42 protein-coding genes and 1 riboswitch (2 of these 43 running past the window's edge) are annotated in these 57,671 nt (G+C 72.8%); of the genes, 23 read left to right on the top strand and 19 right to left on the bottom strand.

All coding sequences use genetic code 11. The features are described from left to right. Window positions 1-586, bottom strand: the 5' portion of a protein-coding gene (locus tag ACFZBD_RS11600; protein WP_391139120.1) for an acetate/propionate family kinase. The gene continues 689 nt to the left of window position 1, outside the view; the window shows 586 of its 1,275 coding nt (coding positions 1-586); the start codon lies at window positions 584-586; the stop codon falls past the left edge of the window. Then, window positions 583-2,670, bottom strand: a complete 2,088-nt coding sequence (gene pta, locus ACFZBD_RS11595; RefSeq protein WP_391139118.1) for a phosphate acetyltransferase — start codon at window positions 2,668-2,670, stop codon at window positions 583-585. Before pta ends, ACFZBD_RS11600 begins: the two co-directional genes overlap by 4 nt. 255 nt (window positions 2,671-2,925) lie before the next feature. Here pta and ACFZBD_RS11590 point away from each other — a divergent pair, with 255 nt between their 5' ends. Both ACFZBD_RS11590 and ACFZBD_RS11585 read left to right on the top strand, forming a co-directional pair. Further along, complete coding sequence (locus tag ACFZBD_RS11590; protein WP_391139116.1) at window positions 2,926-3,951, top strand: ATP-dependent 6-phosphofructokinase; 1,026 nt, start codon at window positions 2,926-2,928, stop codon at window positions 3,949-3,951. A gap of 230 nt (window positions 3,952-4,181) precedes the next feature. Next, window positions 4,182-5,312 carry a helix-turn-helix domain-containing protein gene (locus ACFZBD_RS11585; RefSeq protein ID WP_391139114.1) on the top strand — a complete coding sequence of 377 codons (1,131 nt, stop codon included), beginning with the start codon at window positions 4,182-4,184 and terminating at the stop codon, window positions 5,310-5,312. A 23-nt stretch (window positions 5,313-5,335) separates the two neighbouring features. On the opposite strand, the gene ACFZBD_RS11580 is transcribed toward ACFZBD_RS11585, so the two are convergent. The 3 genes from ACFZBD_RS11580 to ACFZBD_RS11570 all read right to left on the bottom strand — a co-directional run bounded on the left by ACFZBD_RS11580 (window position 5,336) and on the right by ACFZBD_RS11570 (window position 8,658). Continuing rightward, on the bottom strand, window positions 5,336-5,947 hold the full coding sequence (locus ACFZBD_RS11580) for an XRE family transcriptional regulator (protein ID WP_391139666.1): 612 nt from the start codon (window positions 5,945-5,947) through the stop codon (window positions 5,336-5,338). 273 nt (window positions 5,948-6,220) lie between these two features. Beyond that, a complete protein-coding gene (locus ACFZBD_RS11575; protein WP_391139112.1) occupies window positions 6,221-6,922 on the bottom strand; it encodes a response regulator in 702 nt (233 codons plus the stop codon). Next, on the bottom strand, window positions 6,919-8,658 hold the full coding sequence (locus tag ACFZBD_RS11570; protein WP_391139110.1) for an ATP-binding protein: 1,740 nt from the start codon (window positions 8,656-8,658) through the stop codon (window positions 6,919-6,921). The genes ACFZBD_RS11575 and ACFZBD_RS11570 overlap by 4 nt, the downstream gene beginning before the upstream one ends. A 223-nt stretch (window positions 8,659-8,881) precedes the next feature. On the opposite strand from ACFZBD_RS11570, the gene ACFZBD_RS11565 reads away from it, so the two are divergent. Next, window positions 8,882-10,240 (top strand): cation:dicarboxylate symporter family transporter, encoded by a 1,359-nt coding sequence (locus ACFZBD_RS11565; RefSeq protein WP_391139107.1) that lies wholly within the window; start codon window positions 8,882-8,884, stop codon window positions 10,238-10,240. 260 nt (window positions 10,241-10,500) lie between these two features. Here ACFZBD_RS11565 and ACFZBD_RS11560 read toward each other — a convergent pair whose 3' ends face one another. Next, window positions 10,501-11,958, bottom strand: coding sequence for a glycoside hydrolase family 16 protein (locus tag ACFZBD_RS11560; protein WP_391139105.1), 1,458 nt, complete (start codon window positions 11,956-11,958; stop codon window positions 10,501-10,503). A 311-nt stretch (window positions 11,959-12,269) separates the two neighbouring features. Here ACFZBD_RS11560 and ACFZBD_RS11555 point away from each other — a divergent pair, with 311 nt between their 5' ends. The 3 genes from ACFZBD_RS11555 to ACFZBD_RS11545 all read left to right on the top strand — a co-directional run bounded on the left by ACFZBD_RS11555 (window position 12,270) and on the right by ACFZBD_RS11545 (window position 15,401). Continuing rightward, window positions 12,270-12,662 carry a MerR family transcriptional regulator gene (locus ACFZBD_RS11555; RefSeq protein WP_391139103.1) on the top strand — a complete coding sequence of 131 codons (393 nt, stop codon included), beginning with the start codon at window positions 12,270-12,272 and terminating at the stop codon, window positions 12,660-12,662. Window positions 12,663-12,666: 4 nt separating this feature from the next. Further along, a complete protein-coding gene (locus tag ACFZBD_RS11550; protein ID WP_391139101.1) occupies window positions 12,667-13,002 on the top strand; it encodes a thioredoxin domain-containing protein in 336 nt (111 codons plus the stop codon). 179 nt (window positions 13,003-13,181) lie between these two features. Further along, complete coding sequence (locus ACFZBD_RS11545; RefSeq protein ID WP_391139664.1) at window positions 13,182-15,401, top strand: UvrD-helicase domain-containing protein; 2,220 nt, start codon at window positions 13,182-13,184, stop codon at window positions 15,399-15,401. A gap of 4 nt (window positions 15,402-15,405) precedes the next feature. Here the strand turns inward: ACFZBD_RS11545 and glgB are convergent, their stop codons facing one another. The 5 genes from glgB to ACFZBD_RS11520 all read right to left on the bottom strand — a co-directional run bounded on the left by glgB (window position 15,406) and on the right by ACFZBD_RS11520 (window position 24,578). Beyond that, on the bottom strand, window positions 15,406-17,751 hold the full coding sequence (glgB, locus tag ACFZBD_RS11540; RefSeq protein WP_391139100.1) for a 1,4-alpha-glucan branching enzyme: 2,346 nt from the start codon (window positions 17,749-17,751) through the stop codon (window positions 15,406-15,408). A gap of 286 nt (window positions 17,752-18,037) precedes the next feature. Then, window positions 18,038-19,387 (bottom strand): maltokinase, encoded by a 1,350-nt coding sequence (locus ACFZBD_RS11535; protein WP_391139098.1) that lies wholly within the window; start codon window positions 19,385-19,387, stop codon window positions 18,038-18,040. A gap of 240 nt (window positions 19,388-19,627) precedes the next feature. Beyond that, window positions 19,628-21,355 carry a maltose alpha-D-glucosyltransferase gene (gene treS, locus ACFZBD_RS11530; protein ID WP_391139096.1) on the bottom strand — a complete coding sequence of 576 codons (1,728 nt, stop codon included), beginning with the start codon at window positions 21,353-21,355 and terminating at the stop codon, window positions 19,628-19,630. Then, window positions 21,352-23,337 (bottom strand): maltotransferase domain-containing protein, encoded by a 1,986-nt coding sequence (locus tag ACFZBD_RS11525; protein ID WP_391139094.1) that lies wholly within the window; start codon window positions 23,335-23,337, stop codon window positions 21,352-21,354. The genes treS and ACFZBD_RS11525 overlap by 4 nt, the downstream gene beginning before the upstream one ends. Window positions 23,338-23,636: 299 nt before the next feature. Continuing rightward, the gene (locus tag ACFZBD_RS11520) at window positions 23,637-24,578 is read right to left on the bottom strand and encodes an NmrA family NAD(P)-binding protein (RefSeq protein WP_391139092.1); all 942 of its coding nucleotides are present in this window, start codon (window positions 24,576-24,578) and stop codon (window positions 23,637-23,639) included. A gap of 116 nt (window positions 24,579-24,694) precedes the next feature. Here ACFZBD_RS11520 and ACFZBD_RS11515 point away from each other — a divergent pair, with 116 nt between their 5' ends. The 6 genes from ACFZBD_RS11515 to glgP all read left to right on the top strand — a co-directional run bounded on the left by ACFZBD_RS11515 (window position 24,695) and on the right by glgP (window position 34,464). After that, window positions 24,695-25,684: a cupin domain-containing protein gene (locus tag ACFZBD_RS11515; RefSeq protein ID WP_391139090.1), complete on the top strand. Its 990-nt coding sequence runs from the start codon at window positions 24,695-24,697 to the stop codon at window positions 25,682-25,684. A gap of 215 nt (window positions 25,685-25,899) precedes the next feature. Continuing rightward, window positions 25,900-27,399 carry a 4-hydroxyphenylacetate 3-hydroxylase N-terminal domain-containing protein gene (locus ACFZBD_RS11510; protein WP_391139088.1) on the top strand — a complete coding sequence of 500 codons (1,500 nt, stop codon included), beginning with the start codon at window positions 25,900-25,902 and terminating at the stop codon, window positions 27,397-27,399. A gap of 157 nt (window positions 27,400-27,556) precedes the next feature. After that, on the top strand, window positions 27,557-29,002 hold the full coding sequence (locus ACFZBD_RS11505) for an MFS transporter (protein ID WP_391139087.1): 1,446 nt from the start codon (window positions 27,557-27,559) through the stop codon (window positions 29,000-29,002). Window positions 29,003-29,173: 171 nt separating this feature from the next. Further along, complete coding sequence (locus ACFZBD_RS11500) at window positions 29,174-30,313, top strand: monodechloroaminopyrrolnitrin synthase PrnB family protein (protein WP_391139085.1); 1,140 nt, start codon at window positions 29,174-29,176, stop codon at window positions 30,311-30,313. A 10-nt stretch (window positions 30,314-30,323) separates the two neighbouring features. Beyond that, on the top strand, window positions 30,324-31,745 hold the full coding sequence (locus tag ACFZBD_RS11495; RefSeq protein WP_391139083.1) for an FAD-dependent monooxygenase: 1,422 nt from the start codon (window positions 30,324-30,326) through the stop codon (window positions 31,743-31,745). Between the two features lie 139 nt (window positions 31,746-31,884). Next, entirely contained in the window at window positions 31,885-34,464 is a 2,580-nt protein-coding gene (glgP, locus tag ACFZBD_RS11490) for an alpha-glucan family phosphorylase (protein ID WP_391139081.1), read from the top strand. A 133-nt stretch (window positions 34,465-34,597) separates the two neighbouring features. On the opposite strand, the gene ACFZBD_RS11485 is transcribed toward glgP, so the two are convergent. The 4 genes from ACFZBD_RS11485 to glgX form a co-directional block, all read right to left on the bottom strand. Next, window positions 34,598-36,619 (bottom strand): M4 family metallopeptidase, encoded by a 2,022-nt coding sequence (locus tag ACFZBD_RS11485; RefSeq protein WP_391139079.1) that lies wholly within the window; start codon window positions 36,617-36,619, stop codon window positions 34,598-34,600. 529 nt (window positions 36,620-37,148) lie between these two features. Further along, window positions 37,149-39,260, bottom strand: a complete 2,112-nt coding sequence (locus ACFZBD_RS11480) for an ATP-binding cassette domain-containing protein (RefSeq protein ID WP_391139077.1) — start codon at window positions 39,258-39,260, stop codon at window positions 37,149-37,151. Continuing rightward, complete coding sequence (locus ACFZBD_RS11475; RefSeq protein ID WP_391139075.1) at window positions 39,257-41,053, bottom strand: ABC transporter transmembrane domain-containing protein; 1,797 nt, start codon at window positions 41,051-41,053, stop codon at window positions 39,257-39,259. Before ACFZBD_RS11475 ends, ACFZBD_RS11480 begins: the two co-directional genes overlap by 4 nt. An 81-nt stretch (window positions 41,054-41,134) precedes the next feature. Next, window positions 41,135-43,363: a glycogen debranching protein GlgX gene (gene glgX, locus ACFZBD_RS11470; protein ID WP_391139073.1), complete on the bottom strand. Its 2,229-nt coding sequence runs from the start codon at window positions 43,361-43,363 to the stop codon at window positions 41,135-41,137. Window positions 43,364-43,532: 169 nt separating this feature from the next. Here glgX and ACFZBD_RS11465 point away from each other — a divergent pair, with 169 nt between their 5' ends. The 10 genes from ACFZBD_RS11465 to ACFZBD_RS11420 all read left to right on the top strand — a co-directional run bounded on the left by ACFZBD_RS11465 (window position 43,533) and on the right by ACFZBD_RS11420 (window position 52,770). Further along, the gene (locus tag ACFZBD_RS11465) at window positions 43,533-44,813 is read left to right on the top strand and encodes an Ig-like domain-containing protein (RefSeq protein WP_391139071.1); all 1,281 of its coding nucleotides are present in this window, start codon (window positions 43,533-43,535) and stop codon (window positions 44,811-44,813) included. Window positions 44,814-44,989: 176 nt separating this feature from the next. After that, on the top strand, window positions 44,990-46,246 hold the full coding sequence (locus tag ACFZBD_RS11460; RefSeq protein ID WP_391139069.1) for an Ig-like domain-containing protein: 1,257 nt from the start codon (window positions 44,990-44,992) through the stop codon (window positions 46,244-46,246). An 87-nt stretch (window positions 46,247-46,333) separates the two neighbouring features. Continuing rightward, window positions 46,334-47,101 (top strand): enoyl-CoA hydratase-related protein, encoded by a 768-nt coding sequence (locus ACFZBD_RS11455; RefSeq protein ID WP_391139067.1) that lies wholly within the window; start codon window positions 46,334-46,336, stop codon window positions 47,099-47,101. Window positions 47,102-47,327: 226 nt separating this feature from the next. Next, window positions 47,328-47,831, top strand: a complete 504-nt coding sequence (locus tag ACFZBD_RS11450) for an ATP-binding protein (RefSeq protein ID WP_391139065.1) — start codon at window positions 47,328-47,330, stop codon at window positions 47,829-47,831. A 388-nt stretch (window positions 47,832-48,219) separates the two neighbouring features. Then, window positions 48,220-48,981 (top strand): polysaccharide deacetylase family protein, encoded by a 762-nt coding sequence (locus ACFZBD_RS11445; protein ID WP_391139063.1) that lies wholly within the window; start codon window positions 48,220-48,222, stop codon window positions 48,979-48,981. Beyond that, window positions 48,981-50,168, top strand: a complete 1,188-nt coding sequence (locus ACFZBD_RS11440) for a PQQ-binding-like beta-propeller repeat protein (protein WP_391139061.1) — start codon at window positions 48,981-48,983, stop codon at window positions 50,166-50,168. The genes ACFZBD_RS11445 and ACFZBD_RS11440 overlap by 1 nt, the downstream gene beginning before the upstream one ends. 160 nt (window positions 50,169-50,328) lie before the next feature. Further along, window positions 50,329-50,556 carry an EF-hand domain-containing protein gene (locus tag ACFZBD_RS11435; RefSeq protein WP_391139059.1) on the top strand — a complete coding sequence of 76 codons (228 nt, stop codon included), beginning with the start codon at window positions 50,329-50,331 and terminating at the stop codon, window positions 50,554-50,556. 107 nt (window positions 50,557-50,663) lie between these two features. Further along, a complete protein-coding gene (locus ACFZBD_RS11430; RefSeq protein WP_391139057.1) occupies window positions 50,664-51,572 on the top strand; it encodes a CopD family protein in 909 nt (302 codons plus the stop codon). A gap of 99 nt (window positions 51,573-51,671) precedes the next feature. Beyond that, a complete protein-coding gene (locus ACFZBD_RS11425; protein ID WP_391139055.1) occupies window positions 51,672-52,583 on the top strand; it encodes a hyaluronoglucosaminidase in 912 nt (303 codons plus the stop codon). Between the two features lie 31 nt (window positions 52,584-52,614). After that, the gene (locus ACFZBD_RS11420) at window positions 52,615-52,770 is read left to right on the top strand and encodes a hypothetical protein (RefSeq protein ID WP_391139053.1); all 156 of its coding nucleotides are present in this window, start codon (window positions 52,615-52,617) and stop codon (window positions 52,768-52,770) included. Between the two features lie 24 nt (window positions 52,771-52,794). Here ACFZBD_RS11420 and ACFZBD_RS11415 read toward each other — a convergent pair whose 3' ends face one another. The 4 genes from ACFZBD_RS11415 to gcvT form a co-directional block, all read right to left on the bottom strand. Further along, window positions 52,795-54,165 (bottom strand): L-serine ammonia-lyase, encoded by a 1,371-nt coding sequence (locus ACFZBD_RS11415; RefSeq protein WP_391139050.1) that lies wholly within the window; start codon window positions 54,163-54,165, stop codon window positions 52,795-52,797. Window positions 54,166-54,329: 164 nt separating this feature from the next. Next, complete coding sequence (gene glyA, locus ACFZBD_RS11410; protein ID WP_391139048.1) at window positions 54,330-55,598, bottom strand: serine hydroxymethyltransferase; 1,269 nt, start codon at window positions 55,596-55,598, stop codon at window positions 54,330-54,332. Window positions 55,599-55,618: 20 nt separating this feature from the next. After that, window positions 55,619-55,999, bottom strand: coding sequence for a glycine cleavage system protein GcvH (gene gcvH, locus ACFZBD_RS11405; RefSeq protein ID WP_391139046.1), 381 nt, complete (start codon window positions 55,997-55,999; stop codon window positions 55,619-55,621). A gap of 134 nt (window positions 56,000-56,133) precedes the next feature. Further along, the gene (gene gcvT / locus ACFZBD_RS11400) at window positions 56,134-57,261 is read right to left on the bottom strand and encodes a glycine cleavage system aminomethyltransferase GcvT (protein ID WP_391139044.1); all 1,128 of its coding nucleotides are present in this window, start codon (window positions 57,259-57,261) and stop codon (window positions 56,134-56,136) included. A 150-nt stretch (window positions 57,262-57,411) separates the two neighbouring features. After that, a riboswitch (glycine riboswitch) is annotated at window positions 57,412-57,523 on the bottom strand. A 139-nt stretch (window positions 57,524-57,662) separates the two neighbouring features. Between gcvT and ACFZBD_RS11395 the strand changes: the two genes are divergently transcribed. Further along, window positions 57,663-57,671 carry the 5' end (the start) of an AAA family ATPase gene (locus ACFZBD_RS11395; protein WP_391139042.1) on the top strand. The gene runs 663 nt beyond the window's last position, so 9 of the gene's 672 nt are visible here — the first part of the coding sequence; the start codon lies at window positions 57,663-57,665; its stop codon lies beyond the right edge, outside the window.

Raw genomic sequence — 57,671 nt, 5'->3', positions numbered from 1 at the left:
TGCGGTGCGCGTCCGCGGTCTCCACGTCGATGGCGTACCGGGCGGCGTACTCCGGCATCGTCGTGTGGAAGGCGGTGTCGAAGACCGCGACCTGCGGCAGGTCGGGGCGCAGCGCCCTCGCCGTACGGATGCCGGTGAGGTTGGCCGGGTTGTGCAGCGGCGCCACGGGGACCAGCCGTTCGATCTCCGCCAGCACCTCGTCCGTGATCACGGTCGGCGCGCTGAAGCGGAGCCCGCCGTGCACCACCCGGTGGCCGATCGCGGCCAGTTCCGGGGAGTCGAGGCCCAGGCCGTCGGCCGCCAGCTCCTCGGCCACCGCCCGCAGCGCGGCCGCGTGGTCGGCGATGGGGCCGGTTCTCTCCCGCCGTACGCCCCCGCCACCCTGGAGGGGGGTGTGCAGGAGCCGGGAGGTCTCCTCGCCGATCCGCTCCACCAGGCCCACCGCGAGCCGCCCGCCGTCGCGCATCTCCAGGAGCTGGTACTTCACCGACGAGGAGCCGGAGTTGAGGACGAGGACCCGGGTGGCGCGAGGCTCCGGGCGGGTCTCGTCCAGGTGCGGGGGGATGGGTGACGGGCGGGCGGTCATGCGGAGGGCTCCTGTACCTGGGACTGGATGGCCGTGATGGCGACCGTGTTGACGATGTCGCTGACGAGCGCGCCGCGCGAGAGGTCGTTCACGGGCTTGCGCAGGCCCTGCAGGACCGGTCCGACGGCCACGGCGCCGGCCGAACGCTGCACGGCCTTGTAGGTGTTGTTGCCGGTGTTGAGGTCCGGGAAGATCAGCACGGTCGCCTGTCCGGCGACCTCCGAGCCGGGCAGCTTGGTGGCGGCGACGGACGGTTCGACGGCGGCGTCGTACTGGATGGGGCCCTCGATCCGCAGTCCGGGGTGGGTCTGCCGGACCAGCTTCGTCGCCTCCCGGACCTTGTCGACGTCGGCGCCGGTGCCCGAGGTGCCGGTGGAGTACGACAGCATCGCGATGCGGGGTTCGACGCCGAAGCGGGCCGCGGTCGCCGCCGACTGGACGGCGATGTCCGCGAGCTGCTCCGCGTTCGGGTCCGGGTTGACCGCGCAGTCGCCGTAGACCAGGACCTTGTCGGCGAGGCACATGAAGAAGACGGAGGAGACGATCGAGGCTTCCGGCTTGGTCTTGATGATCTCGAAGGCGGGGCGGATGGTCGCCGCGGTGGAGTGGACCGAGCCGGAGACCATGCCGTCGGCCAGCCCCTCCTGGACCATGAGCGTGCCGAAGTAGTTCACGTCCGACACCACGTCGTAGGCGAGTTCCGCCGTCACGCCCTTGTGGGCGCGCAGTTCGGCGTACTTCGCGGCGAAGGTGTCGCGCAGCTCGGAGGTGTGCGGGTCGATGAGCTGCGTCGACGGCGAGGAGAGGTCGATGCCGAGGTCGGCGGCCTTCTTGCGGATGACCTCGATGTCGCCGAGGAGCGTCAGGTCGCAGACGTCCCGGCGCAGCAGTACGTCGGCGGCGCGCAGCACCCGCTCCTCGGTGCCCTCGGGCAGTACCACCCGGCGGCGGTCGGCCCGGGCCTGTTCGAGCAGGTCGTGCTCGAACATCATCGGGGTCACGCGGCCGCTGCGGGCGACCGAGATCCGCTTCACCAGGTCGGCGGTGTCCACGTGCCGCTCGAAGAGGCCGAGCGCGGTCTCCGCCTTGCGGGGCGTCGCGGCGTTCAACTTCCCTTCCAGGGAGAAGAGTTCGGCGGCGGTGGGGAAGCTGTTGCCCGGTACCGAGATGACCGGGGTGCCGGGGGCGAGCCGGGCGGCCAGGGTCAGTACGGCTTCGGTGGGCCGCTCGTCGAGGGTGAGGAGCACGCCGGCGATGGGCGGGGTGCCGGCCGAGTGGGCGGCGAGCGCCCCGACCACGAGGTCGGCGCGGTCCCCGGGGGTGACCACCAGGCAGCCCGGAGTCAGCGCGTTGAGGAAGTTCGGCAGCATGGCGCCGCCGAAGACGAAGTTGAGGGCGTCCCGGGCCAGGCCCGCGTCGTCGCCGAGCACGACCGAGGCGCCGAGGGCGTGGGTGATCTGGGAGACGGTGGGGGCGGCGAGGGCCGGCTCGTCGGGCAGGACGTAACAGGGCACGGGCAGCCGGGCGGCGAGCCGCTCGGCGATGACCGCCCGGTCGTCCGCGGCCACCCGGTTGACGACCATCGCGAGGACGTCGCAGCCGAGCACCTCGTAGGCCCGGAAGGCGTTGCGGGCCTCGGCCCGTACGGACTCGGGGGGCTGGCCCTTGCCGCCGACGACCGGGATCACGGCGGCGCCGAACTCGTTGGCCAGGCGCGCGTTGAGCGACAGCTCGTCGGGGAGCTGGGTGGCGGCGTAGTCGGTGCCGAGGACGAGCACGACCTCGTACTCGCGCGCGACCGCGTGGAAGCGGTCGACGAGGACGGCGACCAGCTCGTCGGTGCCGCGCTCCGCCTGGAGCGCGGCCGCCTCGTGGTAGTCCATGCCGTAGACGGTCGCGGCGTCCTGGGAGAGGCGGTAACGCGCCCGCAGGAGATCGAACAGGCGATCGGGACCGTCGTGCACCAGGGGTCGGAACACCCCCACCCGGTCCACCTGGCGGGTCAGGAGCTCCATGACTCCCAGCTCGACGACCTGCCGGCCGTCGCCGCGGTCGATCCCGGTCACGTACACGCTCCGCGTCACGCCGTGGTCTCCTGTCCAGTCCTGTCAACCGAGTGTGCTCGGAACATCCGATAGGGCGGCAATGCCCTCTTGACAATACCTCCGCGGGTGGGTAGGGCGCCCGCCGGACGAAAGGCCTGTAAGAGGGGACGAAAGGCCCTCCCGACCGTCTGCCCCGGGGACGCGCGGAGCAGTCGCGAGCGTCGCCGCGGGGCCCGGCGTGGGACAATCGAAGGCGCTCACACGTACCGCTACCCGAGCAGGAGACACAGCACGATGCGCATCGGAGTTCTCACCGCAGGCGGCGACTGCCCTGGCCTGAACGCAGTGATCCGGTCGGTCGTGCACCGCGCGCTCACCGGTCACCACGCCGAAGTCATCGGTTTCGAGGACGGGTTCAAGGGTCTCCTCGACGGTCACTTCCGCCCCCTCGACCTCAACGCGGTCAGCGGCATCCTGGCCCGGGGCGGCACGATCCTCGGCTCGGCCCGCCTGGAGCGCGCCCGGCTGGCGGAAGCCGCCGCCTCCGCGCCCGAGTTGGCCAAGGAGTACGGCATCGACGTGCTCATCCCGATCGGCGGCGAGGGGACGCTCACCGCCGCCCGGCTGCTCTCCGAGGCGGGCATGCCCGTCGTCGGCGTCCCGAAGACGATCGACAACGACATCTCCTCCACCGACCGGACCTTCGGTTTCGACACCGCCGTGGGCGTCGCGACGGAGGCCATAGACCGTCTGAAGACCACCGCCGAGTCCCACCAGCGGGTCATGGTCGTCGAGGTGATGGGCCGTCACGCCGGCTGGATCGCGCTGGAGTCCGGCATGGCGGGCGGCGCGCACGGCATCTGCCTGCCCGAGCGCCCCTTCCAGATCGACGACTTGGTCAAGATGGTCGAGGAGCGCTTCGCGCGCGGCAAGAAGTTCGCGGTCGTCTGCGTCGCCGAGGGCGCGCACCCCGCCGAGGGCTCCATGGAGTACCAGAAGGGCGAGATCGACCAGTACGGCCACGAGCGTTTCCAGGGCATCGGCAACCGTCTCGCGGTCGAGCTGGAGCGGCGCCTCGGCAAGGAGGCCCGGCCGGTCATCCTCGGTCACGTCCAGCGCGGTGGCACGCCGACCGCGTACGACCGCGTCCTCGCCACCCGCTTCGGCTGGCACGCGGTGGAGGCGGCGCACCGCGGCGAGTTCGGGCGGATGACGGCGCTGCGCGGCACGGACATCCACATGGTGCCGCTCGCCGAGGCCGTGACCCGGCTGAAGACGGTGCCGGAGAGCCGGATGTCGGAGGCCGAGTCGGTCTTCTGACCCCGACGGCCGTGATCCGGCCACGGGGGTACGGCCCCGATCGCCACCCCCGCGGGCGATCGGGGCCGTTCGGTACGTGACCGAGACGTTTCGGCCTTCGAACGGAATTGCTGATTTCCACTCTTGAGTCGAACACCATCATCAACAAGGCTTGCGCCTGTCCCGGACATGTCCCAACTCCGTCCGGGCACGTCCGATGGCCGGTTCCGGGGAGGGGCGGGGTACGTCGCATGACCGAGGGGGACACCGGCGGGCGGAGAGCGCCCGACCCGCGGACGGCCGGCGACCCCGCCGCCTTCATCGCCCTGCTCCAGGAGCTCAAGGACCGGTCCGGACTCACGTACCGCGAGCTGTCGTCCCGCGCGGAGGCACAGGGCGACGTGCTGCCTCGCTCGACGGTGGCGAACATGCTGGCCCGTACGACGCTCCCCCGGGAGGAGCTGCTCACCTCCTTCGTCCGCGCCTGCGGAGTCGGAGCGGGGGAGCTGGAGGGCTGGCAGGCCGTCCGCACGGAACTGGCGGCACGGGGGGTGTACGACACCGGACCCGCGAGCCCGTCCGGCACCTCGGCCGAGGCGAACGAGGAACCCGACGCGAACGAGGAACCCGACGCCGACGAGGAACCCGACGCCGACGAGGAAGCCGACGCCGACGACGGACCCGACGCCGACGAGGAAGCCGGCGAGCGGGAGCCCGGCTCGGCGGAGGCGGTGGACACCACCTGGCCCTCGGCCCCCGCCCCCGCGGCCGAGCCGTCCGCCCCTGAGCCGCCCCGGTGGCGCATAGGGCGGACCCTCGTCACGGTCGTGGCCGTCGCGGGGCTCGTCCTCGCCGCCCTCAGCCTGGTGCTCACCGTCGTCCGGGACGACGGCGGGACGGGCCCGCGGCGGCTGACGGCCCCGGCGGAGGGGGAGATACGGATACGGGTGATCGGCTCGGACCTGTGCCTGAACGAGCGGCGGGGCAGCAGGAACGGACAGGTCCACCAGGTCCCCTGCGAGGACGCGGTCGTCCCCCTCTACTCCCTGAAGAACCGGGGCGGCCACTGGCAGATCCTCTCGGACCACCCGGACTACGGCCCCGGCTGCTCGGGCATCCCGTCCGGCGGGCGCATCCCGGACGCGCCCCTGGAGGACTCGGAGTGCGGCGATCCGGCCCGTCTGGAGTCCTTCGCCGTGGAACCCTTCGGCACTCCGGTCACCGGCTACCGCATCCGCCCCGAGGGCTCCGCGACCCGCGACGTATGCGTGACGGTCGTCGGCGACCGCACGGCCGCCTGGGCCCGCCTGGCCCAGGCACCCTGCCGGCCGGACGCGGCGGGCCAGCTCTTCAGCTTCGACCGCCGCGCGGACACGACGTAAATCGTGCCGTGCACACCCTCACGCTACGAGACGCCGGTCGCCGCCCAGAAGTGGTCCACGATCCCGTCGAGGAACTCCCGGCCCGAGGCGCCGCTGTCGCCCGGGGCGCCCCAGCTGCTCGTCGCCGCCATCCGGGCGTGGTAGTCGGTGTGCAGCCGCTGGAGGGCGGACTCCAGGACCCGCTTGGGCAGCGGCAGCATCTTCACGGCCGGGCGGACGTACGCCTGCCAGCGGGTCGTCGCCGCGTCCCGCAGCAGCTCGGCGAGGTCGGAGTCCCGGCCGGTCGCGGTCAGCAGCGCGCGCGGCCCGAGGCCGAGGGTCTCCGCGAGGGCGGCGGTCTGCCGTTCGTTGCCGCGCCAGCGGCCCGACTCCTCCATCCGGAGGTACGCCTGGGCCTCCAGGCCGACGCGCCGGGCCAGCTCGTCGGCGGCGAGGCCGCGGGCCATCCGGTGCTCGCGCAGGGTGGTGGCGGCGGCGAGGAGTTCGACGGGGGCGCACCAGAGGACCCCGGCCAGCGCGGTCAGCTCGTGCGAGGTCGGGGCGAGGCGGCCGCGTTCCCAGGCGACGACGGTCTCGGGGGAGACGGCGAGGCCGTACTGGGCGCTCAGACCGTAGGCGACATGGCCGGGCGCCATGCCGAGACCCTCGCGCAGGCGGCGGGCCGCGGCGGCGTTGAACGGAGGAGGAGGCGGGGAGGCTTGCACGCCGACACCGTAGGTGCGGAACGTGAGCAGTGGCTACGGTGCGTTCACCCAAGGCCAGAAGTCGTAGAAACGTGGGAACCCGCGGGTAACCGCCCGGACCGGGCATGCGGGGCGCGTCCCGGCTCGGGAGGCGGTTCCACGCGCGTGGCGCGGCCGCCGACCCCAGGACCGTAGATCACCGCGCCCGCGGACCGCAAGGGTGCCTCACGGTCCCCGTCGGGTCGTGGTGATCCAGCGGTACTGCAGCTCCGGCCTGCCGATCTGCCCGTACTGCGGGGCCCGCGCCGCCCGCCCCTCGGTCACCAGGTGTTCCAGGTAGCGCCGCGCGGTGATCCGCGAGATCCCGACGGCGGCCCCCGCCTCCGCGGCGGTCAGCCCCTCCGGGGCGTCCCGCAGGGCGCGGGTGACGGACTCCAGGGTCGGGGCGCTGAGCCCCTTGGGGAGCGCGGCGGGCCGCGGGGTGCGGAGGGTGGCGAGCGCCCGGTCCACCTCGTCCTGCCCCGACGCCTCCCCGGCCGCGGCCCGGAACTCGGCGTACCGCGTGAGCCGGTCCCGCAGGGTCGCGAAGGTGAACGGTTTCAGCACGTACTGCACGACGCCCAGCGAGACCCCTTCGCGCACGATCGCGAGATCGCGTGCGGAGGTCACGGCGATGACGTCGGCAGAGTGCCCGCCGGCGCGCAGCGCGCGCAGGAGCTGGAGGCCGTGGCCGTCGGGGAGGTAGAGGTCGAGCAGCAGCAGATCGACCGGTGTCCGCTCCAGCAGCCGCACGGCGGCGGCCCGGGAGTGCGCGACCCCGGTGACGACGAACCCCGGCACGCGCCCGGCGTAGAGGGCGTGCGCGTCCGCGGCGACCGGGTCGTCCTCGACGACCAGCACCCGGATGGGCGGCTCGGGCCGGCTCACGCGGTCACCTCCGTGGCGGCGGTCCGCGTCCGCCGGTCCAGCGGCAGCCGTACGGTGAACTCCGCCCCGCCGTCCGGGGAGCCGCCCAGGCGCACCGTCCCGGACGCGCGGGCCGCGGCCTGCCGGACCAGGGCGAGGCCGAGACCCCGGCCGGAGCCCTGGGTGGACCAGCCCCGCTCGAAGACCGCGTCCCGGTCCTCCTCCGGGATCCCGCGCCCGGAGTCGCCGACCCGGATCAGCAGCTCCCCGCCGCACGCCCGGGCGGTCACGGTGACCCGCGGCCGGCCACCCGAACCGCCCTGCGCACCGGTGTCATCGGACCCGCCCTGCACTCCCGCACCAGCGGCATCACGCGGCTCACCCTGCTTACCGCCGCCGCCCTGGCCGGCCGCGCCCCCCGCCCCGCCCGGGGCCGCGCTCGCCGCCTCGACCGCGTTGTCGATCAGGTTGCCGAGGATCGTGACCAGGTCCCGGGACGGGATCTCCGGGGGCAGCAGCCCGTCGTCGATGCGGCTGTCCTCGGTCAGCACCAGCTCCACCCCCCGCTCGTTGGCCTGCGCCGCCTTGCCGAGGAGCAGGGCCGCCAGGACCGGTTCGCCGACCGCGTCGACCACCCGGTCGGTCAGCGCCTGCGCCAGCTCCAGTTCGGCCGTCGCGAAGTCGACGGCCTCGTCGACCCGGCCGAGTTCGATCAGCGAGACGACCGTGTGGAGCCGGTTCGCCGCCTCGTGGGCCTGGGCGCGCAGCGCCTGGGTGAAGCCCCGCTCGGAGGACAACTCGCCCGACAGCGCCTGTAGTTCCGTACGGTCCCGGAGCGTGACGACCGTGCCGCGCCGCTCCCCGCCCACCACCGGCCGAGTGTTCACGACGAGGACCCGGTCCGCCGTGAGGTGCGGCTCGTCCACCCGGGGCTCCGAGGCGAGCAGCGCACCGGTGAGCGGCAGCGGCAGCCCCAGCTCCGTCGCCGGGGTGCCCACCACCTCGGCGTCGAGGGACAGCAGCTGCCGGGCGCCGTCGTTGATCAGAGCGATCCGCCGCTGCCCGTCCAGCATCACGAGACCCTCGCTCACCGCGTGCAGCGCGGCCTCGTGGTAGTCGTGCATCCGGCTCAGCTCGGCCGCGTTCATCCCGTGCGTGTGCCGCCGCAGCCGGGCGTTGATCACGTACGTACCCGCGCCGCCCAGGGCCAGCGCCGCGCCGGCCATGCCCAGCAGGGCCGTGACCTGCTCCCGTACCTGCTCGCTGATCGTGTCGATGGTGATGCCCGCGCTGACCAGCGCCACCACCCGGCCGTGGTCGCGCACCGGCGTGATCGTGCGGACCGAGGGGCCGAGGACGCCCTGGTGCGTCTCCGAGAGGGTCCCGCCCCGGGCGGCCTCCTCGATGTGACCGAGGTAGGTGTGGCCGATCTGGCCCGGCTCGGGGTGGGTCCAGCGGGTCCCGTCGGGGGCCATGATCACCACGAAGGCGACGCCGGTGCGGTGCCGTACCGATTCCGCGTACGGCTGGAGCAGCGCCGTCGGGTCCGCCGACCGGGCCGCCGCCGCCACCGTGGGGGACTCGGCGACCGACAACGCGGTCGCCGCGGACTGCCGGCGCGCGGTCTCCTCGGCCTGGGCGCGGTCGGTGACGTACGCGAAGACGGCGCACCCGGCCACGATCGCCGCCACCAGCACGACCTGCATCGCGAAGAGCTGGCCGGCGAGGCTGCGGGGCCGGGGGAGACGGAGGCGCATGCGGGCCAGTGTGCCTGGGCGCGGGGGGTGCGGCGGAATCCCGTTCCCGAATCGTTCTCCGGCGCGGGCGGGCGCCGGCGCGGACCCCGACCCGACCCGCGCGGTCGGCCCGCGCGCGCGGGGCGTGAACGAAAGGAACGCAAGGGTGACCCCGGTCACAGGCTGATGGATAGTCGCGGGGATCCACCGGGACGTGGACACACCCCAGCACGAGGAGGACCCCGTGGCCGCACGACGGGACCGTACCCATTACCTGTATCTCGCAGTCATCGCGGCAGTGGTGCTCGGCATCGCCGTCGGCTTCCTGGCCCCGGGAGTCGCCGTCGAGCTGAAGCCGCTCGGCACCGGCTTCGTGAACCTGATCAAGATGATGATCTCGCCGATCATCTTCTGCACGATCGTCCTCGGCGTCGGCTCGGTCAGGAAGGCGGCGAAGGTCGGCGCCGTCGGCGGCCTCGCGCTCGGGTACTTCGTCGTGATGTCGACCGTCGCCCTCGCCATCGGCCTGGTCGTCGGCAACCTCCTGGAGCCCGGCTCGGGGCTGCACCTCACCAAGGAGGTCGCCGAGGCGGGCGCCAAGCAGGCGGACGGGGCGCACGAGTCCACGGTGGACTTCCTGCTCGGCATCATCCCCACGACGCTGGTCTCCGCCTTCACCGAGGGCGAGGTCCTCCAGACCCTCCTCGTCGCCCTCCTCGCGGGCTTCGCGCTCCAGGCGATGGGCAGGGCCGGGGAGCCGGTGCTGCGCGGCATCGGGCACATCCAGCGGCTGGTCTTCCGCATCCTCGCCATGATCATGTGGGTCGCGCCGATCGGCGCGTTCGGCGCGATCGCGGCCGTGGTCGGCGCGACCGGCGTCGACGCCCTGAAGTCGCTCGCCGTCATCATGATCGGCTTCTACGTGACCTGCGCCCTCTTCGTCTTCGTGGTGCTCGGCGCGATCCTGCGGCTCGTCGCCGGGGTCAACATCCTGTCGCTCCTGAAGTACCTCGGCCGGGAGTTCCTGCTGATCCTCTCCACCTCGTCGTCCGAGTCGGCGCTGCCGCGGCTCATCGCGAAGATGGAGCACCTGGGCGTCAGCAAGCCGGTCGTCGGCATCACCGTGCCCACCGGCTACTCCTTCAACCTGGACGGCACCGCGATCTATCTGACGATGGCCTCCCTCTTCGTCGCCGAGGCCATGGGCAACCCCCTCTCGGTCGCCGAGCAGATCTCCCTCCTCGTCTTCATGGTGATCGCCTCGAAGGGCGCGGCGGGCGTGACCGGCGCCGGCCTCGCCACCCTCGCGGGCGGACTGCAGTCGCACCGCCCCGACCTGGTCGACGGCGTCGGCCTGATCGTCGGCATCGACCGCTTCATGAGTGAGGCCCGCGCGCTGACGAACTTCGCCGGCAACGCGGTCGCGACGGTGCTGGTCGGCACCTGGACCAAGGAGATCGACCGCGAGCGGGTCACCGAGGTCCTGGCGGGGCGGGTCCCCTTCGACGAGAAGACCCTGGTCGACGACCACGCGCCCGCCTCCTCGGAGATGCCGGACCAGCGCGCCGAGGGAGGGGGGGAGAAGGTCCGCGCGGGCGTCTGACCGTGTCCGGCGGCGGCGCAAACCGCCGCCGCGCTGCCCCGCCCGGCCACCTCCGGCCGCTCTCCCGGCCGGACGCTGCCCCGCCCGGCCGCCTGCGGCCGCTCTCCCGGTCGGGCGCGGACACGAACGGGACGACCCCGGCCGCCCTCCCGGCCGGGGTCGTCTCTCCGCGTACGGTCCCGCCTCCACGGTCCCGCCTTCTCGGCCCCGCCCCCTGTGCGGGGCCGAGAGGAGGCCGCCGGGCGGCCTCGTGTGCGGCGTCAGCCGAAGGGGATGCGGACCACCGAGCGGTCGCCGGTGCCGAGGGTGCTCGGGCCGTTCCCGATGGCGTTCCAGACCTCGACCCTGACCCGGCCGCCGACCAGGTCCCCGTGACTGCCGGTCGCCGTCTTCAGGCCCCGCGCCTGGGTGTAGTGCTCGAAGCCCGGCACGGGATCGGTGGCGAAGTACTGGTACGTCTCGGTCCGCTCCCAGCTGCCGTCGCCGGTCCGGTCGTAACTCACCCGCACCTGCTGCCCGTTGGCGATCACCGATCCGGCGTCGACGAACAGGTCGAACTGGGTGGAGCCGCCGTTGTACGCCCGGGTCAGCGGGCCCGAGGTGAAGACCTGGGGGCTGTGCGGGGCCCCGTCGTGGTTGCCGCCGCCGGCCGAGGCCAGGGAGACCGTCGACGCGGCCGCCGCGTCACCGGCGCCCCCGCCCGTCCGCAGGTAGAGCTGCGAGGAGCCGGAGGGCGGCGGGGTCGTCGGCGGCGGGGTGGTGGGCGGGGGAGTGGTCGAGCCGCCCCGCGTCCACACGGCGACGTAGTCGACCAGCATGGGCCGGCCGGGGACGGTCGCGGCCGTCGGCGTCTTCCCGGCCAGCGCGTCCGGGAACGCCCCGCCCATGGCCACGTTCAGCAGGATGAAGTACCCGGCGTGGCTGGTCATGTCCGCCCATGCCTGGGCGCCCACCCGGGTCTCGTTCACGCTGTGGAAGAGCTGGTCGTCGACGTACCAGCGCAGCTCGTTGGGGGTGACGGAGCGGTCCCACTCGAAGCGGTACGTGTGGAACGCGGACTGGCAGCTCGCGCCGGGGCAGACCCGGCTGGCGCCGATGCCGGTCGTCTCGCCGCACGGGCCGCCCGGGTTCACCCCGCAGTGCAGCACGCCCCAGACGGAGTTGACGCCGTTGACGTTCTCCATGATGTCGAACTCGCCGATGGCCGGCCAGTTCCAGTAGTTGCCCCGGTAGGGGGCGCCGAGCGCCCAGAACGCCGGCCAGTAGCCGAGCGCCGCGTCCCCGGTGACGTTCGGCATCTGGATCCGGCCCTCGATGCGCAGGGTGCCGCCGGCGGGCGCCTTGAAGTCGGCCCGCTTGGTCTCGATGCGGGCGGAAGTCCAGTTCCCCGCGCCGTCCTTGAGCGGGGTGATCCGGAGGTTGCCGGTGCCGTCGAGCCGCAGGTTGTCCGGGCTCGCGGTGTAGTTCTGGATCTCTCCGGTGCCCCAGTTGCCGGGGCCGCCGGGATAGCCGTGACCGGTGTCGATCTGCCAGTCGGCGCCGTTGGGCAGCGCGCGGTCGGGGCCGTTGAAGTCGTCGCTCCACTGGAGCGACCAGCCCGGCGCCGGGGGCACGGCGCCACTGGCGGCGCCGGCCCCGCCGAGGCCGAGCAGGGCCCCCGCGGCGAGGGCGGCGGCGAGGAGTGAGGCGAGCAGGGGAGTGCGTCTGACGCGGCTCAAAGGGAACACCTCCGGGGCGATGGTGCGCGGGGTGTGCGGGGGTTGAGAGCGCTCTCAGACAGCTTTTGTAGTTGGAGACAACGGCCCCGTCAATGGGTCGGGTGCGTTCGGCCCCTGAACACGCCCGGTCGGCTCCCCTCCGCACGCCACCGCCCCGCCGACGACGGCGTCCCTCCGGGGGGCGTCCCGTGGCCGCCCTTGACGACTCCCCGTGGCCGCCCTTGACGACTCCCCGTCCCCGCGAGCGTCTGAACGCCGGCCGCCCCCGCCCCCTTGCCTTGACGCGGGCGTCAAGGCCTACGTTCGGGGACATGCGCATCGGCGAGCTGGCTGAGCGGGCCGGGACGACCACGCGGACTCTGCGGTACTACGAGTCCCGTGGCCTCCTGGCCGCCCGGCGTACGGAGAACGGCTACCGCACCTACGACGAGGGCGACCTCCGTCTGCTCCGGCAGATCCGGACCCTGCAGGACGTCGGGTTCGAGCTGGAGGAGACGCGGCCGTTCGTGGAGTGCCTGCGGGCGGGGCATCCGGCGGGCGACGCGTGCCCGGCCTCGCTCGACGTGTACCGGCGCAAGCTCGCCGAGCTGGACGCGCTCGTCGCCCAGTTGCGAGCGGCGCGGGCACAGGTCGCCGCCCAGCTGCTGCGGGCCGAGGCGGAGCTGCCCGCCGGTCCGGAACCCACCTGCGAACTCGGAGGATGACGACATGGTGCACGTACGGGGAGTCGACGCGGTCACGGACGCGGACTTCGACGCGGAGGTGCTGCGGTCGGGGCCGCCGGTCCTGGTGCAGTTCACGGCCGACTGGTGCGGTCCGTGCCGTCAGCTGGCGCCGGTGCTCGCCGCCCTGGCCGAGGAGGAGGCGGACCGGCTGCGGATCGTCACGCTGGACGTGGACCGGAATCCGGAGACCACCCTGCGGTACGGCGTGCTGGCGACGCCGACCCTGCTGGTCTTCCGGGACGGCGCGCCGCTGATGTCGATGGTGGGGGCCCGCCCGAAGCGCCGGCTCCTCCAGGAGCTGGAGGGCGTTCTGGCCTGAGCTTCTCTCCCTGGCGCACAAAAAGACCCCGACTAGAATGGAAGTCGGGGTTCACTTTCGCGTATATTCATGGATTCCGTGTCCGTCATTGGCGTCCGCATATCGTCTGCGGATAAGGCCACGGAGAAGTTCAATAGACGCACTGTATCGCGCCAGGAGTCGAATTGTCAACCGAGCAAATGCGGAATGAACAGCAATTCATCACGGAGCTCTACGCGCGACTCGACGACCTGAGGGACCAGGCCGAGGCCGCCGTCGACCAGGCGCTGCGCACCCCCGGGGTGGGCAGCAGCCAGGGCCGCCTGGAGCGGGACGTGAGGGTCGCCGAACAGTCCGGGCTGCTCGCGGCCTTCAACGCCGGGGAGACGGGCCTCTGTTTCGGCCGGCTCGTCTTCCAGGACGGACGCGACCACCACATCGGCCGGATCGGCATCCGCCGGGACGACCCGCACCGCACGCCGCTCGTCGTCGACTGGCGCGCCGAGGCCGCCCGCCCCTTCTACCTCGCCACCGGCCACACCCCGATGGGGCTCAGCCGCCGCCGGCACATCACCACCCAGGGCCGCCGGGTGACCGCCCTGCACGACGAGGTCCTCGACCTCGCCGACGCCACCCGCACCGGCCACGAGAACCGCGACGCCGACGAGGTCCTGCTCGCCGCGCTCGACGCCGCGCGCACCGGACGCATGCACGACATCGTGCAGACCATCCAGGCCGAGCAGGACCGCATCATCCGCTCCCCGCACCGAGGCGTCCTCGTCGTCGAGGGCGGCCCCGGCACCGGCAAGACCGCCGTCGCCCTGCACCGCGCCGCGTACCTCCTCTACGCGCACCGCGAGCAGCTCGCCAAGCGGGCCGTCCTGATCGTCGGCCCCAACCCCGCCTTCCTCGGCTACATCGGCAACGTCCTGCCCTCGCTCGGCGAGACCGGCGTCCTCCTCGCCACGCCCGGCGAGCTCTACCCCGGCGTCCGCGCCACCGGCACGGACACCCCGCGCGCCGCCGCGGTCAAGGGCGACGCCGCCATGGCCGAGGCGCTCGCCGCCGCGGTACGGGACCGTCAGCAGGTCCCCGACCGGGGGACGCCCCTCGTCGTGCCGCACGACGACGGAGACCTGGCCATCGACTGGGACATGGCCCTCGAAGCCCGCCACAAGGCCCGCGAGACCCGCCTGCCCCACAACCTCGCCCGGCCGTACTTCGTCTTCCACCTCCTCGACGCGCTCGCCGCGCAGCTCGCCGACCACATCGGCGCCGACCCCTACGGCGGCCCCAACTTCCTCGGCGCCGACGACCTCGCCCTGCTCGCCAAGGGCGTCGCCGCCAACCCCGAGGTCCATGCCGCCATCGACACCCTCTGGCCGCCGCTCACCCCGGAAGGCTTCCTCGCCGACTACCTCGCCGAGCCCACGCACCTGTCCGACGCGGACGCCGACGCCATCCGCCGCGACGGCGGACCGTGGACCGCGGGCGACGTGCCCCTGCTCGACGAGGCCGCCGAACTCCTGGGCCACGACGACGCGGCCGCCCGCGCCGCCGAGGAGGCCGAACGGCAGAAGCAGATCCAGTACGCCCAGGGCGTCCTCGACGTCTCGTTCGCCTCGCGCACCTACGAGTTCGAGGACAAGGAGGAGCAGGACAAGGACGCCTCCGAAGTCCTCTCCGCGCACGACATCATCGACGCCGAGCGGTTCGCCGAACGCCACGAGGAGGCCGACCACCGCAGCGCCGCCGAGCGCGCCGCCGCCGACCGCACCTGGACCTTCGGCCACATCATCGTCGACGAGGCGCAGGAACTGTCCGCCATGACCTGGCGGCTGCTGATGCGCCGCACCCCCACCCGCTCCATGACCCTCGTCGGCGACCCGGCCCAGACCGGCGACGCGGCCGGCGTCGGCTCGTGGGAGAGGATCCTCGCGCCCTACGTCGAGGACCGCTGGGACCTCGTCCGGCTAGGGGTCAACTACCGCACCCCCGCGGAGATCATGGCGGTCGCCGCCGAGGTCCGGCGCGAGGCCGACCCCGGCTTCGAACCGCCCCGCTCGGTCCGCTCCACGGGCGTCGAACCCTGGGAGCGGACGGTGTCCGACCCGGTGAAGGAGACCGCCGACGCGGTCGCCGCCGAGCCGCGCACCGAGGGACGCCTCGCGGTGATCGCCCCGTCGGAGCTGCACCCGGCGCTCACGGCCGCGCTCCCCGAGGCCTCGCACGGCCCGGCCCCCGACCTGACCCGGCCCGTGGTCCTGCTCGGCCCCCGGCAGGCCAAGGGCCTGGAGTTCGACACGGTCCTCGTCGTCGACCCGGACGCCATCCGGGCCGGCGCCACGCACGGCACCAACGACCTGTACGTGGCGCTGACCCGGGCCACTCAGCGACTGGGCGTGATCCGGGCGGAGTGAACCGTCACGCCGGACGCAGCCACACCGTCGCCAGCGGCGGCAGCGTCATCCGCACGCTCGCCGGACGGCCGTGGGACGGCACCGACTCGGTCTTCACCGGGTCGGTGCACTCCACGCCGCTGCCGCCGTACCGCGTCGCGTCCGTGTTGAGCACCTCCGACCAGGCCGCCACCGACTCGGGGACACCGAGCCGGAAGTCCTGCCGTACCACCGGCGAGAAGTTGCAGACCGCCAGCAGCGGCGAGCCCTCGGCGTCGTAGCGGAGGAAGGCGAAGACGTTGTCCTCGGCCGCGTCCCCCACCACCCACTGGAAGCCCTCCGGGGAGGTGTCCCGCTCCCACAGCGCCGGCGTCCCGCCGTACACCGTGTTCAGATCGCGCACCAGGTCCCGCACGCCACGGTGGTCCGCCTCCGCGCCGTACGACGGGTCGAGCAGCCACCAGTCCGGCCCGTGCTCCGCCGACCACTCCGCGCCCTGGGCGAACTCCTGGCCCATGAACAGGAGTTGCTTGCCCGGGTGGGACCACATGAAGCCGAGGTAGGCGCGGTGGTTGGCGCGCTGCTGCCACCAGTCGCCGGGCATCTTGGAGACCAGCGCCTGCTTGCCGTGCACCACCTCGTCGTGCGAGATCGGCAGGATGTAGTTCTCGCTGTACGCGTACACCATCGAGAAGGTCATCTCGTTGTGGTGGTACTTGCGGTGCACCGGCTCCTTCGACACGTAGCCGAGCGAGTCGTGCATCCAGCCCATGTTCCACTTCATGCCGAAGCCCAGACCGCCGAAGCCGCCGGGGCCGACCTGGTCCGTGGCCCGGGTCACGCCGTCCCAGGCGGTGGACTCCTCGGCGAGGGTGATGACCCCCGGGCACCGCCGGTACACCGTCGCGTTCATCTCCTGGAGGAAGGCGACCGCGTCCAGGTTCTCCCGCCCGCCGAACTCGTTCGGCAGCCACTCGCCGTGCTCACGGGAGTAGTCGAGGTAGAGCATCGAGGCCACCGCGTCCACCCGCAGGCCGTCGATGTGGTACTCCTCGCACCAGTACACCGCGTTGGCCACCAGGAAGTTCCGCACCTCCTTGCGGCCGTAGTCGAACTCCAGCGTCCCCCAGTCCGGGTGCGCCGAGCGCCGCGGGTCCTCGTGCTCGTACAGCGGCCGGCCGTCGAACTCCGCGAGCGCCCAGTCGTCGCGCGGGAAGTGCGCCGGGACCCAGTCCATCAGGACGCCGATCCCGGCCCGGTGCAGGGACTCCACGAGGTACTTGAAGTCGTCGGGGGTGCCCATCCGCGCCGTCGGGGCGTAGAAGCCGGTGACCTGGTAGCCCCACGAGCCGCTGAAGGGGTGCTCGGCGACGGCCATGAACTCCACGTGCGTGAAGCCGAGGTCGCGGACGTACGCGGGGAGCTGCTCGGCCAGCTGCCGGTAGGTGAGCCCGGGACGCCAGGACGGCAGGTGCAGTTCGTAGACCGAGAAGGGCGCCTCGTGGTGCGGCCGGGCGCCGCGGCTCGCCATCCACTCCGCGTCGTCCCAGGTGTGGTGCGAGTCCGTCACGACGGAGGCGGTGTTCGGCGGGCACTCGGTGCGGCGGGCCATCGGGTCGGCCCGCAGGGTGTGGGAGCCGTCGGGCCGGGCGATGTCGAACTTGTACACCGCGCCCTCGCCGACGCCGGGCACGAACAGCTCCCAGACACCGGTCGCGCCGAGGGAGCGCATCGGCAGCGCCGTCCCGTCCCAGTGGGTGAAGTCGCCGGTGACCCGCACCCCGCGCGCGTTCGGCGCCCAGACCGTGAACCGGGTCCCGGACACGCCCTGGTGGGTCAGGGGGCGGGCGCCGAGCGCCTTCCACAGCTCCTCGTGGCGTCCCTCGCCGATCAGGTGCAGATCGAGGTCCCCGAGGGACGGCAGGAAGCGGTAGGGATCCTGCACGACCAGCTCGTCGCCGTCGTACCGCACCCGCAGCTCGTACTCCGGGATCTTGCGCAGCAGCGGCAGCAGCCCCGAGAAGAGCCCGTCGCCGTCGTCGTGCAGCGCGACCCGCTTCCCCTTGGCGACCACCGTGACCTCACGGGCGTACGGGCGCAGCACCCGGATCGCCACGCCGCCGCGCACGGGGTGGGCGCCGAGCAGGGCGTGCGGGTCGTGGTGCTCCCCGGCGAGCAGCCGGGCCCGGTCCTCCGCGCCGAGCGGCGGCGCCTTGCGCACGCCGCGGTCTCCTCCGGCCTCCGCGCGGGGCGCCGGCGTCTTGGCCGCGGCCGGCGGCGTGACCTTCGGCGCGACCTTGGTGGTGGTCTTCGCCGAGGGCACTTCGTCGGTCGTGGTGCGGGCCGTCTTGCGTGCGGATCGGGCGGTCACGGGGTTGCCTCCTGGGGCGAGTCGGAAGGGGAGGGGAGCGGGGACGTGCGGGGGCCACGGGGGGACGGCGACGCCCACGCAACCGCAACGCGGCCCGTCCCGCGCAGGACACTCGGCCGAACGGGTAGCGGGCGCGCGGGCATGGCCGCCGGGGTGCGCGGCCCGGTCGGACGCCTGTCCTCATGGTGCGGCGCGTCGGGGGACGACCGCGCCCGGAAGGCCGCCGTCCGTGTCCGCCCCGGCCCGGGGGCCGGTGGGCCCCCGGGGCACGGAGCGGGCCGGGCCGTCACTCCGCTCCCGCCAGGCGGTGGATCGCCGCCATCGGGACCGGGAGCCAGTCCGGGCGGTGGCGGGCCTCGTAGACGACTTCGTAGACGGCCTTGTCGGTCTCGTAGGCGCGCAGCAGCGCCGGGTCGGAACGGGGGTCCGTGCCGGAGACCTCGGCGTAGCCCGCGCAGTAGGCATCGCGGCAGCGGGCCGCCCACGCGGCGTTCCAGGGGCGGTGGGTCCGGGCCGCGTAGTCGAAGGAGCGGAGCATGCCCGCCACGTCCCGGACGGCCGGCTGTGGACGGCACCGTTCGGCGAGCGGCTTCGCGGGCTCCCCCTCGAAGTCGATCACCGCCCAGCCGTCGTCCGCGGCCCGGAGGGTCTGCCCCAGGTGCAGGTCGCCGTGGATCCGCTGCAGCCGGCCCTCCGCCGCCGTGTCGCCCGCGGCCGCGAAGACGGCCCGCAGACCGGGGACGTACGGCAGCAGCGCCGGGACGGCCTGCGCCGCCGCGTGCAGGCGCTGGTCCATCGCCGCGGTCAGGTCATCCGTCTCGGACTTCCGCAGCCGCTCGGTCGGCAGCGCCGTCGCCAGTGCCAGGTGCACCTCCGCCGTGGCGCGGCCGAGCGCGTGCGCCTCGGTGGTGAACTCCCGCCCCAGCGCCAGCGCGTCGAGCGCGAGCCGCCAGCCGTCCCGTGAGTCCCGCAGGAACGGCTGGAGTACGCCGAGGGTGCCGGCCCCCGACTCGAACCAGGCGACCGGCGCGGGCACCCGCGCGCAGCCCTCCCTGGCCAGTGCCAGGGGCAGCTCAAGGTCCGGATTGGTGCCGGGGCTGACCCGGCGGAAAATCTTCAGGATGTACGTTTCGCCGTACACGAGCGAGGAGTTGGACTGCTCGGCGTCGAGGACGCGGGGGGCGAGCGAGGGGGGCAGCTCGGTGGTCCGGTGGAACCGGAGCGGCCCGATCCGGCCCGGGGTGCGCAGGCGTTCGTAGAGCAGCCCGGCGAGCCGCGGGTCGCGCAGCCCTTCGTAGACGGCCCGCCCGGCCAGGGGTCCCTGGCGGATCCGCCCGATCAGGGCGGGGGCGAGGCGCGGCGGCAGTTGTGACCTGACGCCGAGGAGCAGTTGGTAGCAGTCGGCGGGTGTACCCGCCGGGCGGGCCGGTTGTTCGACCCGTACCAGCAGATGCAGCAGCCCGGGTCCCGTGCCGTCCAGCGGCAGCAGCTCGGTGGCCGCTTCCAGCGTGAATCCGGTGACCCGCCTTCCCTTGCCCGCGAACCAGCGCTGCCGGGGCAGCCATTCATGGAGCAGGGGAGCGAGTGACGGGAGGAGGGCGGCCGGGGCCCGGGTGGTGGATGCGGTCTCCGGCATGGCATCGCGTCCTTTCCCCGGGGGGCGCAGAATCGAGTTCAAATGCGCAGAGTGTCCCGGATGGCGGCTTCGGCTGTCCGGATGTGCGGGACGTGTCGGGAGGGAAGATCCGTATGGGCCCGACAAGAAGGCCCGTATGGACCTGAATCCCCCCCGAGGGGCTGAGGGGTGTGTGGGTCACAGTGCCCCGGGAGGCGCGGCGGAAACCCGCTTCACCCGGGGCACTTGACCGGATTTCCGTCAATCGCGCGGAGAACGCGCCTTCTTCAGCCGGAACCAGTAGAAGCCGTGCCCCGCGAGGGTCAGCAGGTACGGCCACTGGCCGATCGCCGGGAACCGCACCTGGCCGATCAGCTCCACCGGGCTCATCCCGGCGAACCGGCGCAGGTCCAGTTCGGTCGGCTGCGCGAACCGCGAGAAGTTGTTCACGCAGAGCACGAGGTCGGCGTCCATCCCCTCCTCGGGGGCGGACTCCCGCAGGAAGGCGAGCACGGCCGGGTTGGACGAGGGGAGTTCGGTGTACGAGCCGAGTCCGAACGCCCGGTTCTGCTTACGGATCTCGATCATCCGCTTCGTCCAGTGGAGCAGCGAGGACGGGGAGGCCATGCCCGCCTCGACATTGGTGACCTGATAGCCGTAGACCGGGTCCATGATGGCCGGAAGTGACAGCCGGCCGGGGTCGCAGGAGGAGAATCCCGCGTTCCGGTCGGGCGTCCACTGCATCGGGGTGCGGACCCCGTCCCGGTCGCCGAGCCAGATGTTGTCGCCCATCCCGATCTCGTCGCCGTAGTACAGCACCGGCGAACCGGGCAGCGAGAAGAGCAGGGCGGTGAACAGCTCCATCTGGTTGCGGTCGTTCTCGAGGAGCGGGGCGAGCCGCCGCCGGATGCCGATGTTGGCCCGCATCCGGGGATCCTTGGCGTACTCCGCGTACATGTAGTCGCGCTCTTCGTCGGTGACCATCTCGAGCGTCAGCTCGTCGTGGTTGCGCAGGAAGATGCCCCACTGGCAGCCGTCCGGGATCGCCGGGGTCTTGGCCAGGATCTCCGACACCGGGGTGCGCGACTCGCGCCGTACCGCCATGAAGATCCGCGGCATCACCGGGAAGTGGAACGCCATGTGGCACTCGTCGCCGCCCGAGGGGAAGTCGCCGAAGTAGTCGACCACGTCCTCCGGCCACTGGTTCGCCTCGGCGAGCAGCACCGTGTCGGGGTAGTGGTCGTCGATCTCCTTGCGGACCCGCTTCAGGAAGGTGTGCGTCGCGGGGAGGTTCTCGCAGTTCGTGCCCTCCTGCTGGTACAGGTACGGCACGGCGTCGAGGCGGAAGCCGTCGATGCCCAGGTCGAGCCAGAACTTCAGCGCGGAGAGGATCTCCTCCTGGACCGCCGGGTTCTCGTAGTTGAGGTCCGGCTGGTGCGAGAAGAACCGGTGCCAGTAGTACTGCTTGCGGACCGGGTCGAAGGTCCAGTTGGACGTCTCGGTGTCGACGAAGATGATCCGGGCGTCCGGGTACTGCTTGTCGTCGTCGGCCCAGACGTAGTAGTCGCCGTACGGCCCGTCGGGATCGGTGCGGGACTCCTGGAACCACGGGTGCTGGTCGCTCGTGTGGTTCATGACGAAGTCGATGATCACCCGCATCCCGCGCTGGTGCGCCGCGTCCACGAACTCCACGAAGTCCGCGAGGTCGCCGAACTCCGGGAGCACGGAGGTGTAGTCGGCGACGTCGTAGCCGCCGTCCCGCAGCGGCGACTTGAAGAACGGCGGCAGCCAGAGGCAGTCGACGCCCAGCCACTGCAGATAGTCCAGCCTGCTGGTGATGCCCTTGAGGTCGCCTACGCCGTCGCCGTTGCTGTCCTGGAAGGACCGCACGAGCACTTCGTAGAAGACGGCCCTTTTGAACCAGTCCGGGTCACGGTCCTTTGCGGGCGTGTCCTCGAAGGTGTCGGGGACGGGTTCGTTGACAGTCATGAGGTGGGTGACCCTCCGATCGACGGGGACGGTCGCAGAGCGAGGACGTGCGCGGGCCTGACGCCCGGCTCGAGGCGCACATAGTTGGCTCTGCCCCAGTGATAGGTCTCGCCGGTGAGCTCGTCGCGCACCGGTACGGTCTCGTGCCAGTCGAGGCCGAGTTCCGGCATGTTCAACGAGACCGTGGCCTCCTGGGTGTGGTGCGGGTCGAGGTTGGCGACCACCAGAACGGTGTTCGAACCCGACCGCTTGCTGTAGGCGATCACCCGGTCGTTGTCCGTCGTGTGGAAGGTGAGGTTCCGCAGGCGGCGCAGAGCCGGGTGGCGGCGCCTGATCCGGTTGAGCGTGGTGATCAGCGGAGCGATCGACGCGCCCGAGCGCTCCGCCGACTCCCAGTCGCGCGGCTTGAGTTGGTACTTCTCCGAGTCGAGGTACTCCTCGCTGCCGTCGCGCAGGGCGGTGCCCTCGCACAGCTCGTACCCGGCGTACATGCCCCAGGACGGCGACAGGGTCGCCGCGAGCACCGCGCGCACCTCGAAGGCCGGCCGGCCCCCCGTCTGGAGGTAGGCGTGCAGGATGTCGGGGGTGTTGACGAAGAAGTTCGGCCGCATGGAGGCGGCCACGTCGCCGGACAGCTCGGTGAGGTACTCCGTCAGCTCCTGCTTGGTGTTGCGCCAGGTGAAGTACGTGTACGACTGCTGGAAGCCGACAGCGCCCAGCGTGCGCATCATCGCGGGCCGGGTGAACGCCTCCGCCAGGAAGATCACGTCCGGGTCGGCCCGGTTGATCTCGCCGATCACCCGCTCCCAGAAGACGACCGGCTTGGTGTGCGGGTTGTCGACGCGGAAGATCCGCACCCCGTGGTCCATCCAGTGCCGCAGCACCCGCACCGTCTCCGCGACGATGCCGTCCATGTCCCGGTCGAAGGCGATCGGATAGATGTCCTGGTACTTCTTCGGCGGGTTCTCGGCGTACGCGATCGAACCGTCCGGCCGGTGGTGGAACCACTCCGGGTGCTTCTCCACCCACGGGTGGTCGGGGGAGCACTGCAGGGCGAAGTCCAGCGCGATCTCCAGACGCAGCTCCCGGGCCCGGGTCACGAAGGCGTCGAAGTCCTCGATCGTCCCCAGATCCGGGTGGACCGCGTCGTGGCCGCCCTCCGGCGAGCCGATCGCCCACGGCACGCCCACGTCGCCCGGGCTCGCCGAAAGCGAGTTGTTGGGGCCCTTGCGGTGGGTGGTGCCGATGGGGTGGATGGGCGGGAGGTAGACGACGTCGAAGCCCATCGCCGCGATCGCCGGCAGCCGGTCCGCCGCCGTACGGAACGTCCCCGGGACGGTCCGGCCGCGGACCTTCCGCACGCCCTCCGAACGCGGGAAGAACTCGTACCACGAGCCGTACAGCGCCCGCTCCCGCTCCACCTGGAGCGGCAACGCGGGGGAGGCGCTGACCAGTTCGCGCAGCGGATGGCGGTCCAGGGCCTCGGTCACCTGCGGCGCCAGCGCCGCCGCGAGCCGCGCGGACGCCGAACGGGACTCGTCGCGCAGCGCGTCCACGGCCGCGAGGACGGCCTCGCGTCCCCCGCCCTTCTTCGGCACCCCCTTCGCGGCGCGCTCGTGCAGCTCGGCGCCCTCGGCGAGCACCAGCTCCGTGTCCATCCCGGCCGGGATCTTGATCGTGGCGTGGTGGCGCCAGGTGGCCACCGGGTCGCTCCAGGCCTCGACCGTGTAGGTCCACAGGCCCTCGGCGTCCGGGGTGACCTCGGCGCCCCAGCGGTCCGTGCCGGGTGCGAGTTCGCGCATCGGGGTCCACGGCCCGGGGCGGCCGGACGGACCGCGCAGCACGACATTGGCGGCGACCGCGTCGTGGCCTTCGCGGAAGACGGTCGCCGTGACCTCGAAGGTCTCCCCGGCCACCGCCTTCGCGGGCCGGCGGCCACAGTCGACCAGCGGGCGGACGTCCAGTACGGGAATACGTCCCATGAGCGGATTCACAGCATCACCTGAGGGTTTGCGGGGGTGCGGGTGGTGGTGCGCTCTTTGTAGCTCCGTCGACGGCTGGCGGGTTGCGGGCATGGCCGCTCCTGTCCGCGTTCACTCGGATGGCGGGTCTACGGGGTGTACCGGAGGAGCCTTCCTCGGTTTCCGGGCGGGCAATCCGGCGCTTTGTTAACTACTCGGACGTAGCCGCGGGGACAAGCACTCCCCGGCCACAAGAAACCGGCCCCGTCCTGCGAGGACGGGGCCGGCCGGGAGAAAAAGCCCGCACAGGGCCGATCGGGTCAGCCCTGGGGCGACGCCGAGGGCTCCTCCGCGTCCGTGGACCACACCTGCCACGGCTGACGCGTCACCCACTCCTCCACCGGCGCCGGGTTCACCCGGAGCACCTCGGCGGCGACCCCGTCGTCGGCCGCGAGGAGCAGCGGATCGGCTCCCGTCGCCATGTAGTGGTAGATCCCCGCGACCCCGGCCGCCGCCTTCGGCCCGAGCAGCTGGGCGAGCCCGCGCTCGAAGGCCTCGGGCGGCAGCGGCAGATAGTGCACCGCCCGCCCCAGGCCCCGGCCGAACGCCGCCGCCAGCTCGGCTCCCGTCATCGACCGGGCCCCGCCGATGTCGAACGTACGTCCGTCCAGGCCCTCCCCGGTCAGCGCCGCGAGCACCGCCTCCGCCAGGTCCCGGTGCGAGATCCAGGCCGCCGGGGTGTGCTCGGGCAGCGGATAGGCCAGCACGCCGTCGTTGACCAGCGCCGGACCGTTCCACGGCGAGAAGAGGTTGTCCAGGTAGACCGGCGGTCTGACGACCACCAGCGGGACGCCGCAGTCCCGGAAGACCGCCTCGGCGATCCGCCGGGTCTCGAACGCGGCCACCGAGGTCGGGCCCTGCGGCACGCGGGTGTTCGCGTTGTAGACCAGGCGGACGATCCCGGCCTCCAGGGCGGCGAGCGCGATGTTCCGCGCGTACAGCCGGACCCGCTCCGGCTCGTACACCAGCGGCATCACCACCGAGGCATGGGTCATGCCCTCGAACAGCCGCCGCACGTCCGCGGCGCTCGCCAGGTCGCCCGCGACATAGGAGGCGCCCGGCAGGGGCGGGCGATCGCCCTCCGGACGGCGCGTGAGCGTACGGACCCGGTGGTGCCGCTCGGCCAGCAGGCGCGCCACCGCGCCCCCCTGGAAGCCGGTCGCTCCCACGACCGCCACCCGCATCGGAATCTGACTGGACATGTGTCGTTGAGGCCCTTCGATAGGCTGTGACTGCTGCCGTGACGGCTCTCTCAGGCTGGCGGCGGCGGCTTCGGCCGTTCAATTAACAAACCGGGGCGGAAGTTGAAGGATCGTCCATGGACACCGTGGGAACCGACTGTCACGACCGGCATGGGGAGGAGCGCGACGACCAGCGCGACGATCTCCTGAGCGAACTGCTGAAACCGCTCCGGCTCACCGGCGTCTTCGACAGCCGGTGGCACGTCCGCGCGCCCTGGGCCATCGAGGGCGACGCGGAGCAGAGCTGTGCCGTGCTGCACTACCTCGTCGAGGGCGGCTGCTGGATCACCGGCGAGGGCCAGACCCCCCTGGAGCTGCGCGCCGGCGATCTCATCGTCTTCCCCACCGGCACCGCCCACCGGCTCTCCGACCGCCCCGACCGTCAGGGCCTGCCGCTCAAGGCGGTCCTGCCCGAGCGCCAGCCCGGCACCTCCGGCGAGATCGTCATCGACGGCACCGGCACCGAGAGCCGGCTGCTGTGCGCCGGGCTCCACTACGACGCCAGCGCCGCCACCGGCCTCTACACCTCGCTGCCCTGGGCGCTGGTCCTCGACGGCACACAGGTCGAACGGGAACCGCTGCTCCGCGACACGCTCCGGCTGCTCGCCGACCCCGCCCGGCCCCTCGGCCCGGGGGACCGGCTGATCACCCTGCGCGCCTTCGAGATGGCCCTCGTGCTCGCCCTGCGCCCGCTGCTGCGCGAGCTGACCGACAACCCGGACGCGCTGCCGGTGCTCCGCCACCCCGGCATCAGCCGGGCCCTGGTCATGATCGCCACCCGATTCGCCGAACCCTGGACCATCGAGTCCCTCGCTCGCGAGGTCGGCATGTCCCGCTCCGCGTTCACCGCCGCCTTCCGCGAACTGGTCGGCGAGGCGCCGGCCCGCCACCTCACGGGCCGGCGGATGCAGGAGGCGGCCCGGCTCCTCACGGAGACCTCGATCCCGCAGTCCGCGGTCCCGCCCCGGGTCGGCTACCAGAGCGCCGTCGGCTTCCACCTCGCCTTCCGGAAATGGTTCGGCATGACGCCGGGGGAGTACCGCTCCGGCGTCGACAACGCGGCCTGACCGCAGGCGCCCTGACCTGGCGCGAACCCCTCCGGCGGCCCGCGCGGGACGCGGCCCCGGGTGGACCGCGTCCATGATCCGGGCAAAAGCCGCATGACCGGAAGACGACTGGCCGGTTCTTAAGGACCGCTGGACGGACGTTCATTGCCCTCGCCCCCCGAGCCATGGAGGCTCAAGGCGGCAGAGCCATGACAGACGAGGAGAGGCGATAAGCGGTGACGAGGTCCGGGCAGGATTATCTGGAGGCGCTGCGCGACGGGCGCGAGATCTGGCTCGACGGAGAGCGGATCAAGGACGTCACCGCTCACCCCGCCTTCCGGGCCACCGCGGCCTCCTTCGCCGGGCTCTACGACCTCGCCCACGACTCCCCGCAGACCCCCGTCCTGGTCCAGGGCGGGGTGCACCGCGCCTACGCCGTGCCCCGGTCGTACGAGGACCTGGTCGCCCGCCGCCGGGCGTACAAGGCCTGGGCGGAGGCCAGTTACGGCTTCCTCGGCCGCACCCCCGACTACATGGCCTCCGGCGCGGCCGGGTTCGCCGCCGCCCCGCACGTCTTCGACACCGAGTGCTTCGACGGCGCCGACAACGCCCTGGCCTACCACCGCCGGCTCGCCGAGGGCGGGCTGTACTCCGCCTTCACCATCACCAACCCGGCCTCCGGGCGCGGCGAGGACGACCTGACGGTCCGGGTCGTCCAGGACCGCGCCGACGGGATCGTGGTCCGCGGCGCCAAGACCATCGGCACCGGGGCCGTCTTCGCCGACGAGATCCTCGTCGGGACGATCGAGCCGCTGGCGCGGGAGGACATCGAGCGGGCGCTCACCTTCTCCGTCCCCGTGGACACCCCCGGCCTGAAGCTCATATCGCGGACCTCGTACGAGGGGCGGGCCCGGTCCGTCTTCGACCATCCGCTCTCCTCGCGGTACGACGAGAACGACGCGCTGCTCGTCTGCGCCGACGTGTTCGTCCCCTGGGAGCGGGTGCTGACCTACCGGGACGTGGACGCGACCGCCGCGATGTGGTGGCAGACCCCGGCCTATCTGAACTTCACCCACCAGTCGGCGACCCGGTTCTGGACCAAGCTGGAGTTCCTCACCGGCCTCGCGATCCTCATCGCCCGGTCCAACGGCACGGACACGCTGCCGCCGGTCACCCAGGCCATCGGACGGCTCCTCGGCATGGTCGCGCAGGCCAAGGCGTTCGTCCTCGCCGCGGAGGCGTCGTGGGAGCCGGTCGACGGGGGCCGGGGCGGGGTGCGCCCGGGCCAGGAGATCTCCTTCGCCCAGCGGATCATGGCCGGTGAGCTGTACCCGCGGGCCGTCCAGGACATCAAGCTGCTCGCCGGCGGGGCGCTCGTCCAGACCCCGGCCAGCGGACGGGACCTGCTCCACCCGGAGCTGGGCCCGCTCGTACGCCGATACTTCCGCGCCCCCGGCCACCCGGCCGAGGACCGGCTCAAGCTCCTGAAGCTCGCCTGGGACGCCCTCGGTTCGGAGTTCGCCGGCCGCCACGAGCAGTACGAGCGCTTCTACCAGGGAGCCCCGCACGTCTATCTGACGATGCAGACCTGGGCGGGCGGCGCCGACGACTGCGTGGGCCTGGCACAGGCCTGCCTGGACGGGTACGACCTCGGGACGACGACGGGGCCGGCGGCGGGCGCGCCGGGGCCGGCCGCCGGGCCGGCGACGGGGACGACGCCCGGGACCGGCCGGTGACCCCGCACCGAGCGACCCACGGCGACACCGGAGGCTCCCGGGCCCGGCCGCCGTCCCCGTCGGCAGGTCGGGAGACGCACGGCGACACCGGGGGCTCCCGGGCCCGGCCGTCGTCCCCGTCGGCAGGTCGGGCGGTCCGGCGCCGGGAGGTCCGGCGGTGAGTGCCTCTCCTTCCCCGCGCGGCGCCCTCGCGCTGCTCGCGTCCACGCAGCTGCTGCTCATCCTGGACACCGCGGTCGTCAACGTCGCCCTCCCCTCGATCGGCGAGGACCTCGGGTCGGGCTCGGCCGGCCTCTCCTGGGTGGCCAACGCCTACCTGATCACCTTCGGAGGTCTGCTGCTGCTCGGCGGCCGCGCCGCCGACCTCCTCGGCCACCGCCGCCTCTTCCTCGCCGGTCTCGGCGTGCTGGCCGCCGCCTCTGCCGCCGGCGCGCTCGCCCCGGGCGCGTCCACCCTCGTCGCCGCCCGCGCCGCCCAGGGCGTCGGCGCCGCCCTCGCCGCGGCCGCCGCGTTCGCGCTCCTCCTCGGCCTGTTCCCGGACGGCCCCGCCCGCCACAAGGCCCTCGGCGCCTTCGCCGCCATGGGCGGCCTCGGCGGCGTCCTCGGCACCGTGGTCGGCGGCGTCCTCACCGACCTCCTCGGCTGGCGCTCCACGTTCTGGCTCAACGTCCTCGTCGCCGCCGTCCTGGTCGCCCTCGCCCCGCGCGTCCTCGCACCGGGCGGGCGCCGGGCCGCCCGGGACTTCGACCTCGCCGGAGCCTTCGCCGCCACCGGCGGGCTCGGGCTCGTCGCGTACGCCCTCGTCGGGGGCGGCGAGTCCGGCTGGCTCTCCCCCCGTACCCTCGGCACCGGCGGCGCGGGGCTGGCCCTCCTCGCCGCGTTCGCGGTGATCGAGACCCGGGCCGCCGCTCCCCTCGTGCCGCCCGCCGTGCTCGCCCGTCCGGCGCTCCGGCTCGCCAACGTCCTCGGCGCCCTCGCCCAGATGACGCTCTTTCCCATGTTCTTCCTGGTCAGCCTCTATCTGCAGAGCGTCATCGGCCACTCCCCGCTCGGCGGCGGCCTGGGGCTGCTGCCGCTCTCGCTGGTCGTCGTCGCGGTCGCCCCGCGGACCGGCCGGCTCATCCTGCGGATCGGGCTGATCCGGACCATGACCCTCGGCTTCGTGCTGCTCTGCGCCGGCACCCTGTGGCTGGCGCTCGCGCTCACCGCCGGCGGCACCTTCCTCACCACCGTCCTCGCGCCCAGCCTGGTGCTGGGCGTCGCCCTGCCGCTGGTCATGGTCACCACCAATGTGGCCGCCACGGCCGAGGCAGCCCCCGAGGAGACCGGCCTGGCATCCGGACTCGTCAACACCGCCCAGCAGTTCGGGTCGGTGCTCGGTCTTGCCGTTCTGGTGGCCATCGCCACCACCCGTACCGACGCTGCCACCGCAGCGGCCCAGACCACCGGTTTCAGAGCCGCGCTCCTCGTCGGCGCGGCCTTCGCCGCCGTCGCCGCGACGCTCTCGGTACGCCTGCGCCTCCCCGCCCCCGCCCCGGCGCCACCGCGCCGGGACCGGGCGGCCGAGCCGACCCACGGTGACCACGTGGGTGACCACATCTGATCTCGGCGACCCGCCGGAGGGGCGCGTCTGCCGACAGGGAGATACGCGCTCGGCTCCCCGACCATGGGGGACCCTCGGACGATGTCCAGGGGGGAGCCGGGCACCATCGACCGTCGGCAGCCGCACCGACCGCCCCCGAGGCACACCGAAACCACGAAGAGGGGCATTCCGTTGACCCTGTACGACCTTGTCGCGCCCGGTCTCGACGAACGCGGCGATCCGCGTTACCGCATCTCCGACATACGCGCCGCCGATCCACTCGGCGCCGACGCCCTGCTCGCCGCGCTGCCCGCGATGAACGCCGACGCCGACGTCGCCGCGCTCGTCGTGTCCCTGCGCACCCTCGTCCCCGACCCGGACCGGGCGGCCGAGTGGAACGTGGAGGCCGCCCTGGCCGCCATGCGCGACCTGGGCATCCTGCTCGGCTCGCTGAAACGCCACGGCGTCCAGCCGGTCGCCGCCGTCCCCGAGGTGCTGCCCATCCTCGAACTCCTGGGCCGGCGCACCGACATGGTGCCCCGGGACACCGTGCACCACTACACCACCTGGAACCCGCTCGGCCCGCGCCAGCGGATGTACACCGGGCACCCCATGGAGGGGCACCTCCAGGAGGCCGTCCGGATGACCTTCCCCGGTCTGGTGGCCGCGCTCGACACCTGCGCGCGCCTCGCCCGGCTGGAACCGTACGACCCCGGCTTCGCGGTCGCCCTCGACCGCCTCGCCCACCACGTCCAGTCGATGGTCGACTCCATCGACTTCACCGTCGCCCACGTCACCCCGGAGTTCTTCGCGCTCACCCTGCGCCCCTACTTCGAGGAGGTCGAGGTCGCCGGGCGCGACTACCTCGGCCCCGCCGCCGCCCAGGTCCCGCTCTGGCTGGTCGACCTGACGCTCTGGCAGTGCGACCGCTCCCACCCCGACTACGACGCCTTCCTCGACGACTCCGTGCAGTACAGCCTGCCGTCCTGGCGGGACTTCCATACCCGGCACATCGGCGGCGTCTCCGCCGTCAGCAAGCTGTCCGCCGCCGTCAGCTGGGAGAACGTCGAGCGGCTGCCCCCGCAGCTGGAGGCGTCCGCGCAGGCCCTCGCCCGCGTCCTGAAGATCCTCAAGACCTTCCGCGCCCGCCACATCGGGATCGCCCGCAAGGCCTACCGCGACGACCTGCGGCTGTACGACGAGGGCAGCGGCGGCGCCCCGATCGTCCTGCTGCGCTCGATCCTCGACCTGACCCGGGACAACGAGACCATGGTGCGCCAGGCGACGGGCAGCCCCCGGCCGGTCGCGGGCGCCCGCACGTCGGCGGCGTGAGGAGAGACCGATGAACACCGACACACCTTCCTCGGGCGCGCTGCCGGACGCCCTGTCGGACGTCCTGTCCGACGAGTGCGACCTGCCCGGCTGCGGACTGCTGCACGTGGTCGTCGCCGGCGGCGGCATCGCGGGCCTCACCACCGCCCTCGCCCTGCACGCCGCCGGATTCCAGCGCGTCACCGTCGTGGAGGCGGCCAGGACCGGCCGTCCGGTCGGCGCCGGGCTCAACCTGATGCCCAACGCCGTCCGCGAGCTCGACGCGCTCGGCCTGCTCGACCGCCTGGAGGCCGGCGCCGTGCGCACCCGCGAACTGCGCTACTACCACCGCTCGGGCGGCCTGATATCCCGCGAGCCGCGCGGGCTCGGCGCCGGCTACCGCTGGCCCCAGCTCTCCGTCCACCGCGCCCACCTCCAGCGGGTCCTGGCCGAGGCGGTACGCGAACGGCTCGGCCCCGCCGCCCTGATCAGGGGGGTCCGCGTCACCCACGCGGAGACGCTGCCCGACGGCCGCCCGCGCATCCAGCTGGAGCACCGAGACGGCACCACCCGGGGCCGGGCCTCCCTCGAACCGGACGTCCTGATCGGCGCCGACGGCATCCGCTCGGCCGTCCGGGCCGCACTCAACCCGGGCGAGGGCGCCCCGCCCTGGAACGGGATGACGGTGTGGCGGGGGGTCTCCCGGATGCCCGCCCGCGCCGTCGGCGACTCCATGTTCATCGCCGGGGACGACCGCCAGAAGGCCGTCGTCTACCCCCTGACCGAGCCCTCGGACCCGGACGGCACCGTCCTGGTCAACTGGGCTCTCGCCCGCCCCGCCGACGACACGGCGGGGGAGGAGCGGCGCGCGGAGTACCGGGGCGACTGGAACCGCGCCGTCGCTGTAGAAACGTTCCTGCACCACTTCGAGGGGTGGGAGTTCGACGGCGTCAGCGTGCCCGGCATCCTGCGGGCCGCCGACGCCGCGCACGCGTACCCCATGGTCGACCGCGAGCCCCTGGAGCGCTGGACCCACGGCCGCACCACCCTGGTGGGCGACGCCGCCCACGCGATGTACCCGATCGGCTCCAACGGCGCCACCCAGTCCGTCGTCGACGCCCGCGCCCTCGCCCACGCGCTGGCCCGCCACCGTGACCCGGCGGTCGCCCTCGCCGCCTACGAGGAGGAGCGCCGGCCCGCCATGACGGCCCTGCAGCAGGCCAATCGCCGGCTCGGCCCCGAGGTCGTCATCAACCTGGCCCACCAGCGGGCGCCGCACGGCTTCACCGACATCCACGAGGTGATCCCCGCTCACGAACTGGCCGCCATCGCCGCACGCTATGCCGCCACCGGAGCCTTCGACCCGACCGCCGTCAACCAGGGATCCCCCTACGGCACACGCCGTCCGGGTGCCCCCGCCCCACCCCCCGTACGGGTGGGCGCGCCGCTCTGACGCCCCGTCCGGGCCACGGCACCACCCCCGCGCGCCGTGGTCCGGACGGAGGCAGTGGCCTACCTTCGAGGGGACGCACAGCGGACGCACAGCGTGGTGCGTCCGCTCCGCTCCGCTCTCCCCTGCGAAGGTGGAACACGTGAAGGCAATCCGTCGATTCACCGTGCGCCCCGTCCTCCCCGACACCCTTCGACCGCTCACCGACCTGGCGCGGAACCTGCGCTGGTCCTGGCACGAGCCGACCCGTGAACTCTTCGACTCCGTGGCCACCGTCCCCGCCGGGGACCGCCGCACCGACGACGGCGACCCCGTCCGGCTGCTCGGCTCCGTCTCCGCCGCCCGCCTCGCGGCCCTCGCCGCCGACCAGGAGTTCCTGGACCGGCTGCACGCCGCCGCCGAGGACCTCGACCACTATCTGCACGCCCCCCGCTGGTACCAGGAACACCAGGAACACCACGGCGGGCTGCCCGCCGCGATCGCGTACTTCTCCCCCGAGTTCGGCGTCACCGCCGCCCTGCCCCAGTACTCCGGCGGCCTCGGCATCCTCGCCGGCGACCACCTCAAGGCCGCCAGCGACCTCGGCGTCCCGCTGATCGGCGTCGGACTCCTCTACCGCCACGGCTACTTCCGCCAGTCCCTCTCCCGCGAGGGCTGGCAGCTGGAGCACTACCCCGTCCTCGACCCCGGCGAGCTGCCGCTCTGCCTGCTCCGCGACACCGACGGCACCCCCGCCAAGGTCACCCTCGCCCTGCCCGGCGGCCGCAGCCTGCACGCCCACATCTGGACCGCGCAGGTCGGCCGCGTCCCCCTGCTGATGCTCGACTCCGACGTCGAGGAGAACGCGCCCGGCGAACGCAACGTCACCGACCGCCTCTACGGCGGCGGCAGCGAGCACCGGCTCCTCCAGGAGATGCTCCTCGGCATCGGCGGCGTCCGGGCCGTCCGTACGTACTGCCGGCTCACCGGCACCCCGGCGCCCGAGGTCTTCCACACCAACGAGGGCCACGCCGGCTTCCTCGGCCTCGAACGCATCCGCGAACTGGCCGGCGACGGCATCGGCTTCGACGCGGCCCTGGAGACCGTCCGCGCCGGGACCGTCTTCACCACCCACACGCCCGTCCCCGCGGGCATCGACCGCTTCGACCGCGGTCTCGTCGCCCGCCACCTCGGCGACGACGGCGAGCTGCCCGGCGTCGACGTCGGACGGATCCTCGCCCTCGGCGACGAGACCCCGCTCGGCGGCGAGCCCGGACTCTTCAACATGGCCGCCATGGGGCTGCGCCTGGCCCAGCGCGCCAACGGTGTCTCCACCCTGCACGGGGGAGTCAGCCGCCAGATGTTCGCCGGACTGTGGCCGGGCTTCGACTCCGGCGAGGTGCCCATCGGCTCCATCACCAACGGCGTCCACGCGCCGACCTGGACCGCCCCCGAGGTCGGCCGGCTCGGCCCGGACGCCGACGACCGCGCGCTGTGGGAGCTGCGCCGCACCCTGCGCGAACAGCTCGTCACCGAGGTAAGGGAGCGGCTGCGGGCCTCCTGGCGGCAGCGTGGCGCCGCGGCCGCCGAACTCGGCTGGACCGACTCCGTCCTCGACCCCGACGTCCTCACCATCGGCTTCGCCCGCCGGGTCCCGTCGTACAAGCGCCTCACCCTGATGCTCCGCGACCCGGACCGGCTGCGGGCGCTGCTGCTCCACCCCGAGCGGCCCGTCCAGCTCGTGGTGGCCGGCAAGGCCCACCCGGCCGACGACGGCGGGAAGCGGCTCGTGCAGGAGCTGGTGCGGTTCGCCGACGACCCCCGGGTCCGGCACCGGATCGTGTTCCTGCCCGACTACGGCATGGCCATGGCGCGCAAGCTGTACCCCGGCTGCGACGTCTGGCTGAACAACCCGCTGCGGCCGCTGGAGGCGTGCGGCACCAGCGGGATGAAGGCCGCGCTCAACGGCTGCCTCAACCTCTCGGTCCTCGACGGCTGGTGGGACGAGTGGTTCGAGCCGGACTTCGGCTGGGCCATCCCGACCGCGGACGGGGCGGCCGCCGCCGACCAGGAGCGCCGGGACGACCTGGAGGCGGCCGCGCTCTACGAACTCGTCGAGCGCCGGGTCGCCCCCCGCTTCTACGACCGGGGGGAGGACGGCGTCCCCGCCCGCTGGACCGCGATGGTCCGCCGGACCCTCGGCGACCTCGGGCCCAAGGTGCTCGCCGACCGGATGGTCCGGGAGTACGTGGAGCGGCTGTACGCCCCCGCCGCGGCGGCGCGCCGCGAGCTCGACCCGGACGCGGCGCGGGAACTGGCCGACTGGAAGTCCCGGGTCCGGACCGCCTGGCCGAAGGTCGCCGTCCACCACGTGGAGGTCGGCGAACTCGGCGAGGACCTCGGCGACGCCGAGCTGGGCGCGACGCTCGCGGTACGGGTCGCCGTGTCGCTCGGGGAACTGCGGCCGGAGGACGTGGAGGTGCAGGCGGTCACCGGCCGCGTCACCCCCGACGACACCCTCGCCGACCCCCGCGTCTGCGCCCTGAAGCCGGCCGGCGGGGGCTCCGACCTCGACGGCCGGCGGATCTACGAGGGCTCCCTGGTCCTGGACCGCACCGGGCCCTTCGGCTGCACGGTCCGGGTCCTGCCGGCCCACGCCCGGCTCGCCTCGCCGGCCGAGCCCGGCCTGGTGGTCTGGCCGGCCGACGCCGTGGCGGAGGGGGCCGGGGTGCTGCTGCGCTGACGAGCCGCCGGGGCGGGCCCGGTGAGCCACGGTGGCTCACCGGGCCCGCCCCGGACCCCGGACACGACGCACGACCGCCCGGAGGGAGTGCATCCCTCCGGGCGGTCGTCACGGTGTGGTCACCGCGGGGCTGTTACGGGAACGTCAGCTTGAAGGAGTTGATGTACCCGGTGTCGACCGAGGCCTTGTCCTGGACGCGGAGCTTCCAGGCGCCGTTGGCGACCTCCGAGGAGGCGTTCACGGTGTAGGACTGGACGATGTTGTCGGCGCTGCCGCCGGAGCGGTTGTGCAGGTTGTAGACCGAGCCGTCGGGGGCGACGAGGTCGACGACGAGGTCGCCCTTGTAGGTGTGGACGATGTTGACGTCGACCTTGAGGGCGGAGGGGGCGTTGCCGGTGACGCCGGTGACGTTGACCGTGGAGGTCACCGCGGCGCCGTTGTCCGGGACGGACACGTCGGCGGTGTTCTCGAAGACCTTGCCGCCGGGGTTGCCGCCGCCGGGGCGCGAGCCCACGTTGATGCCGGCCCAGGCGTGCTCGACGGCCAGGACCTCGGGGCTGCCGGCGCCGTACAGCTCGGTGGCCACCGCGACCGTACCGGTGCGGGCACCGGCGTAGTTGGTGTTCGAGCTGAACTTGGTGGTGAGCGCCTTGAACCAGATCAGCGCGGCCTTGTCCCGGCCGATGCCGGTGACGGGCAGGCCGTCGGAGGTCGGCGAGTCGTAGTTGACGCCGTTGACGGTCTTGGCGCCGCTGCCCTCGGAGAGCAGGTAGAACCAGTGGTTCGCCGGGCCCGAGGAGTAGTGGACGTCGATGCCGCCGATGCCCGAGTACCACGCGTCCTTGGACGAGCCGTCCTTGCTCGGCTTGTCCATGTAGCGCAGCGGGGTGCCGTTGCCGCGGATGTCGATCTTCTCGCCGACGAGGTAGTCGCCCTTGTCCGAGGCGTTGTTGGCGTAGAACTCGACGGCCGCCGCGAAGATGTCGGAGGTCGCCTCGTTCAGGCCGCCGGACTCACCGCTGTAGACCAGACCGGCGGTGTTGGACGTGACGCCGTGGGACATCTCGTGCGCGGCCACGTCGATCGAGGTGAGCGGCTTGGTGTTGCCCGCGCCGTCGCCGTACGTCATGCAGAAGCAGGAGTCCTGCCAGAAGGCGTTGACGTAGGCGTTGCCGTAGTGGACGCGGGAGTACGCGCCGACGCCGTCACCGCGGATGCCGGAGCGGCCGTGCACGTTCTTGAAGTAGTCCCAGGTGACCCCGGCGCCGAAGTGCGCGTCCGCGCCCGCGGTCTCCGCGTTCTGCGGGGTGCCGTCGCCCCAGATGTCGTCGGAGCCGGAGAAGAGCGTCCCGGTGCCGGACGTACCCCGGTTGAGGTTGTACGTCTTGTGGTTGCCGCGGCCGGTGTCGGTCAGCGTGTACGACGGCGCGGTGCCCAGCGTCACCTGGCCGCTGTACTGCGTGTTGCCGGTGCCGGTGTGGACGGCCTGCCACTCGTACAGCTTCTTGCCGGTGGTGGCGTCGGTGACGACGTGCAGCTCGTTCGGGGTGCCGTCGTGCTGGAGGCCGCCGACGACGGTCTCGTACGCCAGGACGGGCGAACCCTGCGCCATCCAGACGACCTTGCGCGGGGCGCGCTCGGCGGCGGTCTTCTTCGAGCCCTCCGCCGCGGCGGCGCCGAGCGCCTGCTTCTCGGCGGCGGCCGGGGCCACGTCGGCGCTGAGGTCGACGTTCCTCAGCTCGGCGCGGGAGGCCTTGGAGACGCCCTGGGTCACGCCGGCCTTGGTCTCGGCGACCACCAGGTCGCCGCCGAGGACGGGGAGTCCGGCGTAGGTGCGCTCGTAGCGCGTGTGGGTGGTGCCGTCGCGGTCCTGGACCACGTCACGGACGACCAGCTTCTCCTGGGTGCCGAGGCCGAGGGCCTTGGCGGTCGCGGCCTTGTCGGCGTCGGCCGCCCGTATCAGCGCGGTGCGCTGGGCGGGCGAGAGGTCCGCCGGGAGCTTGCCGGGGTTGGCGGCGGTGCCGGCCTGAGCCTTCGGCGCGGCCTGGGTGTCCGCCGCGGTGGCGGCACCCGTCTGGACCGAGACGGCGAGCATGGCGGCGGCAGCGATCAGGGCGCCGGTCGCGGTGGCGCGACGGCTGGGCGTGGATCTCACGCAGACTCCTTTTGCGAGGGGGGTACCGGACGGCTGGGTGGGTCGTCCGGGCAGAGCAAACAGAGCTGTGGAGCACGTACGGCGACACGCTGATGTGACACGCACTTGTGAGGCGCGAACTCCGGTGCGAGGAGTCGGGAAGGAGAGTGACAGTCATCACGGGTCCGTGTCAGGAGCGCGTCAAGAAGTTGGCCGGAAATCGTCCGGTGCCCGAAGGGCCGTGTTCGTTAAGCGGACGTTTCGTCGATCTTGGTCGCGACGTCATCCGGTGTTCGTCCGGCCCCGATTCCGAAGCGGGTCCCATGGTCGGACGCCCGATGCCCGCTGTCTCCCGGACCGTTGAGCAGCGGGGACGCGCCCGCCTGACGGCCGTCCGACGGCATGGCTCGTTCCGCCCCCTCCCCGCGCCGTCCCCGGCCGCCGCGCCACGCCGTCCCGCCCCTCCGGCACGCGCGCGGTGACCAGTCCGTGGACAGGGCGGGGTCAGGGCGGGGCCAGGGCGGGGTCAGGAGGGGGCGGTCGGGCCGGCTCAGCCCACCAGGCTGTCCCGCCAGGCGCGGTGCAGACCGGCGTAGTGCCCGTCCCCGCCGACGAGATCCGCCGGAGAGCCGTCCTCCACCACGCGCCCCGCCTCCATCACCAGTACCCGGTCCGCGATCTCCACCGTCGAGAGCCGGTGCGCGATCACCACCGCGGTGCGCCCCGCGAGGACCGTGTCCATCGCCCGCTGCACCGCCCGCTCGCCGGGCACGTCGAGCGAGCTGGTCGCCTCGTCCAGGATCAGCACCGCCGGGTCCGCCAGCAAGGCGCGCGCGAAGGCGACCAGTTGTCGCTGACCCGCCGAGATGCGGCCGCCCCGCTTGCGTACGTCCGTGTCGTACCCGTCCGGCAGCGCGGCGATGAAGTCGTGCGCGCCGATCGCCTTCGCCGCATGCTCGATCTCCTCCCGGGTCGCCTCGGGCCGCCCGATCGCGATGTTCTCCGCGACCGTCCCCGAGAACAGGAACGCCTCCTGCGTCACCATCACCACACCCCGCCGCAGCTCCGGCGTCGCCAGCTCCCGCACGTCGACCCCGTCCAGCAGGACCCGGCCCTCGGTCGGGTCGTAGAAACGGGCCAGCAGCTTGGCCAGGGTCGACTTGCCCGCCCCCGTCGACCCGACGACCGCGACCGTCTGGCCCGCCGGGATCCGCAGGTCGAAGCGGGGCAGCACCTCGCCACCCGTGCGGTAGGCGAACCGCACCTCCTCGAAGACGACCTCCCGCCCCGGGAAGCCGGGCCGGGCAGGCGGCAGCTCCCGCGGAGCCGCGGCCTCCGGCACCCCCGGAGCCTGCGCGAGCAGACCGGCGATCTTGCCCAGGGAGGCGGCGGCGGACTGGTACGAGTTGAGGAACATGCCGAGCCGGTCGATCGGGTCGTACAACCGCCGCATGTACAGCACCGCCGCCGCGAGAACCCCGAGCGCCAGCGTCCCGCCCGCGACGCGGGTGGCGCCCCACAGGCACATGCCCGCCACCGCCGTGTTCGCCAGGAGCCGTGACCCGACGACATAGCGGGCCATCTCCAGGAGCGCGTCGCCGTTGCTCCGCTCGTGGCGGTGGTTGAGCGCCGCGAACTCCGCGTCGTTGGCCCGCTCCCGGCGGAACGCCCGCACCGGCCGGATCCCGTTCATCGTCTCCGCGAACTTCACGATCACGCCCGCGACGGCCGTGGACCGCTCGGCGAAGACCACGGCCGCGCGCCGCTGGTAGAGCCGTACCAACAGGTACAGCGGGACGAAGGAGGCGACGGCCACCGCCCCGATCCCGAGGTCGAGCCAGAGCAGCATCGCCGAGATGGTCACGAACGCGAGGACGACGCCGATCAGCTCCTGGAGCCCCTCGGCGAGCAGCTCGCGCAGCGACTCCACGTCCGTGGTGGAGCGGGAGATGAGCCGGCCCGAGGTGTACCGCTCGTGGAAGTCCAGGCTCAGCGCCTGGGCATGGCGGAAGATCCGGCCGCGCAGGTCGAGCAGGACGTCCTGGTTCACCCGGGCCGCGCCGCGGACGAAGGCGTACTGGAGGAGTCCGGCGCCCGCCGCGCAGACGAGGTAGCCGACGGCGACGAGGACCAGCGGGCCGTGGTCGCCGGCCCGGACCGCCGGGACACCGCGGTCGATGGCGTACGCGACGAGCAGCGGACCGGCCTGGACGGCGGCCTGCTGGAGCAGCAGCACGAGCGAGGCGACGACGACCCGGGCGCGGTGGGCCGAGAGCAGCGAGCGCAGCAGGGCTCCGGTGGCCCCGGCCGGCGCCGGCAGATCGTCCTGGTCGAACGGGTCGCCGGCCCCGCCGGCCGCCCGGGCCGCGCCGGGCCCCGGGGCCGCCAGGGGACCCGACGTCGGGCCCGACGTGGGCTCGGCCCCCGCCTCCGCCGCGGGACCGGCCTCCGGCGACCCCGCCTCCCCGGCCGCCGCCTCCGACGTGGGACCCGACGTCGGCCCGGGCCCGGGGGACGCCGCGGGACCGGCCTCCGGTGACCCCGCCTCCTCGGCCCCCGCCTCCGCCGGGAGGTCCGGCCGCGGCTTCGCCGGGCCCGGTGCCGGGCTCTTCCCCGGGCCCGGCGCCGGGCCGTCCGCCGTCTTCTTCGCCGTCTCCGTCATCGGGGGTCGTCTCCTTCGCCCTCACCGGACATCAGCCAGGCGTACTCGGCGTCGCTCTGCAACAGTTCGTGGTGGGTGCCCACCGCCGTGATCCGCCCCCCGGACAGCAGCGCCACCCGGTCGGCGAGCAGGACGGTCGACGGGCGGTGCGCCACCACCAGGGCCGTGGTGTCCCGCAGCACCTCCCGCAGCGCGGCCTCCACCAGCGCCTCGGTGTGCACGTCGAGCGCCGAGAGCGGGTCGTCGAGGACCAGGAAGCGGGGCCGGCCCACCACCGCCCGGGCCAGTGCAAGACGCTGGCGCTGGCCCCCGGACAGGCTCATGCCCTGCTCGCCGACCCGGGTGGCCGCGCCCTCCGGGAGCGCCGCGACGAAGCCCTCCGCCTGGGCGACAGCGAGCGCGCGCCGCAGCTCCGGCTCCCCGGCCCCCGCCCCGGCGCCCATCAGGACGTTCTCGCCGACGCTCGCCGAGAAGAGCGTCGGCTCCTCGAACGCCACCGACACCAGCGCGCGCAGCCGTTCGCGTTCCATCCGGGTGATGTCCTCGCCGTCCAGCAGGATCCGCCCGCCGGTCGCCTCGTGCAGCCGGGGCACCAGCGCCGTGAGCGTCGTCTTGCCGGACCCGGTGGCGCCGACCAGGGCCAGCGTCTCCCCGGGCCGGATGTGCAGATCGATCCCGTCCAGCACGGGCGGGGCGCCGGCGGGCGCGTCCGGGTAGCGGAAGGAGACGTTCTCGAACCGCACCCCGTCCGGAGGCGCGGGCACGGTGCCGCCGGCCGAGACCGGGCTGGGCGTCTCCTCCGGCTCGTCCATCACCTCGAAGTACCGCTCCGTCGCCGTGGCCGCCTCCTGCGACATCGCCAGCAGGAAACCGATCGACTCCACCGGCCAGCGCAGCGCGAGCGCCGTCGACAGGAACGCGACGAGCGTGCCCGCCGACAGCTCCCCGTCGGCGACCTGCACCGTGCCCAGGACCAGCGCCGCACCGATGGCCAGCTCCGGCAGGACCGTGATGAGCGCCCAGATCCCCGCCAGCAGCCGCGCCTTGACCAGCTCGGTCGAGCGCAGCGCCCCGGCCAGGGCCCGGAAGGCGAGGGCCTGGCTGCGGTGGCGGCCGAAGCCCTTGACGATCCGGATGCCGAGGACGCTCTCCTCCACGACCGTGGTGAGGTCCCCGACCTGGTCCTGCGCCTGCCGGGCGACCAGCGCGTACCGGCCTTCGAACCAGAAGCACAGGAACACCAGCGGCACCACGGGCGTCAGCAGCACCAGACCGAGCGTCCATTCCTGACCCAGCAGCAGGACGTAACCGGCCACGATCGTCACTCCGTTGACCAGGAGGAACGTCAGGGGGAAGGCCAGGAACATCCGTACCAGCATCAGGTCCGTCGTGCCGCGCGAGAGGAGCTGGCCGGATGCCCACCGGTCGTGGAAGGCGATCGGCAGGCGCTGCAGGTGCCGGAAGAGGTCGGCCCGCATCCGCGCCTCCACCGACGCCAGCGGGCGCGCCACCAGCCAGCGCCGGAAGCCGAACAGCACCGCCTCGGTTACACCGAGCAGCAGGAGGTACAGCGCCCCGAGCCACACCCCGCCCGGATCACCGGAGGCGACCGGGCCGTCCACCATCCACTTCAGGACGAGCGGGATGACGAGCGACAGGAACGAGGCGACGACCGCGACGGCGGCGGCGGCGGCCCACCGGCCCCGCACCGGGCGCACGTACGGCCACAGCCGCAGCAGCGCGCGCACGGTCGAGCGGTCGGCATCCTCGGCGGGGGCATGTTTTTCGGGCATCAGGCGTGAGCCTACGGTTCACCCCTGACATCCCTCACATGCTTTTCGGCCGCCGCGCGCCGGGTCGTGCGGCCGCGCCCCTCACCCCCCGACCCGCAGCAGCACCACCGACCGCGCCCCCACCGTCACCCGCTCCCCGCCCCGGTGCACCGTCCCCGGCGCCCGGGTCTGGTCCTCCAGGGAGGTGTCCAGGACCAGTTCGTACGACTCCGCCCACGGCGGTCCCGGCAGCAGGTACTCCACCGGCCGGGAGCCCGCGTGCAGCACCGCGAGGAAGCTGTCGTCGGTGATCTGCCGGCCCCGGGCGTCCCGGCCCGGGATGTCGCGGCCGGAGAGGTACAGGCCGAGCGTGGCGGCGGGGGCGTACCAGTCCCCTTCCGTCATCTCCGTGCCGTCGGCCGTGAACCACGCCAGGTCCCGCAGGCCGTCCGCGCCCTGCGGCCGGCCGGAGAAGAACGCCCGGCGGCGCAGCACCGGATGGGTGTGGCGCAGGGCGAGGAGCCGGCGGGTCAGCTCCAGGAGGCCGCGCCGGCCCGGGTCCTCGGGGAGCGACCAGTCCAGCCAGCTCGTCTCGTCGTCCTGGCAGTAGGCGTTGTTGTTGCCGCCCTGGGTCCGCCCCATCTCGTCGCCCGCGACCAGCATCGGCACCCCGGTCGACAGCAGCAGCGTCGTCAGCAGGTTGCGCAGCTGCCGCAGCCGCAGCGCGTTCACCTCCGGGTCGTCGGTCTCCCCTTCCACGCCGCAGTTCCAGGCACGGTTGTCGTGGGTGCCGTCGCGGTTGCCCTCGCCGTTGGCGTCGTTGTGCTTGCGCTCGTACGTCACCAGGTCGCGCAGGGTGAAACCGTCGTGGGCGGTGACGAAGTTGACCGAGGCGTACGGCCGTCGGCCGCCCCAGGCGTACAGGTCGCTGGAGCCCGACAGGCGGTAGCCCAGGTCCCGCACGTCCGGCAGCGCGCCGCGCCAGAAGTCGCGGACGGCGTCGCGGTAGCGGTCGTTCCACTCCGTCCACAGCGGCGGGAACGCCCCCACCTGATAGCCGCCGTTGCCCACGTCCCACGGCTCGGCGATCAGCTTCACCCGCCGCAGCACCGGGTCCTGCGCGATGACCGCGAGGAAGGGGGAGAGCATGTCGACGTCGTGCATCGACCGGGCCAGTGCCGCCGCCAGGTCGAAGCGGAAGCCGTCGACGCCCATCTCCGTCACCCAGTAGCGCAGGCTGTCCGTGATCAGCCGCAGCACCTGCGGCTGCACCACGTGCAGGGTGTTGCCGCAGCCGGTGTAGTCGGCGTACCGGCGGGCGTCGGCCTGGAGCCGGTAGTAGCCGCGGTTGTCGATGCCTTTCAGCGACAGCGTCGGCCCCAGCTCGCCCGCCTCCGCCGTGTGGTTGTAGACCACGTCGAGGATGACCTCGATGCCGGCCTCGTGCAGCGCCCGCACCATCCGCTTGAACTCGCCGACCTGCTGTCCGGCCGTCCCGGACGAGGAGTAGCCCGCGTGCGGCGCGAAGTAGCCGACGGAGTTGTACCCCCAGTAGTTGCGCAGCCCGCGCCGGAGCAGATGGTCCTCGTGCGCGAACTGGTGCACCGGCAGCAGCTCGACCGCCGTCACCCCGAGCCGTACGAGATGCTCGACGGCCGCCGGGTGCGCAAGACCGGCGTAGGTGCCGCGCAGCTCTTCGGGGATGCCCGGGTGGAGCCGGGTGAAGCCCTTCACGTGCAGCTCGTAGATGACCGAGTCCGGCCACGGCGTCTTCGGCCTGCGGTCGTCGGACCAGTCGTCGTCGTCGAAGACGACCACGCCCTTGGGCACGAAGGGAGCCGAGTCCCGGTCGTCGCGCACGGTGTCGGCCACGTGCTGCTGCGGCCAGTCGCGCACATGGCCGTACACCTCCGCCGGCAGCGCGAAGTCGCCGTCGACGGCACGGGCGTACGGGTCCAGGAGCAGCTTCGCCGGGTTCCAGCGGGCCCCCGTCCAGGGGTCCCACCGGCCGTGCACGCGGTAGCCGTACCGCTGTCCCGCCCCCACCCCTGGCACGAAGCCGTGCCAGATCTCATGGGTCAGCTCGGTCAGCGGCAGCCGCCTCTCGGTGCCGTCCGCCTCGAAGAGACAGAGCTCGACCGCCTCCGCCCCGCCGGCCCACAGCGCGAAGTTCGTCCCCGCCACGCCGTCCGGGCCGACCCGGCAGCGCGCCCCCAACGGTGTCGGCGCGCCCGGCCACACGGCCGGTCCGCGCCGTTCCACGGCAGGGGAGGGCCGCACGCTCTGCGGCGACCCGTCCCGTACCGCCTCCTGCTCGGCTGCGCTCGACACCTGTCCGGCCTCCCGCGGCTCGTCGGGGCCCCGTGCCGCCAAGGCCCCGCGGCGTCCCGGCCGCGACTCCCCGCACGTGGTCCTCCCACCTGTTCTGCCCGGAGCGCCGCACTCCCAACATGACCCGCACGCACGTTTCCCCTGGAGGGTGGCCGTCGTTGGGCCGGTCGTGAATCACGTACTGAAGCGGGTGCGGGCCGCTCTCGCGGTCCGGGCGCCCGGCAGGACCCGGAAGACAGGCCGCCGGACCGGCGCGGCGCTCGCCCTGGTGGCGGTCGGAGTGGTGGCCGGGCTCGCGGGCTGCACGGAGGACGGCGGCGGTGGAGGGCTCGGCGTCTCGCTGCCCGGAAAGGCGCGTGCGCCGGGCGACGTCATCCGGATCAGCCCGGAGGACGGCAGCCGGGCCGTCCCGGCGCAGGGGCCGATCGAGGTGAGGGTGGACAGCGGCAGGCTCGAACGGGTGACGGTGGTGCGGGTCGAGGACGCCCAGCGCGCCGAGGTGCCCGGAGAGATCAGCGAGGACGGGCTGCGCTGGCGGCCCCGGGCGGACGCCCGGCTCGCGCTCGCCGCGAAGTACAGCGTGGACGCGGTGGCGCTCGACGGGCACGGCCGCCGCTCGGCCCGCCACACCACCTTCACCACGGTCGTCCCCGAGCGGCGCTTCATCGGCTACTTCAAACCGGAGAACCGTTCCACTGTCGGCACCGGCATGATCGTTTCCTTCGGCTTCAACCGGCCGATCGAGAACCGGGCGGCCGTCGAACGGGCCATCAGGATCACCTCCGACCCGCCGGTCGAGGTGGTCGGCCACTGGTTCGGCAAGGAGCGGCTCGACTTCCGGCCCGCGGAGTACTGGAAGCCGGGCACCCGCGTCACCGTCGACCTGGCCCTGCGCGATGTCGAGGGCGCCCCGGGGGTGTACGGCATCCAGCGCAAGAAGGTCGGGTTCACCGTCGGGCGCTCGCAGGTCTCCGTGGTCGACGCGGCCGCGCACACCATGGAGGTGCGCCGGGACGGCGAACTCCTCGCCACGCTGCCCGTCACGGCCGGGGCGCCGAAGACGACGACGTACAACGGCCGGATGGTGGTCACCGAACTGTTCGACGTGACGCGGATGGACGGCCGGACGGTCGGTTTCGGGGGCGAGTACGACATCAAGGACGTCCCGCACGCGATGCGGCTGACCGACTCCGGCACCTTCCTGCACGGCAACTACTGGGCGGACTCCGGCACGTTCGGCACCGCCAACGTCAGCCACGGCTGCGTGGGGCTGCGGGACGAGAAGGGCGGCAGCCCCGACTCCCCGGCGGGCTGGTTCTTCGACCGGACGCTCATCGGCGACGTGGTGGAAGTGGTCAACTCCCGTGACCGAAAGGTCGCTCCCGACAACGGCCTCGGGGGATGGAACATGGAGTGGAACCAGTGGAAGGCGGGTTCCGCCGTGCGGTGAGACCTCGCATCCCCTCGCTGACCTGCGTCGCCCGGCCGCAACTGGGACTGAACGGTGACATTCGCGTGGAGCTTTCGTGTCCCCCGGTGTGATTATCTAACGCCGTGCGTGCGGAGGATGCGCGCGGGGGTGCGGGCCGTGGCGGGGCCAGGCCGTGCGAGGGGAGACGAACCATTGTGAACGGGCAGCCGATATCGGGGGCATCGGTCGGGGCTACGCGGCGGGGGCCGCGGACCGGCAGGACACGGCTGCAGGCGCTTGCCGTGGGCGCTCTGCTTCTCGTCCTCACCGCGTGCGGGGGAGGGGACCCGGCCGGAGGCAAGGGCGGTGACCCGGCGCAGGACGGCGGCGGGAAGCAGGGGAACGCCGCGTCGACGGCGGTCGTGACCATCGCGCCGAAGGACGGCGCCGACGCGGTGGCGACCTCCGGCGCGCTGAAGGTGACGGCGGAGCAGGGCAAGCTGACCACGGTCACCGTCGCCGACTCCAAGGGCACCGAGGTCGAGGGCAAGCTGGCCGCGGACGGATCGAGCTGGCAGCCGGTCGCCCACCTGGCCGCCGGCACGCAGTACAAGGTCCACGCCATCGCCAAGGACGCCGAGGGCCGCGAGTCGGCGAAGGACACCACCTTCACCACCCTCGTCCCGAAGAACACCTTCATCGGCCACTACACGCCGGAGGACGGTTCGACCGTCGGCGTCGGCATGCCGGTCTCCGTCAACTTCACCCGGGGCATCACCAACCCCGAGGCCGTGGAGAAGGCTGTCAAGGTGACGGCCGAGCCGTCGGTCCCGATCGAGGGCCACTGGTTCGGCAACGACCGTCTCGACTTCCGCCCGGAGAACTACTGGGCGGCGGGCACCAAGGTGACCGTCGAGCTCAACCTGGACGGCGTCGAGGGCCGCCCGGGCGTCTACGGCAAGCAGAAGAAGAAGATCTCCTTCACCATCGGCCGCCGTCAGGTGTCCACGGTCGACGCGAGCGCCAAGACCATGAAGGTCGAGCGCGACGGCAAGATCATCCGCACCATCCCGATCACCGCCGGCGCCCCGTCGACCACGACGTACAACGGCCAGATGGTCATCAGCGAGAAGTACAAGGTCACCCGCATGAACGGAGCCACGGTCGGCTTCGGCGGCGAGTACGACATCAAGGACGTGCCGCACGCCATGCGGCTGTCCACCTCGGGCACCTTCGTCCACGGCAACTACTGGGCCTCGGCCGGGACGTTCGGTTCCGCCAACGTCAGCCACGGCTGCGTCGGTCTGCGCGACGCGCGCGGCGCCGGCGACGGCTCCACCCCGGCGGCCTGGTTCTACGACCGCTCGCTCATCGGCGACGTCGTGGTCGTGAAGAACTCCAAGGACAAGCAGATCGCCCCGGACAACGGCCTGAACGGCTGGAACATGTCCTGGTCGGAGTGGACCAAGTAGTCCCCGCCGACCTCTCGTCCGACGGACCCGGTGCTGTGACCAACGGCACCGGGTCCTTCGTCGTTAACGGCCACTAACCTTCCCCTCATGACTGTGAACCTCGAAGTCGCCGAAGGCGTCGGCACGATCCGCCTCGACCGCCCCCCGATGAACGCCCTCGACATCGCCACCCAGGACCGGCTGCGCGAGCTGGCCCGGGAGGCGACCGACCGCGACGACGTCCGGGCCGTGATCCTCTACGGCGGCGAGAAGGTGTTCGCGGCGGGCGCGGACATCAAGGAGATGCAGGTCATGGACCACGCGGCCATGGTGAAGCGGTCGCGCGCGCTCCAGGACTCCTTCACCGCCATCGCGCGGATCCCCAAGCCGGTCGTGGCCGCGGTCACCGGCTACGCCCTCGGCGGCGGCTGCGAGCTGGCGCTCTGCGCCGACTACCGCATCGCCGCCGACAACGCCAAGCTCGGCCAGCCCGAGATCCTGCTGGGGCTGATCCCCGGCGCGGGCGGCACCCAGCGCCTCTCCCGTCTCATCGGTCCCTCTCGGGCCAAGGACCTCATCTTCACCGGCCGGATGGTCAAGGCCGACGAGGCCCTGACGCTCGGTCTGGTCGACCGGGTCGTCCCGGCCGCCGAGGTGTACGAGCAGGCGCACGCCTGGGCCGCGAAGCTCGCCCAGGGCCCGGCCCTCGCGCTGCGGGCCGCCAAGGAGTCGGTCGACCAGGGCCTGGAGGCCGACATCGACACCGGCCTGGCGATCGAGCGCACCTGGTTCGCGGGGCTCTTCGCGACCGAGGACCGGGAGCGCGGGATGCGCAGCTTCGTCGAGGAGGGCCCGGGCAAGGCGAAGTTCGTCTGAGCCGGTGGGCGGGCGGGGGCCCGGACCGGGCCCCCGCCGTTCCGGGGACGTTTCCGGAACGGGCCCCGTCCGTTCCGGGCGCTTCCGGGGCGGGAGCCCCTTCCCGGCCCGCCCGTTGCGCTCTCGTTCCGGCATATGACGGGGGATGGCCCGGACGTGACGATTCCGCGGGGCCGATTCCGCCGGAACGCCCACGCGGGCCGCTCGGGGCCGCCATGATGGGGGCATGGCGGGCCTGGAAGGTACGGAAAAGCCACGGCAGCACGGCGGGGCGACCGCCGCACGGTGGGTACCCGCCGTCGAGGACGAAGAGGCCCTCGAGGCGCTGGAGAGATACGGGAACCCGGCCGACGGCGATGTCCGCCTCCCCTCCCGCGGCGAGTCCGCGGCCGTCGCCCGCCGGCTCACCCAGTACGTCGTCCTGCGGCAGTGGGCGCTGACCCCGCAGATCGCCGAACACGCCGTGCTCCTCGTCTCCGAACTCGTCGGCAACGCCGTCCGGCACACCGGGGCGCGCGTCTTCGCCCTGCGCATGCTGCGCCGGCGCGGCTGGATCCGGATCGAGGTGCGCGACCCCTCGCGCGGACTGCCCTGTCTGATGCCGGTCCACGAGATGGACGTCAGCGGCCGGGGGCTCTTCCTCGTCGACAAGCTCTCCGACCGCTGGGGCGTCGACCTCCAGCCGCGCGGCAAGACCACCTGGTTCGAGATGAGGGTGTCCGACCGCTGAGGCGCGCCCCCCCGCACGCACGAAAGCCCCCGTGCGCCGTGGTGGGGCGCCGAGGGGCTTCCGTGGGAGCGCCGTGGATCGGGGGGGTGTATCCACGGCGGCTGTGGACGACCTGGCCCGGGTCAATGGGGGTCGTGCGATCGACTATGGCAGACGGGACCGCTGTCGCCAAACGTCCTTACCGCTTCAGAGTGGGTCATATCGGGACAAGTGAGCGATGAATCTATGGTGACCTATGGCACCCGCCTTCCAAACCATGAATAGATATGGGATTCACCGCTTGTTTCATCGATCATGACCGAGTGCGGGAGGTGGCGGGGTGGCCTGCAAACGTCCTGAATTGGCTTAATCGTTACCTTTCGGGCATACCGCCCCTTCCAATGGTCGGGTGAACCCGACCGACCGCCGCACCGCACTGCGGGCGGGCGCGGCCGCCGCCGTCGCCGGAACCCTCACCACCGCCTGCGGCACGGAGCCCCCCGCCCCCGCCCGGCGCCCCCCGCCCGCCCCGGCGCCCGCCGCCGCCCCCGCGCCCCGCCGCTTCCCCGGCCGCCCCGCCGAGATCGAGAACGGCCCCCGCGACCGGCCCCGGGTCGCGCTCACCTTCCACGGCCAGGGCGACCCCGGCATCGCCCGCACCCTGCTCGACCAGGCCGAGAAGGCCGGCGCCCGCCTCACCGTCCTCGCGGTGGGCGACTGGCTCGACCGCCACCCCGACCTCGCCCGCCGCGTCCTCGACGGCGGCCACGACCTCGGCAACCACACCCAGCGCCACCTCGACATCAACGCGATGACCGAGCAGGAGGCCTACGCCGAGATCACCGCCTGCGCCACCCGGCTGCGGCGGCTCACCGGCTCCATCGGCAGCTGGTTCCGCCCCTCCCGCGCCCGGCACGCCGCCCCCACCGTCCAACGGGCGGCCCGCCGGGCCGGCTACCCGCACGTCCTGTCGTACGACGTCGACTCCCTCGACTTCACCTCGCCCGGCGCCGCCGCCGTCGTCGCCCACGTCACCGGGCCGATCCGCAACGGATCCGTGGTGAGCCTGCACTTCGGCTACGCGGACACGGTCGCCGCGCTGCCCCTCCTCCTCGCCGAACTCGACCGCCGCGGCCTGCGCGCGGTGACCACCACGGAGTTGCTGACCTGATGCTGCCTCTCACCAAGCGTTCGAAGAGCCTCCTCGCGGCCGCGCTGCTCGCCGCGCTCGCCGGCTGCGGCATCGCCGACAACGGGGCCGAGCCCCGGGGCGGCGCCACCAAGGACGCCGCCGCCCTCCCCGCCGTACCCAAGCGGGCCGTCCCGGCCGGGCTGCCCGGCATGCCGCCGGTCCTCGACCCCCGGGACGTGTACGCGGCCGACCGGCCGGGCAAGCTCTCGCCCGTCGTCAAGGGCTTCCCGTCCCGCGTCTACGTCCCCAACACCAACTCCAACACCGTCTCCGTCATCGACCCGGCGACCTACCGCGTCATCGAGACCATCCCGGTCGGCATCCAGCCGCAGCACGTCGTCCCCTCCTGGGACCTGAAGACCCTCTGGGTCAACAACAACCGCGGCCACACCCTCACCCCCATCGACCCCGCGAACGGGGTCGCGGGCAAGCCGGTCGAGGTCCACGACCCGTACAACCTCTACTTCACGCCCAACGGCCGGTACGCCGTCGTCATGGCCTCCCTCGACCGCGAACTGGTCTTCCGCGACCCGCACACCATGGAGCGGAAGAAGACCGTCCCCGTCTCCTGCTACGGCGTCAACCACGCGGACTTCTCCGCCGACGGCCGGTACTTCGTCGTCTCCTGCGAGTTCTCCGGCGAGCTGCTGAAGGTCGACACCGAGAAGATGGAGGTCATCGGCCAGCAGCGGCTGCCCTTCGAGGGCGCCATGCCGCAGGACGTGAAGATCTCCCCGGACGGCAAGACCTTCTACATCGCCGACATGATGGCCCACGGCGTATGGGTTCTGGACGGCCAGAAGTTCACCACCCCCACCCTGCTCCCGACCGGCAAGGGCGCCCACGGCCTCTACGTCTCCCGCGACTCCAGGGAGATGTACATCCCCAACCGCGGCGAGGGCTCCATCTCCGTCTTCGACTTCCGGCAGAACAAGCTGACGAAGAAGTGGCGGCTGCCGGACGGCGGCTCCCCGGACATGGGCGGAGTCTCCGCCGACGGCAAGGTGCTGTGGCTCTCCGGCCGCTACGACTCCGAGGTGTACGCGATCGACACCACCACCGGGCGCCAGCTCGCCCGCATCCCCGTCGGCAGCGGCCCGCACGGCCTCGCGGTCTACCCCCAGCCCGGCCGGTACTCCCTCGGCCACACGGGCGTCTTCCGCTGACGGCCCCCGGGGGCCGTCAGCGGCACACGGTGGCCCGCCCTCCCACGGCGGCCCGCCCGGGCCCTCCCGGCGGCCCCCGGACACGGACCCCCATCGGCCGCCCGGCCGCGGCCCGCTAATCTGACCTCCGTCATCGAAGCACCAAGAAGGGGCGGAAGCAGTGGCGGACATCGAGTCGGCACGCAAGGCATTCGAGCGGTTCGACGTGGACGGGGACGGCCTCATCACCGCCGCGGAGTACAAGAGCGTCATGGCCCAGCTGGGTGACTTCCACGTCACCGAGACCGTCGCCGAGGCGCTGATCAACCAGCGCGACGGCAACGGCGACGGCAAGCTCTCCTGGGACGAGTTCTGGGCGCACCTGGACAAGGGCGCCGCGCAGGCCTGAGTCCCGGCCGGGACGGGCGGCCGCGCGGGTGCGCGGATCGCCGCCCGTCCGGCCCGCGCGCGGGTACGCGAGTTGCCGCCCGTCCGGCCCGCGGTGACGATCGACCGGTGACGCTTCCCGGTCCCCTCGGCACCCCGACACGTCTGACGGCGGCGGTCCTGGCCGCCGTAGCCGTGCTCACCGTCGCCCTGCTCGGCGCCGGCATAGCCCAGGCGGGCACCGGAGAACTCCGGATCCCCGCCGCCGGCACCACCACGCTGCTGCGGATGTTCGTCCTGGTCGGCCTCGCCGTCCATCTGGGGGAACTCGCCGGCACCCGGCTGGCCCGGGAGGGCCCGCGGCCGCGCCGCTGGTCCGCGCCCGCCTCGCTGCTCGGCGCCGCCGCCTCCGCCACCCTGCTCCTGCTCCTCGCCGCCGTCAGCGGCCTCGGCCTCACCACCGTGTACGGCATGCGCGAAGGCCGGCTGCTCCTCGTCACGGCCAACGCCTTCGCCCTCGCGGCCCTCTGCGCCACGGGCCGCCGCCCCACCCTGGCACTGCTCCCGCTCGCCGTCGTCATCGGCGCCGAGGCGCTGCGCGCCCACCCGGAGACGTACAGCCCGGCGGTCGGCATCACCCTCACCGTCGTCCATCTGACGGCCGGCTCGCTCTGGCTCGGGTCCCTCCTGCACGTCCTGCGGACCATGCGGCTGCGGCGCGACGGCCGCGCGGTCCTCGTGCGGTACGCCCGGATGGCCGCCTGCCTCTTCGCCGCCCTCGCCGTCACCGGCACCCTGTCGACCCTGCGCCGCCTGCCCCCGGACCTCGTCCTGGCCACGGCGTACGGCAGGGTGGTACTGGCCAAGCTCGCGCTGATCGGCGTGGTCAGCCTGCTCGCCCTCACCGCCCGCCACCGCATGCTGCGCGGCGGCGACGCCGAGGCGCCCGCCCGGATCGAGCTGGGAGCCCTGGTGGCGGTCGTCCTGGTCTCGGCCGTCCTGACGGTGGTCCCCGACCCGCACTGGTCGGCGCCCTAGGGGGCACCTTGCCGATCTTGCTGTGCTCGGATCTGGCGCCGGCCGCCGTCACGACGTAACGTGCCGCTCTGTCGTATCGGGGTGGGACGAGGAGTCGAAGTGACCAGTACGCGCAGGTTGTTCCTGGGGGCGTTCACGGCGGGGGCCGTGACGGTGGCCGCGGGGCCGGGCACGGCGTCGGCGGCCGTGCCCCAGGGTGCGGCGGAGGAGGACGTGGTCTATCCCGGCGCCGTGCGCGCCCGGAACTTCACCACCACCGGCGGCGCCACCTCGTCGTTCCTCGCGGTGTCCACGGCGGCGACGACGAAGCTCCACGCGGTGACCGCCTACCAGTCGGGGTCGGCCGGCAACGGCGTGGCGCTGAACGTCGTCTCCGACAACCCGGACGACTCGGCGATGTACCTCTCCGGCACCGAGCGGAAGCACGGCACGCTCAAGGTCACCCACCGCGGGCACGCGGACGCCTCCGACGGGGGCGCGGCCGCGGTCTCCCTCTACCTGGAGACGGACGGCGTCACCGACGGGTCGGGCGGCACGGCCGCCCAGGGCATCTACGTCACCCACACCACCGGTCCCACCAAGGGCAACCTGATCACGCTGCGCAACAACGGTGTGGACGACTTCGTCGTGAAGGGCTCGGGAGCGGTGGGCGTCGGCCTCGCCATCGGCGCCACCCCGCGCGGCCGCGTGGAGATCGCCCAGCGCGACTCCACGATCGGGCTGCTGATGCAGGCCAACGCGGACTCCGCGAGCCGCCTGGCCGAATTCCGCGACCGGGCCGGCGTCGCCCGGCTGCGGGTCCTCAACAGCGGCGCGCTCGCGGCTCACAACGCCATGTTCGGCGTGACCAGCGGCGAGTCGTACGGCGGCGGCGACGGCGTGATCGGCATCCGGAACGCCACCAAGGCGCCCACATCGGACCCGGCCAACGGCGGCGTTCTCTTCGCCGAAGGGGGCGCCCTGAAGTGGCGCGGCCCCTCCGGCACCGAGACCGTCATCGCCCCGTCCTGACCCCCGCCCCGCTCCGAGCCCCGAGGCCCCCATGGAACTGACCCCCGAACAGCTCGTGTCCGAATTCCAGGACGCGGTGGTGGAGCTGTACTTCGCCCGCAAGCGCATCGCCCTGCTGGAAGCCGAGAACGCGGCGCTGCGGGGGCGGCTCGCCCCCGCCGAGGGGGCTCCCGCGGCGGAGGGCTGACCGGCCCCCCGGCCCGGCCTCGTCTCAGCACTCGATGATGTTCACCGCGAGGCCGCCGCGGGCCGTCTCCTTGTACTTGACCGACATGTCGGCGCCGGTCTCCTTCATCGTCTTGATGACCTTGTCCAGGGAGACCAGGTGGCTGCCGTCGCCGCGCATCGACATCTTCGCCGCCGTGACCGCCTTGACCGCCGCCATGCCGTTGCGCTCGATGCACGGGATCTGGACCAGACCGCCCACCGGGTCGCAGGTCAGGCCCAGGTTGTGCTCCATGCCGATCTCGGCCGCGTTCTCCACCTGCTCCGGGGAGCCGCCCAGGACCTCGGCGAGGGCGCCGGCCGCCATCGAGCAGGCCGAGCCGACCTCGCCCTGGCAGCCGACCTCGGCGCCGGAGATCGAGGCGTTCTCCTTGAAGAGCATGCCGATCGCGCCGGCCGCCAGCAGGAAGCGGACCACGCCCTCGTCGTCGGCGCCGGGCACGAAGTTCATGTAGTAGTGCAGGACCGCCGGGATGATGCCGGCCGCGCCGTTCGTCGGGGCGGTGACCACCCGGCCGCCCGCCGCGTTCTCCTCGTTCACGGCCATCGCGTAGAGGGTGATCCACTCCATCGCGAGCGCCGCCGGGTCGCCCTCGGAGCGCAGCTTGCGGGCCGTGTTGGCGGCGCGGCGGCGGACCTTCAGGCCGCCGGGGAGGATGCCCTCGCGGGACAGGCCGCGGGCCACGCAGGCCTGCATGACGCGCCAGATCTCCAGGAGACCCTCGCGGATCTCCTCCTCCGTGCGCCAGGCCTTCTCGTTCTCCAGCATGAGCGCCGAGATCGACAGGCCGGTCTCCTTCGCCAGGCGGAGCAGCTCGTCGCCGGTGCGGAAGGGGTACTTCAGGACCGTGTCGTCCGGGACGATCGGGTTCTCGCCCTGCACGGCGTCCTCGTCCACGACGAAACCGCCGCCGACCGAGTAGTACGTCTTCTCCAGGACCAGCGCGCCCTCGGCGTCGTACGCGAAGATCGTCATGCCGTTGGCGTGGTACGGGAGCGCCTTGCGGCGGTGCAGGACCAGGTCCTCGTCGAAGTCGAAGGGGATCTCGTGCACCCCGAGGAGGTTGATCCTTCCGTTCGACTTGATCCGCTCGACCTGGTCGTCGGCCGTCTCGACGTCGACCGTGCGCGGAGAGTCGCCCTCCAGGCCCAGCAGCACCGCCTTCGGCGTGCCGTGGCCGTGCCCGGTCGCGCCCAGGGAGCCGTACAGCTCCGCCCGTATCGAGGCGGTGGGGGCCAGCAGGCCCTCGTTCTTCAGCCGGCGGGCGAACATGCGCGCCGCGCGCATCGGACCCACCGTGTGGGAGCTGGACGGGCCGATGCCGACCGAGAACAGGTCGAAGACCGAGATGGCCACGGGGTGACTCCTTGTGGGGGTGGTAGACGCCGTTGTCTGCCGGGGTGGAGCAGAAAAGCGCGGAAACAGGCCTGGAACACGGGGTAGGGCACCGCGCTCACTGTCCAGTGTGCGCGGTGCCCCGGAACTGCGTACGAACGAAACCGGAACTAAAGCGTACGAAACTACTTCAGACCCGGGTACAGCGGGTGCTTCTCGGCCAGCGCGGAGACCCGGGCCTTGAGCGCCTGGGCCTTGTCCCCGTCGAAGCCGGGCTTCAGGGTCTCCGCGATGATGTCGGCGACCTCGGCGAAGTCCTCGGTGCCGAAACCGCGGGTCGCGAGCGCCGGCGTGCCGATCCGCAGACCGGAGGTGACCATCGGCGGACGCGGGTCGTTCGGGATCGCATTCCGGTTGACCGTGATGCCGACCTCGTGGAGGCGGTCCTCGGCCTGCCGGCCGTCCAGCTCGGAGTTGCGCAGGTCCACCAGGACCAGGTGCACGTCCGTGCCGCCGGACAGGACCGAGACGCCGTGCGTGGTGACGTCGTCCTGGACCAGACGCTCGGCGAGGATGCGGGCACCCTCCACCGTACGCCGCTGGCGCTCCTTGAACTCCTCCGAGGCCGCGATCTTGAAGGAGACCGCCTTGGCCGCGATCACGTGCTCCAGCGGACCGCCCTGGAAGCCGGGGAAGACCGAGGAGTTCAGCTTCTTCGCGAAGTCCTTCTTCGCCAGGATGATGCCGCCGCGCGGCCCGCCCAGCGTCTTGTGCGTGGTGGAGGTCACCACGTCCGCGAACGGCACCGGGTTGGGGTGCAGCCCGGCGGCGACCAGACCGGCGAAGTGGGCCATGTCGACCCACAGGTACGCCTCGACCTCGTCGGCGATCCGGCGGAACTCCGCGAAGTCCAGCTGACGCGGGTAGGCGGACCAGCCCGCGATGATCACCTTGGGGCGGTGCTCCTTCGCCAGGCGCTCGACCTCGGCCATGTCGACCAGGCCGGCGTCGTCCACGTGGTACGCGACCACGTTGAACTGCTTGCCCGAGAAGTTCAGCCGCATGCCGTGCGTGAGGTGACCGCCGTGGGCCAGGTCCAGACCCAGGATCGTGTCGCCGGGCTGGGCGATCGCGAACAGCGCGGCCTGGTTCGCGGAGGCGCCGGAGTGCGGCTGCACGTTGGCGTACTCGGCGCCGAAGAGGTCCTTGACCCGGTCGATGGCGATCTGCTCCGCCACGTCGACGTGCTCACAGCCGCCGTAGTAGCGGCGGCCCGGGTAGCCCTCGGCGTACTTGTTGGTGAGGACGGAGCCCTGGGCCTCCATGACCGCGACCGGAGCGAAGTTCTCCGAGGCGATCATCTCGAGGGTGGACTGCTGGCGGTCGAGCTCGGCGTCGACGGCGGCGGCGACGTCCGGGTCCAGCTCGTGGAGGGGAGTGTTCAGAAGCGACATGGATCGATCCCTAAGGGGTCTCAGTTCCCGGCGGAGAACGCGGCGTACTCGTCGGCGGAGAGCAGATCGTCCGGCTCGCCCGTGACACGTACCTTGAAGAGCCAGCCACCCTCGAACGGAGCGGTGTTCACCAGGGAGGGGTCGTTCACGACGTCCTCGTTGGCCGCCACGACCTCACCGGTCACGGGGGAGTACAGGTCGCTCACGGACTTCGTCGACTCCAGCTCGCCACAGGTCTCGCCCGCGGTGACGGTGTCGCCGACCGCGGGGAGCTGGGCGTAGACGACGTCCCCGAGCGCGTTGGCCGCGTACTCGGTGATGCCGACCGTCGAGACGCCGTCCTCGGCGTCCGACAGCCACTCGTGCTCCTTGGTGTAGCGCAGCTGCTGGGGGTTGCTCATGACCTGATTCTCCTGGATCGGGGGAGTGCTGATGAACGTGGGTCTTGCGAAATGAGACGAGAGATGAGACGGGAGGCGGCGGGGCGCCGGCCGGCGGAGGGAACGCGCGGCCGGATCCCCCGGCCGCGCCGACGTCACTTCCGGCGCTTGTAGAACGGCAGCGCCACGACCTCGTACGGCTCGTGGGTGCCGCGGATGTCCACACCTACACCCTGCGTGCCCGGCTCGGCGTGTGCCGCGTCCACGTACGCCATGGCGATCGGCTTTCCGAGGGTGGGGGAGGGGGCGCCCGAGGTGACCTCGCCGACGACCCGGCCGTCCACCACGACCGCGAAGCCGGCCCGCGGCACGCGGCGGCCCTCGGCGACCAGGCCGACCAGCTTGCGGGGCGGGCTGGCCGCGGCCCGCTCGGCGGCCGCCTCCAGGGCCTTGCGGCCCACGAAGTCGCCGTCGTTGGTCGTCTTCTCGAACTTCACGACCCGGCCCAGACCGGCGTCGAAGGGGGTCAGACCCGTGGTCAGCTCGTGACCGTACAGCGGCATGCCCGCCTCCAGGCGGAGCGTGTCGCGGCAGGAGAGCCCGCAGGGGATGAGGCCGACCGGGGCGCCCGCCTCGGTCAGCGCCCGCCAGACGCCCTCGGCGTGCTCGGGCTTCAGGAACAGCTCGAAGCCGTCCTCACCGGTGTAGCCGGTACGGGCGATCAGCGCGGGGACCCCCGCGACCGTGCCGGGCAGCCCGGCGTAGTACTTCAGACCGTCCAGATCGGCGTCGGTCAGCGACGCCAGGATGCCGGGGGACTCCGGGCCCTGGACGGCGATCAGCGCGTACGCGTCGCGGTCGTCGCGCACCTCGGCGTCGAAGCCCGCCGCCCGCGCGGTGAGCGCGTCCAGCACGATCTGGGCGTTGGAGGCGTTGGCGACGACCATGTACTCGCTCTCGCCGAGCCGGTACACGATCAGGTCGTCGAGGATGCCGCCGTCCTCCTGGCAGATCATCGTGTAGCGGGCGCGGCCCGGGCCCACGGTCGAGATGTTGCCGACCAGGGCGAAGTCCAGCAGCTCCACGGCCTGCGGACCGGTGACCGTGATCTCTCCCATGTGCGAGAGGTCGAAGAGGCCCGCCTTGGCGCGGACGGCGTTGTGCTCGTCGCGCTCGCTGCCGTAGCGCAGCGGCATGTCCCAGCCCGCGAAGTCGGTCATGGTCGCGCCCAGGGAGCGATGCAGGGCATCGAGGGCGGTCAGGCGGGGGGCGGCAGTGCTCATGGGTGTGGCTCCCGGGTCCCAGGGCGAAAAAGATCATGACGACGAGGACGATCCTCCCCATCTGTCATGGAACCTGAGAGGTTCACCGAGAGCATCCTCGGCTTGCACCTTGGGTGGGGCGCGACGAGCGCGCCCGCTTTTCAGATCTGCCTCATCCGCGCGGTACGGGGCCTGAGAGATTCAAGGGAGGGTCTTGCTCCTTCGGCGCCCGGACCGCCGCAGCGCTGCTGCGGCCCGTCCAGGACTCTCCCGCGCGGATTCGAGCGGCCGGTATGTGGTTGTGTGCGCTTGGCGCGCACATCATTGCACGCGGGTCCTCGTCGGCAAATCGCTTGTGCCTCATTACTGTCTCTTTACACTTCTTGGGGAAGGGTCTTCACGACCCGACAGGGGGAGAAGCGATGACGTTC

Origin of the sequence: Streptomyces sp. NPDC008121 (assembly GCF_042957155.1) — a bacterium.
Taxonomy (GTDB): domain Bacteria; phylum Actinomycetota; class Actinomycetes; order Streptomycetales; family Streptomycetaceae; genus Streptomyces.
The sequence above is the reverse complement of the archived record's forward strand: the minus strand, read 5'-3'. Positions and strand labels throughout refer to the sequence as shown.

Bases quoted from the DNA above. Each gene is read 5' to 3' on its own strand.
- ACFZBD_RS11535 (WP_391139098.1), bottom strand. From the start codon at position 19,387: ATGCCGGAGACCGCATCCACCACCCGGGCCCCGGCCGCCCTCCTCCCG.
- treS (WP_391139096.1), bottom strand. From the start codon at position 21,355: ATGACTGTCAACGAACCCGTCCCCGACACCTTCGAGGACACGCCCGCA.
- ACFZBD_RS11580 (WP_391139666.1), bottom strand. From the start codon at position 5,947: ATGGCGCCCGGCCATGTCGCCTACGGTCTGAGCGCCCAGTACGGCCTC.
- ACFZBD_RS11525 (WP_391139094.1), bottom strand. From the start codon at position 23,337: ATGGGACGTATTCCCGTACTGGACGTCCGCCCGCTGGTCGACTGTGGC.
- ACFZBD_RS11515 (WP_391139090.1), top strand. From the start codon at position 24,695: ATGGACACCGTGGGAACCGACTGTCACGACCGGCATGGGGAGGAGCGC.
- ACFZBD_RS11555 (WP_391139103.1), top strand. From the start codon at position 12,270: ATGCGCATCGGCGAGCTGGCTGAGCGGGCCGGGACGACCACGCGGACT.
- ACFZBD_RS11440 (WP_391139061.1), top strand. From the start codon at position 48,981: ATGCTGCCTCTCACCAAGCGTTCGAAGAGCCTCCTCGCGGCCGCGCTG.
- ACFZBD_RS11420 (WP_391139053.1), top strand. From the start codon at position 52,615: ATGGAACTGACCCCCGAACAGCTCGTGTCCGAATTCCAGGACGCGGTG.
- ACFZBD_RS11545 (WP_391139664.1), top strand. From the start codon at position 13,182: ATGCGGAATGAACAGCAATTCATCACGGAGCTCTACGCGCGACTCGAC.
- ACFZBD_RS11480 (WP_391139077.1), bottom strand. From the start codon at position 39,260: ATGACGGAGACGGCGAAGAAGACGGCGGACGGCCCGGCGCCGGGCCCG.
- ACFZBD_RS11520 (WP_391139092.1), bottom strand. From the start codon at position 24,578: ATGTCCAGTCAGATTCCGATGCGGGTGGCGGTCGTGGGAGCGACCGGC.
- ACFZBD_RS11590 (WP_391139116.1), top strand. From the start codon at position 2,926: ATGCGCATCGGAGTTCTCACCGCAGGCGGCGACTGCCCTGGCCTGAAC.
- ACFZBD_RS11570 (WP_391139110.1), bottom strand. From the start codon at position 8,658: ATGCGCCTCCGTCTCCCCCGGCCCCGCAGCCTCGCCGGCCAGCTCTTC.
- ACFZBD_RS11450 (WP_391139065.1), top strand. From the start codon at position 47,328: ATGGCGGGCCTGGAAGGTACGGAAAAGCCACGGCAGCACGGCGGGGCG.
- ACFZBD_RS11475 (WP_391139075.1), bottom strand. From the start codon at position 41,053: ATGCCCGAAAAACATGCCCCCGCCGAGGATGCCGACCGCTCGACCGTG.
- ACFZBD_RS11550 (WP_391139101.1), top strand. From the start codon at position 12,667: ATGGTGCACGTACGGGGAGTCGACGCGGTCACGGACGCGGACTTCGAC.
- ACFZBD_RS11455 (WP_391139067.1), top strand. From the start codon at position 46,334: ATGACTGTGAACCTCGAAGTCGCCGAAGGCGTCGGCACGATCCGCCTC.
- glyA (WP_391139048.1), bottom strand. From the start codon at position 55,598: ATGTCGCTTCTGAACACTCCCCTCCACGAGCTGGACCCGGACGTCGCC.
- gcvT (WP_391139044.1), bottom strand. From the start codon at position 57,261: ATGAGCACTGCCGCCCCCCGCCTGACCGCCCTCGATGCCCTGCATCGC.
- ACFZBD_RS11495 (WP_391139083.1), top strand. From the start codon at position 30,324: ATGAACACCGACACACCTTCCTCGGGCGCGCTGCCGGACGCCCTGTCG.
- gcvH (WP_391139046.1), bottom strand. From the start codon at position 55,999: ATGAGCAACCCCCAGCAGCTGCGCTACACCAAGGAGCACGAGTGGCTG.
- ACFZBD_RS11585 (WP_391139114.1), top strand. From the start codon at position 4,182: ATGACCGAGGGGGACACCGGCGGGCGGAGAGCGCCCGACCCGCGGACG.